A 48,524-nucleotide genomic window follows, 5' to 3' on the forward strand; every position below is an offset into this window, starting at 1 on the left:
ATGTATTAGGCACGCCGCCAGCGTTCATCCTGAGCCAGGATCAAACTCTCCAATAAAGTTAGTTTGTCTAGCATCTAAAAATAAAAATTGACGTTTCACGTTGTTTGTTTCATTCAGTTTTCAAAGAACTTGTCTGCCGCTCAGAAGCGACTTTATCAATATAACATTTCGTTATATTTTCGTCAACAACTTTTTTCAATAAGTTGTTTTTCGTTTGTTTTGCTTGTTACCTTTCGTGGCAACGAATATAAATATACCAGTTTGATTATTAAAATGCAATAGTTTTTCTAATAAAATTTTTAACTTAGTAAAAAAGTATAAAAACAGCACATTTCTTCTATATAAATATAATTTCTCGCACCATCAAGAGCTACTATCCCCACGTAGCTCTTACTCAAATAAAAAAAGCTTTGGAGAAATCTCCAAAGCTTAGTCTTGTTTATGACGCATAGCAGGGAATAATAATACATCACGAATAGATGGTGCATTCGTTAATAACATAACAAGACGATCAATACCAATTCCTAGTCCACCTGTAGGAGGCATACCGTACTCAAGAGCTTCAATATAATCATCATCCATCATGTGAGCTTCATCATTACCTTGTTCGCGCTCTTTTAATTGCGCTTCAAAACGTTCTTTTTGATCAATTGGATCATTTAGCTCAGTGAATGCATTTGCATGTTCACGTGCAACGATAAATAATTCGAAACGATCTGTGAATCGTGGATCTTCGTCATTCTTTTTCGCAAGTGGCGAAATTTCTACCGGATGACCGTAAATAAATGTTGGTTGGATTAATTTATCTTCTACTTTTTGTTCGAAGAATTCATTTATAATATGACCAACTTCCATCGTATCCTTAATACCTACATTATGTTCTTTTGCAAGTTCACGCGCTTCTTCTACACTCATTGGATTCCAGAAATCTGCTCCAGAATGTTCCTTGATTGCATCTACCATATGAAGACGTGTCCATTCTGGTTCTAGATTAATTTCATAATCACCATATTGGATTGTTGTTGTGCCTAGTACTTGCTTCGCAATATGAGCAACCATATTTTCTGTTAGTTTCATAATATCTTTATAATCAGCATACGCTTCATATAACTCAATCATTGTAAACTCCGGATTATGACGAGTTGATACACCCTCATTACGGAATACACGACCGATTTCATAAACTTTTTCTAATCCACCCACAATAAGGCGTTTTAAATGAAGTTCAATTGCGATACGCATGTATAATTCCATATCTAACGCATTATGGTGCGTAATGAAAGGACGCGCAGAAGCTCCACCTGCAATCGCATGCATCATAGGTGTTTCCACTTCAAGATAACCATTGTCATCTAAGTATCTTCTCATTTCACGAATGATTTTACTGCGAGTAACGAATGTTTCACGGCTTTCCATACTTGTGATTAAGTCTAAGTAACGTTGACGGTAGCGTTGTTCAACATCTTTTAATCCATGATATTTATCCGGTAATGGACGAAGAGATTTCGTTAATAGTGTAAAGCCCGTTGCTTTCACTGAAAGTTCCCCAACGTTCGTTTTGAACACTTTGCCTTCAATACCTACTAAGTCACCTAGGTCTGCTGTTTTAAATAATTCATACTCTTCATCTCCAACAGCATCTTTACGAACATAAATTTGAACTTGTCCATGCAAATCTTGAATATGTGCAAATCCAGCTTTTCCTTTACCGCGTTTTGTCATAATACGACCAGCGATAGAAACAGAGATTTCTTTCTCTTCTAATTCTTCTTTAGAGAACTCTCCATATAAGCTTAATAAGTCATTTGTTGCATTTGTACGTTCAAATCGTTTACCGAACGGATCGATCCCTTGCTCACGTAAGTTATGTAACTTTTCACGACGAACAAGCAATTGGTCGTTTAATTCTTCGTGGTTCATGTTATCCATGGTATTGATATCACTCCAGCTCTATTAATTTTTACAATATATACAGTATAGCATTTTCTACTCAACTAGAAAAACTGCCAGCAACTAGCTGGCAGTTCTTCTTTCTTTCACGTAATTATAGGAAGTGTATAGAAGAATGTCAATCTTCTATATCTATTATTAACCAACGTGAATTGTTTGTTGTTTCGCTTCTACTTCTTCTACAAACGCACCTAATACATTCGCAAGGTCCTCACGCGTATTACAAGCATTGATACCATTACGTACAGTTGCATTACCACGAACACCCTTTAAATACCAAGCTGCATGCTTCCTCATCTCTCTTACAGCGACATTTTCGTTCTTTAAATCGATAAGACGATCTAGATGCAACATACATACGTCAATTTTCTCACGCACTGTCGGTTCCGGCATTAATTCACCTGTTTCCAAATACTTTACCGTACGATAAATCATCCACGGGTCCCCAAGGGCAGCGCGACCAATCATAACACCGTCTACACCAATTTCATCAAGCATACGCTTTGCATCTTGTGGCGTTTCGACATCACCATTTCCGATAACCGGGATATTTACAGCTTGCTTTACTTGTTTAATAATATCCCAATCCGCTTTCCCTTCATACATTTGTACTCGTGTACGCCCATGAACTGCTACTGCTTGTCCACCAGCACGCTCAACAGCTTTTGCATTCTCAATTGCAAAAATATGGTCTGCATCCCAACCAATACGCATCTTAACTGTAACTGGCTTTTCAACAGCATCTACAACTGCCGCTACCATTTCATATATTTTATTTGGGTCTAAAAGCCACTTTGCTCCCGCATCACACTTAATGATTTTCGGTACTGGGCAACCCATATTAATATCAATAATGTCTGCTGTCGTATATTTATCTACGTATTTCGCAGCATCTACAAGAGTTTCTTTCTCTCCACCAAAAATTTGTAAACTTAATGGCTTTTCTCTTTCATCAATATATAACATATCTAACGTTCTTTTGTTATTAAGTAATATCGCTTTATCACTTACCATCTCAGCACAAACTAAGCCTGCACCAAATTCTTTTACTGTCAAACGGAATGCAGAGTTACACACTCCTGCCATCGGCGCTAACACAACCGGGTTTTTCATCTCAATATTTGCGATTTTTAACACTCGACTTACTCCTTCCTTCATAGTTACTTTGGCATTAACTCATCTATGGAGACCTTTAATGCTTTAGCAACTTCTACTACAAAATCTTGGGAAGGCGATCGATTCCCTCTCTCAACTTCACCTAAAACAGATACAGATACCCCTAATTCTTTTGCAAAACCTTCTTGTGTATAACCTTTTAGCTTTCGAAAAGCACGAATGCGTCTTCCCCATTTTTCTGCTTCCATACCGTTACTCCCTCTCGCCTTTTCATTTCTTCTACTTGTGAACGTGAAATGTTTTGTTTTATATCTTGATTAATCTCTAACAACGGAACGATAACAAAAGCTCTTTCGAACATCCGCGGATGCGGAACAATAAGATTCTCTGCTTCAATATTTTCTTGATTATATAGTAAAATGTCAAGGTCGATGGTCCTCGGACCCCACCTGATTTCCCTTTTTCTTCCTAGATCATTTTCTACTCTTTGCGTTACTTTCAATAACTCTTGAGGTGAGAAATTGGTAGAAATTTTTATAACTAAATTTAAAAAGCAACTTTGGTCAGTATAGCCAACTGGTTCCGTTTCATATACAGACGAAACATCCTCAACTTGGATATAGGGATTTTTATTTAGAAACTGAATCGCTTCAGTTAAATACGTATAACGCTCTCCAATATTTGAACCTAATGCAATGTACGCTATATTATTCATGGACGTTCTCTCGTAATTTCCACTGCTACAGCACGATAGTGTCCCGGTATCGGCGGATCCGGTTTAATTACCTTTATTGTACATCTTGAGATACTCTCATATTGTTTCAATATATCTGTAGCGATATTTTCAGCAATGCTCTCTACAAGCTTATACGTTCTATCTTCAACAACTTTCCTACATAATTCGAAAAGCTCTCCATAATTGACGGAATGCTCTAAGTCATCACTTTCCCCTGCCTGTTTCAAATCCAATTCCACCGTTAAGTCTACTTTAAATCTCTGTCCCAATTTATTTTCCTCTGGGAATACACCATGATAACCGTAAAACTCCATATCATGAATATAAATTTTATCCAATTACTTTACCCCCTTACCAATCATCGCATCCATCATCTTAGCCATACGCGCCATTTCCTTCACATCATGAACACGAACAAACTCACAGCCCTTTTCAATGCCAAGACAAACGGTAGCTCCCGTTCCCTCAAGACGTTCCTCTACCGGTAAATCTAACACATGTCCAATAAAGGACTTTCTTGAAGTACCTAAGAGAACTGGATAACCTAGTACGTTTAACTGCTCTAAATTACGCATCGCTTCTAAATTTTGTTCGGGTGTTTTAGCAAAACCGATGCCTGGGTCTAAAATGATATTCTCATCTCGCACACCAGCATCTTTAGCAATTTTAATACTGTCATATAAATCAGCAATCATATCAGCCATTAAATTGCGGTAATTCATGTTATCGCGATTATGCATCAAGATAATAGGTACATCGTAATGAGCTGCAACTTCAGCGATTTTCGGTTCCGCCTTCGCTCCCCAAACATCATTAATAATATGAGCGCCCGCTTCGATTGCTTGTTTTGCAACTTCAGCTTTATACGTGTCGATAGAAATAGGCAATTTCACTTCTTTTGAAACAGCATGAATCATCGGAACAACTCGCTTTATTTCTTCTTCCACTGATACTTTAGCAAAACCCGGGCGAGTAGATTCGCCGCCGATATCAATAATATGAGCACCTTCATCTCGCATTTCTTTTGCATGGCGCACCGCAGCCTCTACCTCGTTGTAACTCCCACCATCGGAAAACGAATCTGGTGTTACATTTAAAATTCCCATAATTAAAGTTTTTTCATTTAAGTTCAATGTATATTCGCCGCAGCGCAAATCATAATCCCACTTCAAACTACACATCTCCTCTTCACAATTCATTTCTGCTCCACAATCTCTCTCTCTGCATTTCATAAAGATTTATAAATCTTTTTGTAACCATACCTACTTTACCCGGGAAATCTCGTCCCTCTATATGATAAAGTGGAACAATTTCTTGAATCGAGTTTGTTACGAAAACTTCATCAGCTGAAAGTAATGCATCTTTTGTAAAGAAATCTTCCTTTACTTCTATATCCAGCTCTTCAGCAACCTTTATAATAAACGCACGAGTGATACCATTTAAAATCCCTGTTTTTAACGAAGGTGTATACAAAATATCACCTTTCACGAAAAAGAGATTCGAAACAATCCCCTCTGCAACATAACCTGCTTCAGTAAGGAAGATCCCTTCCTTATTTACAACATTTCCAATTTCACGTTTTCCTAAAATGTTGTTTAAATAATGATGAGACTTTAAGCGAGACGCACCCTCTGGTGTATTTCGCACTTGCTTTAAAACAACCCCTTCTTTTTCCACTACATCTCCCGGGGCTGCTAAAGGTTTTACAAAAACAATAACAGACGGCTCTTCATACATTTCCGTTTGCAATCCAATTTCATCTATACCCGCTGATACATTAAAACGTACATATGCATGCTCTAATTCATTCTTAACGAGTAAATTCTTCAAAATAAGCAGTACTTCATCTTTCGTCATTGTCCATTTAATTTGCAATATATCCAGCGCATCCATTAAACGGTCATAATGATCATCCAATAAGAAAGGATGACCATTATAAATACGAAATGTCTCAAAAACTCCAAGACCATATAAATAACCATGATCATAAGGAGAAATTCTCGCTTCACTTGCTTCTACATACTCACCATTTACATAAATTAACACGATGTCACACTTGGACTGTATTTACGAATGAAATTCTGCAACAACTCTTTCCCGTGGGAAGTCATAATTGATTCCGGATGGAACTGTACACCTTCAATCGGTAATTTTGTATGACGGAGCGCCATAATTTCCCCTTCTTCTGTCCAAGACGTTACCTCTAAGCATTCAGGTAACGTCTCTTCCTTAACGATAAGGGAATGATAACGTGTCGCAGTAAACGGATTAGGAATATCCGAAAAAATCGTCTTTCCGTCATGATGCATAAGCGACGTTTTCCCATGCATTAAGCGCTCCGCACGAACAACCTCTCCACCAAACACTTGTGCAATGGATTGATGCCCAAGACAAACCCCAAAAATCGGAATCTTTCCAGCAAAGTATTGAATAACCTCCATACTAATACCCGCTTCATTAGGACTACACGGACCTGGCGAAATCATTAAAAAGTCTGGTTTCATATTCTCAATATCTGAAATAGTCACTTCATCGTTACGTTTAACAACAAGCTCTTGTCCAAGTTCTCCAAGAAACTGCACTAAATTAAATGTAAAAGAATCATAATTATCAATCATTAATATCATTTCTCTCACCTAACCGTTTCTTCGCTACGTTCTTTTGCACGCCATAAAGCAATCGCCTTTTTTAACGACTCTTTATATTCATTTTCCGGATTCGAATCAATTACAATTCCCGCTCCTGCTTGTACATGCGCTTTTCCATCTTTAGCAAGAAGTGTTCTAATTACAATATTCAATTCTGTATCTCCAGAATAACCGATCCAACCGATTGAACCTGTATAAACCCCTCTGCGAACAGGTTCTAATTCTTCAATAATTTCCATCGTACGTATTTTCGGGGCACCAGTAATTGTTCCCCCAGGGAATACAGCCTTCACTAAATCAAAAGCATCTTTATCTTCATCCACCTCACCACGCACATTAGAAACAATATGCATAACATGTGAGTATTTCTCAATTACCATAAATTCATCTACTTCTACAGTGCCATATTTACAAACACGCCCTAAATCATTTCGTTCTAAATCCACAAGCATGACGTGCTCTGCTCTTTCTTTTTCGTTCTCAATTAATTCTTTTGCTAATTCTTCATCCTCTTGCTCATTCGCCCCTCTAGATCTCGTTCCAGCAATCGGTCTTGTACTTACTTCGGTTCCCTCTTTCTTAATTAGCAACTCTGGCGATCCACTAACAATTTGAAAATCCCCGAGCTCCAAGTAACCCATATATGGAGATGGATTAATCTCACGAAGACTTGTATAGATTTCTAGCGGGTGTGTTTGTAACGTTCTTTCTTGCCTTGTCGACAAGTTTACTTGGAACACATCACCAGCCCCAATATATTCTTGAATACATTCAACCGCCTTCATAAAGCTTTCTTCTGTAAAAGCAACTGTTTCACTTTTCTCTTCAGGGCATGCGAAAGGTATATTCACTTCTGGCGCTTCTGTCGCCCAAAGAATCTTCCATTCATTTAATCGCTCTTTTGCCTCTTCATGCTTATCTACATAATGTGTAATAATCCATAATACTTTTTCTTTTTGATCATACACAAACACATCATCAAATAATAAAAAGAATATATCAGGTATATTAATATCATCCTCCGCATGGGAAGGGAGTTTTTCAATATAACGGATGCAATCATAACTAAAGTAACCAATTGCACCACCTTGAAATGGGGGGTATTCCGGATTATAGTCCGTTTTCCATCGCTCCATATATTCCTGCATTAAATCTAATGGGTTTCCTTGTTTTATTGTTTCCTTACCACTTTCGCTTATATGTAACGTTTCACCCTTCCCTCGGATTACCGCTACTGGGTTCAACCCCACAATGTTATAACGACCGCCACGTCCACTCTCTAACAAAATATGTTGCGGTTTATCCTTAGAAAGAAATTTGTACTGCTTAAAGAAATCTAACTGATATGGAATAGAAAGCGCTAAAGATTTTCTTCGTTGCATATCAACACCCCGTCTTCTTTTATTCCACCCTCTTAGATTAACCACCTCAAACTACATTCGTTATGTATATAGAGTGGTTATACTCGAAGGCTAGTGAAAATAAATTAATTATACTACCTCTTATTTTACATGAAGTTTTCTAGTCATTCACTCTTTTCCTATTTCCAATCCAAAAAGAAAAAGCATCCTTTTTCAAGGATGCTTTTTCAATCACAAATAATTAAGACTCAAATTGATAAAGCGGTGTACTTAAATAACGTTCACCGTTACTTGGGATAATAACAAGCACCTTTTTCCCTTTACCTAACTTTTTCGCAATTTCTGTTGCTGCATAAATAACTGCTCCAGAAGAGATACCCACTAAAATACCTTCCTCTTTAGCCACTTTTCTTGCATATTCAAATGCTTGCTCTGCTTTTACTTGAACAATTTCATCATATACCTCTACATCCAATGTCTCTGGGATAAATCCCGCCCCAATTCCTTGGATTTTATGTGGACCCGGTTTCCCACCAGATAGTACTGGTGAATCTGCAGGTTCTACTGCATAAATTTTAATATCTTTATACGCTTCCTTCAGCACTTCACCGGCACCAGTAATCGTTCCACCTGTACCAATACCTGCAATAAACGCATCTAATTGGTCGCCCATTTGTTCAACAATTTCTGGCCCTGTTGTTAAACGATGAATTTCTGGATTAGATTGGTTTTTGAACTGTTGTGGTATAAAGTAGCCATGCTCTTTTGCTAATTCAGTCGCTTGACGAATCGCTCCACCCATTCCTTCAGGCCCTGGAGTCAATACTAATTCTGCACCGTAAGCACGTAATAAATTACGACGCTCAATACTCATTGTTTCTGGCATTACTAAAATTGCCTTATATCCTTTAGCGGCCGCTACCATCGCTAAACCAATTCCTGTGTTACCACTTGTCGGCTCAATGATTGTATCGCCTTCTTTTAATAATCCTTTTTTTTCAGCATCTTCAATCATAGCTAATGCAATACGATCTTTAACACTGCTCCCTGGATTCATAAATTCTAATTTTAAGTATATATTTGCGCTGTTTGATTCTACGATGCGGTTCAACTTAACGATCGGCGTTTTCCCGATTAATTCTGAAACTGATTGTGCCACTCGCATTCCTGTCACTCCTAACACCGAGTATTTTTATTGGTTTTATCTATATTTAGATTTTGTCAGAAAATTCCCTGTTTGTCAATCTATTTAGAGGATGGATTTCCTCATTTCCCTTATTACAAACTCTCAATTAAATTTGTAATATCTTCTTTAGAGAACTTGTATCGCTCATTACAGAAATGACAATGAACTTCTGTCTCTTCTTCTTCTTCGCGAATTTGCTCTAACTCTGTTTTACCTAAACTAATTAACACACTCTCAATACGTTCGCGTGAGCATGTGCAATTAAATTGAACATCCATCACTTCTAATACTTTTACTTTATCTTCTCCAAGAACTGCATACAGTAACTCTTCTGGAGAAAGCCCTTGTTCGATTAACGTTGATACAGGAGGAATCTTCTGCAAACGATCTTCGATGAATGAAATTGTTTCCTCCTGTGCACCTGGCATAATTTGAAGGATAAATCCACCTGCCGCTAATACGCTGTCATCTCCATTTACAAGAACGCCGACTCCTACAGAAGAAGGTGTTTGCTCAGAAACTGCAAAATAATACGTGAAGTCTTCCCCTAATTCTCCTGAAACAATTGGAGATTGACCAATAAACGGCTCACGCATACCAATATCTTTAATTACTGTTACAAATCCTTCAGTACCTACCGCTTGATATACACGTAATTTCCCTTGTTCCGTTCCTTCAAAATCAACATGTGGATTCGTTACATAACCACGTACATCCCCATTCGCATGAGCATCTACTAAGATGGGACCAATCGGACCATTACCTTCTACCTTAATCGTTAACTTTTGGTCACCTTTTAACATTGCGCCCATCATTGTACCTGCAGTTAAAGAACGACCAAGTGCCGCTGAAGCTGTTCTCCATGTATCATGACGTCTTTGCGCCTCACTTACTGTGTTTGTAGTACGTACACTATACGCACGTACTTCTCCATCAAACGCTAACGCTTTTACTAAATAATCTTTCATACTCATTTATTCACCTTTCTCATGCTGTAAATTTGCATTACGCTCGTATAACATATATAAACCTTTTAATGTTAAAAATGGATCTACAACATCAATTACATTCGATTCTTCTGAAATTAATTTCGCCAATCCACCTGTTGCAATAACTTTCGGTTCTTGTTTAGCTTCCTCTTTCATACGCTTAACAATACCTTCCACTTGTCCAACATAACCATAAAGAATACCAGATTGCATCGCACTTACTGTATTCTTTCCAACAACACTGCTTGGTTTTGTAATTTCAATACGAGGAAGTTTTGCCGCTCTACTATATAAAGCCTCTGCTGAAATCATAATTCCCGGCGTAATAACTCCACCCATATAATGCTTTTCTTCGTTAATATAACAATATGTAGTAGCCGTACCGAAATCGACAATAATAAGCGGACTTCCATATAAGTGAATTCCTGCTACTGCATTTACAATTCGGTCCGCGCCTACTTCACGTGGATTTTCATATTTAATATTTAGCCCCGTTTTTATCCCAGGACCTACTACAAGCGGTTTAATTTTAAAATACTTTTCACACATGCGCTCTAATGCAAACATAATTGGTGGTACGACTGAAGACACGATAATACCTTTCACATCTTCAAACGAAAGACCCTCATGCTCAAGCAGCTGCTTTACAAGCATTCCATATTCATCTTCTGTCTTATGACGATCTGTTTCCATGCGCCAGTGTTGACGAAGTTCCCCCTCTTCAAACACGCCTAGTACAGCATTTGTGTTCCCTACATCCAATACAAAAATCATATTCTCACCACTTATCTTATTTAATCTATATTTGTGCAGTATGTATAAAACTTATAAAAACATCATATCACACATACTTATATAATCAGCTTTTCTATCCTCATCATTTTACAAAAAGATTACGCTCTATTTCAATTTTTAATACCAGATTTATTTAAATTCTTTTTCTACTTCATTTCGTTCCACAAATAAAAAAAGGAGTGACCATCGTCACTCCTTCATCTCTTACTTATCTTCTGATTCTTCATCGTCCTTCTTCATATTGATGTTTACTTTTACATCATCTGAAGATGTTGGACGCTCTGGCAATCTGCCGTAATCATATAAATGATTGATTTGCTCTGCATCTAACGTTTCTACTTCAAGTAACGTTTTCGCAATAATATCTAGCTTATCACGTTTTTCAGTAAGAATTTGGTGCGCGCGAGCATAACATTCTTTTATAATAGTTTGCATTTCCACATCGATTTCATGTGCAATTGCATCACTGTAGTTTTGTTCTGAATGGAAGTCTCTTCCTAAGAACACTTGACCACCTTGCGAGCTACCGAATTGCATCGGTCCAAGCTTATCACTCATACCGAATTCCGTAACCATACGTCTTGCAATACCAGTCGCACGTTGGAAGTCGTTGTGAGCACCTGTACTTGCTTCACCGAACACAATCTCTTCAGCTACTCGACCACCAAGTAAACCAGTGATTTTATCAAGTAACTCTGGTTTTGTCATAAAGTAACGATCTTCTTTCGGAAGCATTACTGCATATCCACCAGCTTGACCACGAGGGACAATTGTTACTTTATGAACGATATCTGCTTCATCAAGGACAACACCAATTACAGTATGGCCAGCTTCATGGAATGCAACGATATTACGTTCTTTTTCAGAGATAACACGACTTTTCTTAGCTGGACCTGCAATAACACGATCCGTTGCTTCATCAATGTCACTCATATCAATTTTCTTCTTATCTTGACGCGCAGCTACTAAAGCAGCTTCGTTTAATAAGTTTTCAAGATCAGCACCAGAGAATCCTGGTGTACGAGTTGCAATTGCTCTTAAGTTGATATGATCATCAAGCGGTTTATTACGAGCATGTACTTTCAGTACAGCTTCACGGCCATTTACATCTGGACGATCTACTGTAATTTGACGGTCAAAACGACCTGGACGTAATAACGCTGGATCAAGAATATCAGGACGGTTTGTTGCAGCGATGATAATAATACCTTCGTTTGCACCGAATCCATCCATTTCAACAAGTAATTGGTTCAGCGTTTGCTCACGCTCATCATGGCCACCACCAAGACCTGCGCCACGTTGACGTCCTACTGCATCAATTTCATCAATGAAAATGATACAAGGAGCATTTTTCTTTGCATTTTCGAATAAATCACGTACACGTGATGCACCGACACCGACAAACATCTCTACGAAATCAGAACCACTGATAGAGAAGAACGGAACGCCAGCTTCACCTGCAACAGCACGTGCTAATAAAGTTTTACCTGTACCTGGAGGTCCCACTAACAGAACACCCTTAGGAATACGGGCACCAACTTCAGCAAACTTACGAGGATCTTTCAAGAATTCAACTACCTCAACAAGCTCTTGTTTCTCTTCATCCGCTCCAGCAACATCTCTGAAACGAACTTTTTTCTTTTCGTCATTATATAACTTCGCCTTACTTTTCCCGAAGTTCATAACACGGCTACCGCCGCCCTGAGCTTGGTTTAATAAGAAGAAGAATAAAATGAAGATAATGACAAACGGAATGATAGAAGTAAAGAAGGTTACCCAAGCACTTGTTTCTTCTGCTGGTTGATACTTAACTTCAGCACCTTGCGCTTTATCATTAATTTTCTTTTGTAATTCCTCAGTATTTGGTGCATAAGTAACAAATTGTTCTCCTTGGCTAGAGTTGTTAAATTGTCCTTTTACCTCAAATACACCATTTTTCGGTTGAAGTTGCACATTACGCACTTCACCTTTTTCTAGTTTAGTAATGAATTTATCGTAGCTAACTGATGTCGTTTTTTGTGTAGAACCATTAAAATAGCTCACGATTCCAATTACTACTAGGAATATCAGTAAATAAAAGATGGTATTACGGAAGATACGATTCATTCCTAACCTCCTCTCACGGCATAAACACTATTGTAAATCGTAACATAGAAAAACTTTCCTATACAATTGTAACGCCTGTATTTAATTAATTTGAGTAAACGCTTGGTTTTAATACTCCTACATAAGGAAGATTACGGTACTGCTCTTTATAATCTAATCCATATCCTACAACAAATTCATGCGGAACAGTAAATCCAACATAATCCGCTTTCAAATCTACCTTGCGGCCTGTCGGCTTATCTAATAACGTAACAATTTTTACAGACTTCGCTTTACGATATTTAAATAGGTCTACTAAGTAGCTTAGCGTAAGACCGCTATCAATAATATCTTCAACGATTAAAATATCGCGACCTTCTACAGAAGTATCAAGGTCTTTTAAAATTTTCACTTCGCCTGTTGAAACGGTAGAGTGACCATAACTAGATACAGCCATAAAATCCATTTCAAGATATGTATCTGTTCTCTTTAATAAATCTGCCATAAATGGCATTGCGCCCTTTAATACGCCAATCGCAAGAGGTACTGTGTTTTTATAATCCTCTGCAATAATTGCGCCTAATTCGAGCACCTTTTCTTGTATTTGTTCTTCAGAAATTAATACTTTTTCGATATCTTGATTCATCATTTCATTATCCTCCCGGAAGACTCCTTGCTTTTGTAGTGAATAATCATATATTTATCCTTCTTTGCCGTCTCTTTCGAGATAGCAAATGCAGATCGCTTCAACAAGGGTACCCAAATAATATTCCCACTTGCATCACAAACGACCGGCCATTCTTCTCTTTTTTCTCTTGGTACTTTCGCTTCGATAAAGATAGCTTTTATCTTTTTTGTGCCATTCATACCTTGTATTGACATGCGATCTCCATTTTCTCTAGAACGAATACGAAGTGGATAGGATATATCATTATACTTAGCAACAAATACTGTTTCATTCATGTTACTTGGTATATCTTCGCTCACCTCTGTTACAAGCCTATCCCCGTTCGATAGCGTAATTGTCCCGGGAACTGATAAATCTTGTAAAAAAGGAGAAACAATTCCTTGTTTAAATCCAAAGCTGCACTCCTCGTATGCGCGAACAATTTTTAAATCACCTGGAAAATCAAGTGAACCTGAAGGTTGTGTCCGCTTAAAAAACTCAATCACTTTGTCAATATGTATAGAGGAAAGAGAAGATGGAATCTTATATTCATAAAGATAGTTTAATATTAGTTGAATCCCTCTTCTTTGTAAAGACATAGACATGGATTCAAAGGCAGGAATTGATAAGCTAATTTGTTTATCACTTTTTTTTGTAATTACTTTATTCATTTTCTCAAAAGCTAATTCCTGCAAATACGCCTCATCCTCTTGCATTTGCATGCTAAATTTTTGGAATTTCTCATGCACTTGTGAATTTTCTTCTTTCAAATGAGGAAGAACATATTTACGTAATCGATTCCTTGTATATACTTCCTTTTTATTACTTGGATCTATACGGGGAATTACTTTTAGCTTATTACAGTAATCAACAATTTCTTCCTTCGTTACTCCAAGTAACGGCCTAATTAAATACCCATTATGAAAAGGACGCTTCACTGCAATTCCTGCATACCCTTTCGGAGTACTCCCTCGTACAAGGCGCATTAAAATCGTCTCTACTTGATCATCACCATGATGTCCAAGCGCTACATATCTCGCATCATATTTCTTCATTATTGTTTCCAAAAATGCATATCTGCATTCTCTAGCAGCAACCTGTGCATTCATTCCGTATTGCTGTTGATATTGCGACACATTAATCCTTATCGTTTCGCAAATAACTCCCAGCCCTTTACAAAGGTCCTGCACAAACTGTAGGTCCTCATGAGATTCATCACCTCTAAACATATGATCTACATGTGCCACTACAATTTCAAACTGTTTTGCTGCTCTTTTTTCTAACAAATAATATAGAAGAGCCAAAGAGTCAGGACCACCAGAAACCCCTACAACAATTGTTGAACGTTCCTTTAATACATCATGCTGCTTTACAAAGTCATCTACCTTTTCAACAAATGTATCTTTCAACTTCGTAATCACCTTTCATTAAACAAGAACAGCAACGTTAGTTACCTTGTTTATAATGGTACAACTTTTACAAACATTGTGCAAAAAAAAGATATACAAAAATTACATTTTTATCTTACATCATTCGTACATATTCACAAAAATAATAACATTATCTTTTAAAGTAAAAAAACCTAGGCATCCACCTAGGTTTTTAGAAAGAAACAGCGATAGAGAAACATCCAACTTAAAATTTATTGTGCCTGCATTCCTACAATTGGAATCGTAGCCCATTTCGGCATATTTTTCTTCACTTTCGCCACAACAATAGTCATATCGTCATTTATATAACCATCACAGGAACGAATCACCTCTTCCATAATGATATCAGCAATTTCTTGTGGATCTTCGGTTTGTAATTCTTTAATTTTTCGTTTCATCCATAGTTCATGATTCTCCACATGTTGCGCTCCCTCGAAAATCCCATCGCTCATCATAATAAGGATATCACCCGTTTTTAATTGTTCACCTACTACATCAACTTCAACATCCTCGATAATCCCCATCGGCAAATTACTTGCCTCAATTTTCAAAATATTATTTGCGCGTTTAACAAAACTCGGCGTCGATCCAATCTTTAAAAATTTCGCACTCGCATCCCGCAAATCTACCATAGCTAAATCTAACGTCGTAAACATCTCTTCTGTTGTTCTTAAAGAAAGAATAGAATTGATAGATTTAATCGCTATTTCCTCATCAATGCCTGATTGAAGTATTTTTTGTAATAATTTTACCGTTTCTTTACTCTCCATATGAGCTCTTTGCCCATTTCCCATACCATCACTAATTGCAAGCGCATATTTACCAACACTTAAATCCATCATCGCATAAGAGTCACCAGAAACAAATCCACCGCCTTTTGCAGCTGTAGCCAGCCCAGTATCAAGAGAATACGTTTTTGCTGAACCAAACGATATTAAACTGTGGCCGTTCGGATAAGAAGATTTTTCTTCATGTTTAACAACAATATTTTCCTTTAGAATATCAGAAAGCATCGGCGCAACTAACTTTTCACATTCTCCATGTTCATTAGATGCAACTGGAATTAACATTTCAATATCAATACTTCCTCTATCTAAACAATATATATCAACATGCTCTACTTCTACGCCAAAATCACGAAACGCTTGCATAATCTGTTCTTCCTGCACTTGATGATTTTCTCGTTCTCTTTGGATCTCCTTAGCAAAATCCTCCATAACTTTTGATACACCTAATAGTTGCTCCGCTACTATTCTACGGTTTTCTTTCATTTGTTTTCTTAATTTTTGTCCTTCATAGAAGTGATCTAATTCACCCGCTACTAAATCCGTCACTTTCTTCCCTCTCACACAATGCTTGTCCCATTCACGAACTAACTTCCGATTATGCTGCAACGTCCCCTCTTCCGTTTCACTCATTATTTGTTTCATATAATCATACGTTTTGTCGAAATTAACTACCCAGCATTGGTCCTTTTTAAAGCATGTTTGACATGTTTTTGCAGTAATTGTACTTAAAAACAAATCTGCTTCTGTCTCTTTATCTTCCTCCTCCACATATCCATATACAGAAAAGCTATTTGATAAAGCAGCAAATACATTGGCAAATTGATTAATTTTATTCGCTGTAACATCACGCATCCTTCTTAAATACTGCTGTTGATCTTGCGAATGTTCCTGTGTGCCTGGCATGAATTTAGCAATACGATCCATAACAAGTTTCGGTGTTAATAAAAAGAACGCAATCGCCACACCGGATTCAATTAAAGTTGTCACAATGTTTGTTTGCTTGTCTACATATAACGTAATCAAGCTCGTCCCAATTAATAAACCTAAACTAACACCTAAACGCTTTCCTTCTTTTAACAAACCACCAAGCAACCCAGAAAAAGCAAGTAAACTAAGTTGAGACAAACTGGAGACATTCGCTAAACTTAATATTAATCCAGTGACGACCCCCACTGTAGATCCTGTAGCAGCCCCCGCGATAAATGCAAACACGAGCACTAAATACCTAGTAAAAATATGTTGAATAGAAGCGTCATATACAAACCAATCTGTTGTACCTGTTAAAACAGATGCTAGTAATATAATTAAACAAACAATTTCTTCTGTCTCTAGTGCTTGTTGTTTACCTTTTCGTTCTACTAAAAGCGGAACACTTTGTAAAAATATCATAGTTAATACAAAGCTAAGCCCTGCCTCAATTGTACTAACAAGTAAATCGTACATGGTGACTGTTTGTTGTGCGAAATATACGACAACTAAATGTGCGGTTAATGCGGAGATAAATACTTGGAATGGAACAAGTCCAACAGTTTTACGTGTAAACCGACTAAAGAAGATATTATAAATGAAGAACGTAAAAATAGATGCAAAGGTAAAGAATAAATTATCTATCGAAACTGAAAGCGCGCCCCCCATTAGAGCCAAGAACGCGAGCGGCATTTTATCCCGCTTCATAACATAAACAGCAGCAAAAAACGGTAGTGCAAACGGTAAAATGTTTGTTAATATATATGCTCGTCCCAAAAGAAAACCAATAACAACAATAATAAATCCCCATCTAAAGAAAACTTGTTCAAACTTCATTCGCAACTTACTCGTCCACTTTACTGCTCCAAGCTGACTCTCATTCATTGCCAATGCACTTGTATTCATAGTATTCCTTCCTGCTTTAGGCATATTTTTAACACCACCTGCATAGTTTAATTACTGTCATTATAAAAGATGATTATTGGGATTTTTGTCAAAACAACAGTTTTCACTTTTATAATCGTTCGACTTTTTATTCGAAATAACTCTACATATATACACGGTATGTAATTTATTCTCAACATTTTAATTGAACATTCAGAAAATATAGGGTGATTTTGTAGAAGTGTTGTATGTCTTAATTTATTTAACAAAAAAAGATCATGCAAATTTGCATGATCTTTTTAGGATGACCCGTACGGGATTCGAACCCGTGTTACCGCCGTGAAAGGGCGGTGTCTTAACCACTTGACCAACGGGCCGTTAAATTAAATATAGCGGCGGAGGGGATCGAACCCCCGACCTCACGGGTATGAACCGTACGCTCTAGCCAGCTGAGCTACACCGCCATGTCGTCTTATTTAACGGACAATTAGTATCTTACCTCAGATATAATTTAAAGTCAACACATCTTGAAAACTTTTTTAAAAATATATTTTCACATATAAAAAAGCACCCCGAGCAATCGCCCTGGGTACCTCTCTATATGCTAAGAATTAAACGTTCTTATTATCCGCGACGTGCGCCACGGCCACCACGTTTAGATTCTGTGTTACGCTTTAAAGAAGTTAAACGATCTTCGCTATCCTTTAAGAAACGTGCCATCTTTTGCTCGAATGTTTCTTTTGGAGCTCGTTCGTTACCGCCGCCACGGTTATCTCTGTTGAAAGAACGATTACGTTGTGGACGTCCAGAACGTTGTTGATCGCCACCGCCACCGCGTTGGTATTCACCACGTGGACGATCTCCTTCTGTTTTTTCACGCTCTTTCGCTTTTTTAATAGATAAACCGATCTTACCATCTTTTTCAACGTTAATAACTTTTACTTCTACTTGGTCGCCCACTTTTAAGTGATCGTTAATATCTTTCACATAATTATCAGCAACTTCACTAATATGAACAAGACCCGTTAAGCCTTCTGGCAGCTCCACAAAAGCCCCAAAATTTGTAATACCTGTTACTTTACCCTGTAACTTGCTGCCTACCTCGATTGACATAAAAAAAATGCTCCTCCTTAGTGGTTAAAAAGTCAAATTTTACTTTATTATATATAATCCTAAAATATAGTGTCAATAAGACATACTCTACTTAGAAACAGGAAAAATTATCTCCCCTTTTCCAGAGAAGAAATAATCCCTTCTAGCAATCTTTAATACGTACTCTTCATCATTTAACTTTTGAACTTCGTCTTTTAGACTCTTTTCTTTATTCGTTAATGAATCCAGTTCTTTTTTCATGTCCTTAACTTTTGCTTCTTTTGCTCTAATGGAACTGTTTTGTTGATAAAACGTTACACTAATACTCGCAATAATTGTAAAAGCAAAGACAAGAAAAACCGCTAAACGGCGATAAAGTCGCTTCCTGTTCTCATCCGTTTGTATTATATGCTCTTTAACAGGATTTGGACTCTGTTTTTCGATTGTTCTTTGTCTCAGTTCCCTCATTTCCGAGGTCCCCCTAACTTCTTTTTTATACGCTCCCATAATTGGAAGATGTGTCCCTTCAATTTTGCTATATATTGCAGGAACCCTACATGTTTCATTATAAAAAGTTTAACACGATTAGGGAGAAGTTTCCATATGAGCGAAGCAATAAATCGAACAGGCCAGAAAAAAACTTTCCATATGAAAAGTAATATCCAAATCACCATTTTCCATAACACATGTCCAATTGAAAGCAGTATACGAAATAAGAATAATATAAATGCAATAAATAGCTGCGCTATAATAATAACAGGTTTTATCATGAGTAGCTTTATAATTTGAACAAAAAAATGTGTTGTTTGCATAAAAATATAGATGAGAAAATTTAACAGTTTCATGTATAGTGCTTTCAATAAGCTTTGATACGCCGCAAAACCACATAATAATGCCAAAAATACATATATACGTAGTTCGGCTTCATTTACAAGAAGCAATACGTAAAAAACGAATAATGCTTGGACAATCCAAAATAGTATATCATGTATAAATACAAGCCAACGTTTACGTTCCTGACGATTTAAAAATCGTTGGTATGTATCTAAAGATGCCCCAATCCAAGCACCCATTCCAATCATTGAGAGCATCGTATACAACTGAATTGTTAGACTCATTTAAACAACTTACTAAAGAAACCTTTAGTTTTCTCCCCTTGATTCTCATCAATATACAGCATCTCATGAACTTTCCCTTTAATCGATACAACACCTTTTTCTACATCTAAATTTTTCATTTGCAAATTTTGACCACGAATTGTTAAAAAGCCCATTACGGTCTCAAGTAAAAACTCCTCGCTATCAAAGCTCTCTACCTGCTTTACACCAGTAATATCAATCACACGCCTGCCACGCATAATAATATCATGCTCTACCGAAACATTTTGTTGATTAGAAGACATAGGTGAGTAACCATTATTCACGTAAATCCCCCCATAGATTTATACTAGCTAATAGTAATGTATGAAGGGATAATTGATTTTAGAACAAGCCTTCTTCAGCCTTTACTTTTTCTTCGCGAACTAAACTATACATATTTGCTGCATCTTCTTTTTTAGTCGTTTCTTTCAATTCGTTTATTTTTACAGTTACTATTTTTTGACCAAAACGAATTGTTAATTCATCAGCTACTTTTACATCTGAACTCGCTTTTGCCACTTGACCATTAATTGATATTCTTCCTTGATCAGCTACTTCTTTCGCTAATGTTCTTCTTTTAATTAAACGTGATACTTTTAAAAACTTATCTAGACGCATATCAAATCCCCCTATTAACGCTCTGTTTGTTTTGCCTCTTCCCATAAAACATCTAACTGCTCTAATGATAAATCTTGCATCTCTTTATTCATTTCAGCTACCTTTGCTTCCATGTATAAGAAACGACCGACGAATTTTTCATTCGTTGAACGTAACGCCTCTTCGGGATCTATTTTATAATGACGAGCTATATTCACAAATGCAAATAGTAAATCGCCAAATTCACCTAACATCTTCGCCTCATCCATATTTGTAACTTCTTGTTGGAACTCTTGCCATTCTTCTAAGGCTTTCTCTATCATCGGTTGTACATCAACCCAATCGAAACCAACTTTGCCAGCTTTTTTCTGGATTTCATAGGCGCGTAGTAACTGTGGCAAACTTTTTGGAACACCATTTAAAACAGATTCTTTCACGAATCCTTTTTCTTGTTTTTTAATTTCTTCCCAATTGGCAATTACTTCATCGGCATTATTTACATCCGTATTCCCAAATACATGCGGATGGCGGCGAACCATTTTCTCAGATAAAGTTCGAATAATATCATCTATAGAGAACCAACCTTCATCCTCTCCGATTTGGGCATGCAACATAACTTGTAATAATATATCACCCAGTTCTTCTACTAAGTGATCATCATCCTCTTCATCAATTGCTTCCAACACTTCATAAGCTTCCTCGATTAAATACTTCTTTAAAGATTGATGTGTTTGCTTTTTATCCCACGGACAACCATTCGGTCCACGAAGTTCTGCAATAATTCCTCTAAGCACATCAAACTGTTGATACAAGGACGCACGTTCTTTCACTGGTGGTACATATACACTCGTTAAATTATTCAACTCTGTTTCATGATCTAACATGTACAACGGCACCTTTTTAACTTGTTCAAATGAAGTCCCTGCAGCTGTTACGATATACACTTCATAATCGTCTGGTAGCATCTCCATTAATGTTAATTTCACATCAGATGCAACGAATGCGTCATATACTTGGCAAAAGATTAAATGTTGACGTAATTCTAATTGTCCTCTTTCAAATGATGTGGCGTCAATTAATTGGAATCCTTCAATCGGATCAATCTTTAAACTTGCAAACATAGGATCAAGGAAACTTTGTCCACCTTCAATTCGCACCTCAATATTCGCTACTTCACCTTTTTCCAACAGTAGCTGAACCGTTCTTTCCGCTACAAGCGGATGCCCTGGTACGGCATAGATGATTTCTGCGCCTTCAGCTTGTTCTAACAATGTATTCGCAATTGTTTCATATACAATTTCAAATGTATCATGTGCTTCATATACACTGTCAAAGGCTGTATAGTGTATACCTTCTTTCTCCAACTCTTCTATAACGGGATGTTCCTTCGTTCTAACAAACATGTGATCTGCTTCTTTTATTTTTCGATATACACCCATCGTTAACTGATCTAACTCACCAGCACCTAATCCTAAAATAGTAATGATTCCACTCACAACCTGCCACCTCTATCCACTCTTCTTCAATGAACCTTCTTTTTTCTCTTTTTTCATAACGGTTCCTATTTCCGCTTTTGTAAATACACGTAATTTTAAAATTAAAAACACATATGTTAATCCACCGATAACTACACCTAACAATGCCTCCAGTGTTGCAATTCCTCTATGCCTTGTATCAATTACTAATCCAGACATTTGCATCACACGTATAAACATTATTAATACAAACCCCATACCGATACCACTAATAACTACACCTAACATATTACGCTTATCAATAAGCGATTCGGATACAGCTTGCATAAGTAATGCACTATTTAGCAAAGAAATTACAATTAATGCAACTAGTGTTGCAATTGCAGCTCCCTTCACACCAAAATACGGCATTAATGTATAATTTAAAGCTAACTTTAAACAACCCCCAAATATAACGAATATTGCTGGTTTTAATGTTTGTCCTAACCCTTGCAAAATAGAAGCAGTTGTAATCGACAATGAACTAAATAAAATAGATAAAGATAAAATGGATAAAACATCTGACCCATCGCTATTTTCAAACAACATAATATTCGTAGGCTGAATAATACAAGATAGCCCAATCGCCGCTGCAAATCCAATAACAAATGTTATTTTCATTGCTAACTTTACCTTTTCTTGAATAAAGGTAAGATCTCCTCTTTCCTTCGCCGCTGTAATAATTGGAATAAGCGACAACGAGAAAGAAGTTGTCACGACAGTACCTAATTGCATAAGCGGGATACTTCTATCGTAAACACCTTTTAATACCTTTGCACTTTCAGCTTGCTCTCCTGCCCCAATAAGTAAGGAATAGAAGGAAATAGAATCAGCCATTTGTATAAAAATAAGTACTAAGTTACTAATACAAATCGCCAATCCTTGCCAAAACAGAATTTTAACGACCCTCTTTTTTCCCTTAATTCTCTTTACACTCTTGAAAAATATAGAACGAAAGTCATGACGCATATAAAGTACAAGTACGATAATCCCAATCAGTCCGCCTGCGATTGAACCTAACATAGCACCTGCGCCGACGGTATATAAATCAAATCCGCGAGCAATTAGGAATAGAGATAAAAATACAATAATAGAAACACGAATCGTTTGTTCTATCACTTGCGAAACAGCTGTTGGCATCATATTATTGAACCCCTGAAAATATCCTCTTGCTACAGATAAAAACGGCATCAATATGAATGAAAATGAAATAACACGTAATAACTTATCTAAGTGTATATCGCCCATGGCTGTTGCAATTGCTTCGGCACCAAAAAACAATGTAAAAAAGCCTATGAAACCAATCCCCAATAAAAACCAAAAAGATACACAAATAATTTCTTCTGCTTCTTGTTGTTTCCCTCGCTCTAATCGTTCCGCAACCATTTTTGAAATTATAATGGGGAACCCATAAGTAGCTAAAATTAAACAAAATCCATAAAACGGATAAATTTGTTGGTAAATATAAAAACCAATATCACCCGCTATATTTTGATATGGAATACGGTAAAAAGCGCTTAATACCTTTGTAACAAAACTTGCGATTGTTAATATAATAGCCCCACGCCAAAAGGCTTGATACTTCTTCGATTCCATACAAGAAAACTCCTTTTTCTATTCTCACCCCTCGTATTATATCATAAAGAAAAGGACAAGCTTCCTTGCCTACACGAGTACTAATACGTTCGTGCAACGCTAGAAATGTTCAACGAAAAAAGGTAGCAAAGCGCTACCTTCATTCAATATACATATATCTCCAAATATTTGATTTCTCAAGAAGAAATATCATAATTAGGAAAGATTGCTACTTCTAAAATTCAATATGGCCTTACTGCTCCATTTGTTTCGCTAAAAAGCTTGCAGCTGTATTTACTGACTTATGCTCTACTTCACTTATAATAGCCTCTTTAGAGAAGATAATAACAGCTCCAATTGGATCCCCATTCGCAACAATCGGGCCAATTGTATAAGAACTAACTTTTTCTGTTACGCCATCAATAATTGAAATTTCGCTTTCATCTGTCATAATTACAGACTTACGCTCTTCCATTGTCTTCTCAATTAAATCGCCAACGCTTTTATTTAAGTATTCTTTTTTAGATACGCCTGCTACTGCGATAATAGAATCACGATCGCATACAAGCACATTATGTCCTAAGCTATCGTATAAAGCTTCCGTATATTCTTTTGCAAAATCACCTAGTTCACTAATTGGAGAATATTTCTTCAAAATTACTTCTCCATCGCGATCAACAAATATTTCTAGTGGGTCTCCTTCTCGAATACGTAAAGTTCTACGAATTTCCTTCGGGATTACTACCCTACCTAAATCATCAATTCGACGTACGATTCCAGTTGCTTTCATTCTAATGCTGCCTCACTTTCTACTGATGATCAAAGTGGTGAATTTACCTGTTCATGTAAAAATCACCAACTGTTAGACATAGTATTTTACACATTAGTTCTTCTATGCACGCCGAATTGTATTTTTTATCTTATATTAAGCATTTATGACTTCTTTTTTTACATCTGGTAGCCCTTTTAATAAATTTTCAGCAATTGTTAACCACTTCGATGTCTCTAAACCATTTGTTTTCATAACGATTTTCAATTGTGACCCTTCCATTCCTAGACCGATCATACGTCCAAAACTATTTCCAAGCATGAATAATTTTCCGCCATCAATATTTTGACTTGCTTGTTCTGAAAACAGAATTGTTACTTCAAATTTATTTTGCTTAATTAATTCAATTTGTTCTTTCATTGCCAATACTTTAATATTTGCAATTTGCAATAAGTAACCAACTTCTTGCGGGTAATCACCAAATCTATCTATCATCTCTTCCTGCAACTCTTCAATATCCTCAATTGCAGAAACACCTCTAAACTGTTTATACATCATAATTTTTTGTTTACTATCTGAAATATAAGCATCTGGTAAATATGCATCTACTTCTAAATCAATTTCAACATTAACTGTATTTTCAACCCCATCTGTTCCTCTACGCTGTTCAATTGCATCTTTTAACATTTGAGAATATAGATCAAATCCGACAGAATCAATAAACCCATGCTGTTCGGCTCCTAACAGGTTACCTGCACCACGAATGGATAAGTCTCTCATCGCAATTTTGAAACCTGATCCAAGCTCTGTGAACTCTTTAATGGCTTGCAGACGCTTCTCTGCAACTTCTGATAACACTTTATCTCGTTTGTATGCAAAGTATGCATATGCAACACGATTAGAACGTCCAACACGCCCACGAAGCTGGTACAGCTGCGATAATCCCATACGATCTGCATCAAATACAATTAACGTATTTACATTCGGAATATCTACACCCGTCTCAATAATTGTTGTACTTACAAGAACATCATGCTGCCCTTCTAAAAACGATAGCATAACAGACTCTAATTCACCTTCGTTCATTTTCCCATGTGCATACGTTACACGCGCGTCTGGAACTAACATCGAAATTTCATCTGCTTTTCTTTCGATATCCTCCACACGATTATATAGGAAGTAAATTTGCCCACCTCTTGCAAGCTCTCGTTCTATCGCTTCTCGCATTAACGCTGGGTTATACTCTACTACATATGTTTGGACCGGGAAACGATTTTCTGGTGGTGTTTCAATAACAGATAAGTCACGCACACCCAGCATAGACATATGAAGTGTACGCGGAATCGGAGTTGCCGTTAATGTTAATACATCAACATTTGCTTTTAATTGTTTAATTTTTTCTTTATGCGTTACACCAAATCTTTGTTCTTCATCAATAATAAGAAGACCTAAATCTTTATAAGTAACATCTTTAGATAAAATACGATGCGTTCCGATTACGATATCTACCGTGCCATCTTTTAAGCCTTTAATTGTTTCATTTTGCTGTTTTCTCGTACGGAATCTACTTAATAACCCTATATTGATTGGATAATCTTGAAAACGCTCTCGAATTGTTTCATAGTGTTGTTGTGCAAGAATTGTTGTCGGCACTAAAATCGCAACCTGTTTTTCATCCATAATTGCTTTAAATGCCGCACGAATAGCTACTTCAGTCTTTCCGTACCCTACGTCACCACAAAGAAGTCTATCCATCGGACGTCCACGTTCCATATCTTTCTTAATCTCTTCAATAGAACGTAATTGATCCTCTGTCTCTTGATATGGGAAAGAAGATTCAAATTCTTGTTGTTCTGCCGTATCTGGTGTATATGCATAACCCTTTGAAGCTTCGCGCTCAGCATATAGTTTAATTAGGTCATCCGCAATGTCTTGTACAGATTTTTCAACTTTCGTTTTGACCTTTTTCCAATCATTTCCGCCCAATTTATAAACTTTTGGATCCTTACCTTCAGATCCTACATATTTCTGCACTTGGTCAATTTGTTCAATTGGAACGTATAATTTATCATTACCTTGATATTTAATATTCAAGTAATCTTTATGAACACCATTAATCTCTAGTGTCTCGATACCTAAGAATTTACCTATACCATGATTTACATGAACTACATAATCTCCAACTTTTAATTCCGAATAACTTTTAATACGTTCAGCATTAGATAACTTTTGCTTACGTTGTGATTTTTTAACTTTCTTATGAAAAAGCTCTTTTTCAGTAATGACAACAAGTTTTTGCATTGGCATTTCAAATCCTGCATGTAAATCACCTACAGCAATTTGTAACCTTCCAGGCAATAGTATATCTGTGCCCTCTACGATATCTGCCTCAATATCATAATCACTTAAAATATGTTGTAGTTTTTTTACACGTTCATCATCTGTGCCGAGCACAACAGTCGTAAAATGCCCTTCGTTCCATCTATCAATTTCAGTTTTCAACAACTGCATCTGCCCATGGAAATCTTGCATTGTTTTACATGTCACATTCACAATGTTTTGCGGATGTGTATGTGCTATATGACGTAAGAATAACGTTAAATATACAAAACTTCTTTTTTTATGATGAAGAAATTCCTCAAACGAGTGTGAGAAAGATAAATCTTGAATAATTGTTCCCTCACCAAGAAGTGATATATACCATTCCGCCTCTTCCGTTTCAAGATGTGATGCGGTTTCTTGAATACGGGAAATCTCATCTAAAACCACAATACCATCTTCTGGTAAATAATCTATCAGACTAGCAGGTTCGTTATAGAAAATAGATAAATATTTAAACATCTGTTCTATACTTTGCCCGTTTTTTAACATCTCAATTTCATGACTTACCGTCTCAAGCACTGTAGTCTTCAATTTATCATCGGAAAGTTTTTGCATCGTCTTAGTTAAGCCTTCCTCAAGATGCTTAATTCCCGACTTCAATTCTTCCTGTGAAAATAAAAACTCTGTTGCTGGACCAAATCTAACACTTTCTTTTTTATCTTGAGAGCGCTGTTCATCCACATCAAATAATCGAATAGAATCAACTTCTGTGTCGAAAAATTCAATACGAAATGGTAACTCTTCAGTTAATGGATAAATATCTAATATTCCCCCGCGCAAACTGAATTCCCCAGGAGCTTCTACCATCGACTTACGCTCATAACCAATATGATGTAAAGTATGCAAGAATGTATCTAAATCAATCTCTTGCCCTAGATTGATTTCGATTTGCCTTTGCTTCCACAATTCTTTCATTGGTAAAAATCTGCGTAGTCCTGCAACTGGTGCTACAATAATCCCATTCTCTCCTGCAGCTAAACGATTCAATACTTCGATACGTTGCGCCTTCAATTCTGGGCTTGCAACACCAATTTCTGATGCTATCAATTCATTTACTGGGTATAGCCACACATCTTTTTCACCAAGTAACGCCACTAAATCTTCATGCACTTTTTGCGCTTGATATAAATTATGCGTCACAATAAGTTGTGATTTTTTTGTTTTTTTATATAAGGCCGCCATTAATAACGAACGAGAAGAGGTTGCCATACCTGATACAAGTTGTTCTTTTAAACCATCTTCTAGTCCATTAATAACCGATTGGATCTCTTCATTTTTATAAAATTGCTCTAATAAACCTATCATTTTCAAAACCCCTCTCAACATAAAGAGCAAGCCACTATATTTTATGCAAATATTTTGGAAAAAGAAAACAGAAAAATGCTTTGGACATGCCAAAGCGACAACATTTTATTGCAGAAATTTTTCATATTCATAATACTCAGGATAAGATGCAAGCGTTTCTTGACACGATTCACAAATCGTTTGTATATATATATTTCCATTCTCATGAAAATGAATCATCTCTACTACTTCTTGCTCTGTTAGTTGAAATAAAACGTCGCTATACACTTTTTCTGCAGTAACGGAGCCTACATTACTCCCGCAATGTCTGCAATAATAATACCCTTCCATACTAGCCTCCTAAAAAATCCAATTACTACTAGTATGGGTAAAAATAAAACAAAATATTCCCAATCATACCCTTAACTATTGAAAGTATTCATAATTTGAAGAAAAGGTTTATTTAACCATTCTTCACATGCATCCGCGGCTTTTTCAATAGAATGATTTACCTCAGGAACTTCTTCTGATGTAAAACGTCCTAATACGTAATCTACTACCTTCATTCCATTTTTCGGACGATCAATTCCCATGCGGATACGTTGAAACTCTTGTGTTCCTAAATGTGAAATTGTTGATTTCACACCATTATGTCCACCAGCACTACCTTTCATACGAAGGCGTAATTTACCTACAGGGATGTCTAAATCATCGTACAGAACAACGAAGTCCTCGACATCAATTTTATAGTAATCCATGAGTGGTCGAATACTTTCCCCAGATAAATTCATATATGTAAGTGGCTTTAATAAGATTACTTTTTCTCCATTAACAAATCCTGCACCAAATACTCCCTTAAATTTTTGTTCATTCAAAGAAATATTCCAACGCTTTGCAAGTTCATCAATCGCCATAAATCCAATATTATGCCTTGTTAATTCATATTCTCTACCCGGGTTCCCAAGTCCTACTATCAATTTCATTCTTGTACCACTACTTTCTTTTTTCGATACGAAAAGACGTAACCAATCTTGGTTACGTCTCATTCTATCCAATTAATTGAATAATACACTTACAGATTCTTCTTCGTATACACGAATGATTGCTTCTCCGATTAGTGGAGCAACTGAAAGTTCATGTACTTTGTCGATTTTCTTGTCTTCCGGTAATACGATAGAGTTCGTTACAACTAACTCTTTAATATTTGAGTTTTGGATACGCTCAATTGCTGGACCAGATAATACTGGGTGTGTACAGCAAGCATATACTTCAGAAGCACCGTTCTCAACAAGAGCGTTTGCTGCTAATGTAATTGTACCAGCTGTATCAATGATGTCATCAATTAAAATTGCTGTTTTACCTTCAATATTACCGATAATGTTCATTACCTCTGATACGTTCGGACGAGGACGACGCTTATCAATAATAGCGATTGGTGCTTTTAGACGGTCTGCCATTTTTCTAGCACGAGTTACCCCACCGTGGTCAGGTGACACGATTACGATATCTTTAAGACCCTTTGTTTCAAAGTAATCTGAAAGAATCGGTACACCCATTAGGTGGTCGATTGGGATATCAAAGAACCCTTGAATTTGTGGAGCATGTAAATCTAGAGTGATTACACGAGTTGCACCTGCTGTTTCAAGCAAGTTTGCTACAAGTTTCGATGTAATTGGTTCACGAGAACGCGCTTTACGGTCTTGACGCGCATAACCATAGTAAGGAATAACAATATTAATTGTTTTTGCAGATGCACGTTTTAATGCATCGATCATAATAAGTAATTCCATGATATGTTCGTTTACTGGGAAGCTTGTAGATTGAATAATGAATACATCGCAACCACGGATACTTTCTTCAATGTTAATTTGAACTTCTCCATCACTAAAACGATCAACAGAACATTTTCCTAGTCCTACTCCAATGTGCTTTGCAATTTGCTCAGCAAGTTCCTTATTAGAGTTTAAAGAGAATACTTTCAAATTAGAATTTAGATATTGAGTCGACATCTAGATTAACCCTCCACATTATGATTTTTTCTTATTCAGCAATTGATCAACATAGTCTTCTTTGTTAACTTGACGTGCACGTGCTACAGATAATGCTTTTGATGGAACATTCTCTGTAATTGTAGAGCCTGCTGCCACATAAGCACCATCTTCAACTGTTACAGGAGCAACAAGGTTTGAATTACATCCAATAAATACCCCGTTACCAATCACAGTTTTGAATTTATTCTTACCGTCATAGTTCACCGTAATTGAACCACAACCAAGATTCACGTCTTCTCCAACTTGTGCATCCCCGATATAACTTAAGTGTGAAGCTTTACTTCTATTACCAAAAACAGTTTTTTTGATTTCCACGAAGTTTCCAACGCGTACTTCATCTCCAATAACTGAATCTGGGCGAATATGTGCAAATGGACCAACCGATACTTCTGTACCAAGTTTACTATCATGTACAGTAGATTGACGAATTGTCGTACGATCTCCAATTTCACTATCGCGAATTACTGTATGCGGTCCAATTTCACAATCAGAACCAATTACAGTATTCCCCTCAATAATTGTTCCTGGATGAAGAACTGTATCACTACCGATAATTGCATCAGCAGAAATATACGTGTTACTTGGATCGATAATTGTAACACCATTTACCATGTTCTTTCGGTTGATACGGTTTTTCATAATAATTTCCGCTTGCGATAGAGCGACTCTGTCGTTAACACCTAACGTTTCATCGAAGTGCTCTGTTTGATAAGCTGATACGATATGACCTTCATTTTTTAAAATCTCAATAACATCTGGCAGGTAATATTCACCTTGTACGTTATCATTTGAAACTTTAGAAAGTGAGGCGAATAAAGCTTTATTATCAAAACAATACGTACCTGTATTGATTTCTTTAATAGCTAATTCTTTCTCATTTGCATCCTTATGCTCAACAATCTTTTCAACGTGACCATTCTCATTACGAACGATACGACCATATCCAGCAGGTTCTTCTATGTAAGCTGTTAGCACCGTTGCCATGGCCCCTGCTTCTTTATGTTGCTGAAGCAATGCTTCCATCGTTTCAGCAGTTATTAGCGGCGTATCACCACAAATAACTAAAGTTGTTCCTTCTTCATTTGCAAGTACACTTGCAGCTTGATCTACAGCATGCGCTGTACCAAGTTGTTCTGCTTGTAATGCAAACTCACTTACGTTTCCTAGCTGTTCTTGTACCATTTCAGCACCATGTCCTACGACTGTGACAAGTTTCTGCAATCCTAATTGAGTTACTTGATCAACAACATGTTGTACCATAGGTTTTCCACATACAGGATGAAGCACTTTGTATAGCTTAGACTTCATACGTGTGCCTTTGCCTGCAGCTAGAATCACTGCAAATCTGTTTGACATATAGACCCTCCATCGCAACCTATTTATCCATTAACGATATTATCCTAAATCATCATATATTTCAAGAAACACATTTTAACTATTAAATTTTACCATAATTCTTATACGATGTTTTACTCTTTAGTATCTTTTTTAAGAAATAAGCTATACTATTTAAAATGATTTTGAAAAAATTAGAAGTTTTACTCTTCATTTTGATGAATTCCGAATTTTCCGTACACAAAATATATAAAAACACAAAAAAAAAACAAACTCCTGTAAATGCTTACAGGAGTTTGTTGCAAAATTATAGGTCTTTCTTTAAAAAGCCCTTTTCATTCGAATTTTACGAAGCACCCGCTTCTTCAAACTCAACCTCTTCTAACTCGCCTAAACGATGATACTCTGTTAAAACCGCATCTTGAATTTTAGAGCGTGTACCAGAATTAATTGGATGTGCAATGTCACGGAACTCTCCATCTGGAGTACGTTTACTTGGCATTGCTACAAATAATCCATTATTACCATCAATTACACGAATATCATGAACAACAAATTCATGGTCTAGAGTAATAGAGGCAATTGCTCTCATGCGGCCTTCTGTGTTTACGCGGCGTAATCTTACGTCAGTCACTTCCATCTTGTGTTCACCACCCTTTTCTAAATAAGCGATATATTTGTATAAATTCCACAAAATTTCTATTTTCCCTTTAATTTTTTAAAAATTTTTAAGATAAAAATTTTTAATGTAATTGAATATAGAGATTAGTGGAGGTTACCGCTTACAAAGAATTACTTAACTAGGGCAATTACTTCGATTTCAACTGAAACATCTTTCGGTAATTTTGCTACTTGTACACAAGAACGAGCTGGCTTATGAGTAGAGAAATAAGAGCCGTATACTTCATTAACAGCATTAAAATCATCCATATCTTTTAAGAATACTGTTGTTTTTACTACTGTATCAAATGAAGCACCCGCTTCTTCTAATACTGCTTGTAAATTTTGAAATACTTGCTCTGTTTGTACTGTCACGTCTCCCGCTACAAGCTCTCCACTTGCAGTTAACGGAATTTGTCCTGAACTGTAAAACATATTATTTACAATAATCCCTTGTGAATAGGGTCCAATTGCTTGTGGCGCATTGCTTGTTTGAACAACTTTCATATTTTTCACCCTTTTATTATTTATTTTTACTCTTTAAAAATAGTGCACGGAAAGCAGTTTGTCCATCTATTTTATAATTTATAAATAGAATAAAAAAAAGATAAAGCGATCTGCTTTACCTTTTTACTCAGTCTCTACAAGCCCTTCATCAAATGGTGCCAGTGAATAATTTCCCTTTTCCACTTGAATCGCTTTTTCTTTCACATCAACTTCTGATAAACGAATTAATGATACAAAATTATTAATTAGTCGTTCTTCAATATCCGTGGATTCTACTAGTACACCAATACCAACAACATTAGCCTTAAACTCTTCTAACATACTCATCATACCTTGAATTGTCCCGCCAGCTTTCATGAAGTCATCAATAATTAAAACATTTGATCCTTCTGGAAGGCTACGCTTTGCTAACGTCATTGTTTGAATTCGCTTAGAAGAACCTGATACATAGTTAATACTAACAGTTGGGCCTTCTGTTACCTTATTATCTTTCCTTGCAATTACTACCGGTACATCTAAGTAATTTGCCACTGCATAAGCAAGTGGAATACCCTTCGTTGCCACCGTCATAACCGCATCAATTGGTTGCCTAGCAAAAACAGAAGCAAACAAACGACCTGCGCCATTAATATGACGAGGATTACTTAAAAGATCTGTCATATATAAGTAACCACCAGGTAAAATACGACCTGGATTTTCAAATAGGCTACAAAGCTCTCCAATAATTAGCTCTGCCTCTTCCGCACTTATATATGGTATATATTTCACTCCTCCTGCTGCTCCTGGTATCGTTTGCAATGTGCCGACCCCTTGTTGTTCAAACGTTTGCTTAATAATAACTAAATCTTCACTAATGGAAGACTTAGCTGATTGATACCTTTCAGCAAAAAAAGTGAGAGAAACTAGCTGACGAGGATTTTGTAACAAGTAATACGTCATATCGACTAATCTTGTACTTCGTCTAATTTTCATACTCTCACCTCAAATCACGAATATTCTAAACAAATCATACCGTATTATACGTCTTTATTCAAGCGTTTCTCGCTCTCCCAATAAACGTACTGCGTATACTTGTTCACAAAATCCTTTTAATCCGTTATATATACGATGCATTCGTGAATCATGATGTACAAGACCAAATACAGTTGGGCCACTTCCGCTCATTAATACGGCATCCGCCCCAAACCGCTTCATCTGTGCCTTAATACGTGCAACTTCAGGATGCATCGCAAACGTTACATCTTCTAAAACGTTACCAACAGTATCACAAATCCCTTTGTAGTCCCCAGCATTTATGACATCAACCATTTTATCTACATTTGGATGTGTAACTCGATTTAACTTTAAATTTCCATACACATCAGCAGTAGATACACCAATATGCGGTTTTGCTAAAATAACCCAACAAGAAGGCGGAGTTTTTATATGCTCAATTTGCTCTCCTCTTCCAGTGGCAATTGCTGTCCCACCATATACGCAAAACGATACATCTGACCCAATTTCTGCGCCAAGCTCTGCTAACTGGTCAATTGTAAGCCCTAAATTCCATAATTTATTAAGGCCACGTAATGTCGCTGCTGCATCACTACTTCCACCTGCTAATCCAGCTGCTACTGGAATCGTTTTTTCAATAGTAATAGATACGCCTTTTTTCACATTAAACTTCTCTTTTAATAATCTCGCTGCTTGATAAGCTAAATTTCTTTGGTCGTCTGGGACATACCGATTATGGGATAAAATTTCAATACGGTCTTCTGCTAATTCCATTAGTTCTAAACGATCCGCTAAATCAATTGTTGTCATAATCATTTTCACTTCATGATATCCGTCTTGTCTTTTTCCCAGTACATCTAACGACAGATTAATCTTTGCTGGTGCTTTCACTAGTAGCTTCAATCTATTCACCCACTCTATGTACTCAATCTTTTATCGTTTATTTTACCATAAATTTATAGTAAGACGATGACACTTCCCTAATTATAACGAAAAGCATTCAGAATGAAACTACTTATGTAAAATGATGGCACCTTTTAGAGTACAAAAAGCCGAGGAATCACTCCTCGGCTACCGTAGCATAGAAAGTATCTTACAACTACTGGTTTTGTTTCATTAATTGCTGTTCTGCAATTTCTATAGCACGTTTCACCATGTTACCAGCATCTTTCGCACGAATTCCGCCCCATCCTTCTTTCTGAACAACATCATAAAAGCCTAGCTCTTTCGCAAGCTCTTCTTTAAATTGATTTGACATGACACCTCTTCGTCTACTCAATGCAGAGTCCCTCCTTATTTTGCTACGGTATAATTAGTATGCAAAATAATATAGCTTTTCATTTGTGGGAATATATGTAACGATACATCAATTATAAAATCACTTCATTATGAGGTTCACCATAAAATGTTAACTCTACTGTCTCTGTTAAAACATCCGCATAGCTATACGATACACGTTGCAACGCATCTTCTTGCTGGTCCAATTGTACAACAAAAACAGAACGGTACGTTTCTGCAAGTACACCTGATTGTTCTACTGTTTTTCTTCTCCCACTATTTGCCTTTAACATCAGTCTCTGTCCAAGATGGTGATCTAATTCGCTTTTAATTTCATCTAAACGTTTTGACATATACTTCGTTACACCTCGCTGTAATTTAGATTGAACACTTAAAACACGATATATCTATCCCAATTATTAACCGCAACTCACAGACAATATCATTATAAAAGCATCCTGCGTTCGAATAGATAGAAGAAATACTATATTGTAAAAGTATCATTACATAGTCTGTTCGTTCTTGTCTCTTTTTATCCAAGCTGATTTAAATCCTTTCCAGACAAAAAAGCAAGATACATATGTACCTTGCTTATTCTTCATAATGTTGAAAGGGTAATCCAGTTCGTAAAATTCCCCTCGTCTCAATCCCGCCAAGTCCCTTTTCGCCGGTAATCGTATTACGTACAACATCCCATACATTTACTCTCTCCATAAATGACGTAAAACTAATTTTACCAACCACATATACAGGATCTAGTGCGTGAATATTAATTCTAGATGGTGAACTAGCAAAATTAGCACCTGCTCGAATTAATGCTTCAAAGTGTGATTGGCATGCCCCAGCAAAAATAACGAGTTGATCCAATGATGGATATTTTTTTCTCACTTCTCGAACAGCCTGTACAAAATGCCTTGAATGCCTATATGCTGCTAAATCTCCCTTTACCCCTTTTGATTTTGTATATGCATCGTGCCCTGTAATAACTAAAATGTCCGGACGAAAATGATCTATTAAATCTACTACCTTTTCATGCATCTCCGTTTCTTTACAATGAATACCTTGTACAGGAACACCAATTTTATTATATAAGTCTAAGCACTTGCGCAAATATAACGGGTCTCCATCTATATGCAATACACGTCCTGGCATTTGAAAATAATTCACCTCACTTGTATATCCACCAGTTGAAGTGTGTTCATGCCTTTGTTTCATTAATACATAATCTTGTTGAAACAAACGATACGTACGCTCCATCGTTTCTTTCTCACGCTTCGCTCTTTTTTTATGTTCTCGTTGATCTATACTAATTAAATCTTCAAGTGGCGCATCCGCCACCAGTCTAATTTCCTCTCCAAATAATATAGCTATCTCACCTTTTATTTCTATAATACGAAAAAGGATATCCCTATTATGAGAATATCGTTCCACTAATTCTCCAACATGTAAAGCCATTCTCCTACCTCCAAACTCGTTAGGCCATCTTACCTGTTTTTAAAGTATGAATGTAGGAAAGGAAAGGTGACAAAAGGGACAGTTCAATTTGAACTGTCCCTTTTCTATTCTTATGACAATTTATGAAGAACTAATGCATTACTTAATGTTGCAAACTCCTCGATAGATAGCGTTTCCCCTCTTCGTTTTGGATCAATTCCTACTTCTGTTAAAATTCGATCCAACAGCTCTTTATCTTTCGGGAAACCATTTAAATTATTTGATAAATTATTCATTAAAGTTTTACGACGTTGTGCAAAACTTGCTCGTACTACTTCAAAGAAGAATGTCTCATCTGTTACTTCTACAACTGGTTTCGGGCGCTTTAGGAGACGAATAATCGCAGAATCAACATTTGGTTGTGGCACAAACACTGTACGCGGTACAGTCATAACTGTTTCTACCTCTGTATAATACTGAATGGCAATGGATAAAGAACCATACTCTTTCGTTCCAGGTTTAGCAGCTAAACGATCTCCAACTTCTTTTTGCATCATAACAACAAATCCACGAACCGGTAATTTCTCTTCCAGCAATTTAAATAAAATTGGCGTTGTAATATAGTATGGTAAGTTCGCTACTACCATTACATCTTGCTCTTCTTCAAATTGCTCGCTAAACACCTCGTGTACATCTGCCTTCAGTACATCTTTATTGATAACTGTAACGTTGCCATATGGAGCTAACGTCTCATCTAAGATCGGTAATAATCTTTGATCAATTTCAAAAGCCACAACTTTTTTAGCACGCTTCGCTAATTGTTCTGTTAATGCACCGATACCTGGTCCAATTTCAATTGCACCACTTTCTGGTCCAATTTCAGCGTGATCAACGATGCGATTTAATACATTCGTATCAATTAAGAAATTTTGTCCTAAACTTTTTTTGAATGAAAATCCATACTTTTCAACAATGTCTTTCGTACGATTTGGCGTTGCGATATCCTTCATTTTCTTTCCTCCTGTATGACTTGCTTATAAGCTTCTGCAAATGCTTCTTTTGAAACTTGAAACATTTGTAATCGTTTATGTAACTGTTTTGCGTTTGTATAACCAATCTTTAATAGCTTACCCATTCTTTCTCTGCGACTCTTTGCCATTTCTCCGCCCACTAAGCCTGCATCGACTAAATCGCTCCAACTAATTTCACTTGTGTAAGCTTCCATTTCTTCATGTATATTCTCTAAAGCACGGCGAATTGATTCATTAGAAGCATGTTCAATTCCGACACCCTTTTTCCTTTTAGCAAGTGCTTCTTCCTTCGGTAAAAAAGCATGTTTACATCCCGGCACCTTATCAGAAATATTTTTTCTAATACGCTCTCCAGGATAATCCGGATCTGTAAAAATAATAACGCCTCTTTTTTGCAGCGCTAATTTAACTTGCTCAATAACATGATCACCGATTGCTGAACCGTTCGTTTCAATTGTATCCGCATCAACAGCACGCTTTATCGCAACTGTATCATCTTTACCTTCTACAACGATAATCTCTTTAATTTTCATGCTTGCCTCCACACTCGTTTCGTCTCTACTTAGTAAAACAAAAAAATGACGACTTTTCCATTATTATTTTCCCCATTCTTACATTTTAAAAAATAGAATGTCCAAAACTTTGTTCTCTCTCCTTATTGTAACACTTCCTCATTCGCCCTTATTTTTTCACAAAAATAAAAAAGAATGGGTTCTCCCACTCCTTTTTATTCAACACCAAATAAAGCTTTTGCATTTTTTGTTGTTATTTCTGCTACTTCCTCATAAGAAATTCCTTTTAAATTCGCAATTTCTTCTGCTACGAGTTTTACATAACTCGGTTCATTTCGTTTCCCTCGAAATGGATGTGGTGTTAAATATGGACAATCCGTCTCAATTAACAATTTCTCTAATGGAATCTCGGTGGCAACTTCTTTCGGTTTCTTAGCATTTTTAAATGTAACTGGTCCGCCTAACGAAATTAAAAAGTTCATATCAACACATCGCTCTGCTACTTCTACGCTGCCGCTAAAGCAATGCATAATGCCTCCCACTTCAGCTGCATTCTCTTCTTCTAGAATATCAACAATATCTTGAGTTGCATCGCGGTTATGTATAATAATCGGCAATTTTACCTTTTTGGCTAATGCAATTTGTTTACGGAATACTTCCTTCTGTATTTCTTTTGGTGACTTATCCCAATGATAATCTAAGCCCATTTCTCCAAGTGCAACGACTTTAGGATGAGAAGCAAGCTCTTCTAACCATGCTAAATGCTCTTCTGTCATGTCAATTGCATCAACTGGATGCCATCCAACCGCAGCGTAAATAAAATCATAAGTTTCAGCTAATTCCATTGCCTTTTTGATCGTTATTTCATCAAAACCAACAACAACTGTATAGGTAACTCCCGCTTCTTTCATTCGGGCAATAACTTCTTGTAAATCTTCTTCAAATTGCTCTGCATTCAAATGTGAATGTGTATCAAACAGCATATTACATAACTCCTTTTATATTGAAATCAAGTTTATTCTAAAAAATAAGCTCTTTACTAACTTAACGATAACAATACTATAATTTTAATGCAAAAATTGAGAGTGTAAAAAGAAAAAAGACGCTTCACACATGTTACACGTGAAACATCTCTTTTCTTGTCTTAATTACTTGATTTTTGTACCGTTTGGTAGATTTTGGTCAATTGATGCTAATGACAATACGCCATTCTCTTCACCCGCTAAAATCATACCTTGTGATAATTCACCGCGTAATTTTACAGGTTTTAAGTTTGTTACACAAATAACCTTTTTACCTTTGAGATCTTCTGGTGAATAGAATTTTGCAATTCCAGAAACAACTTGACGCTTTTCTGTGCCTAAGTCTAGTTGAATTTTTAACAACTTGTCTGCTTTTTTCACAGGTTCAGCAGATAGTACTTCGGCTACGCGTAATTCTACTTTAAAGAAATCATCAATCGTAATTTCTTCTGCCTTCGGCTCTTCTTCTTTTTTCTCTTCTACTTTAGGAGCAGAGCTTTTCATCTGTTCTTTAATGTACTCTACCTCTACTTCCATTTCTAAACGAGGGAAAATCGGGTTTCCTTTTTCTACTTTTGTTCCAGCTGGAATGCAGCCAATTGTAGATAGGCTTTCCCAAGATTTATGTGCTTCATCAGTAAGGCCAAGCTGAGCAAACATCTTGCTTGGTGCTACTGTTAAGAATGGCATAAGCATAATACCTGTTTGACGAAGTACTTCTGCTAAATGGGCCATTACAGAAGCTAACTTTTCACGATCATTCTCATCTTTTGCTAATACCCACGGTTGTGTTTCATCAATATATTTATTCGTACGGCTAACCAATTGCCAAATTGAGCTTAGTGCTACAGAGAATTCCATATTCTCCATTGCTTCTTCTACTTTTTTTAATGTATCTTGAGCAAACGTTACTAACGTTTCATCAAATTCCGTTACATTTGCTTTAAATGCAGGGATTTCTCCGTTAAAGTACTTATCAATCATAGCTACTGTACGATTTAATAAGTTACCTAAGTCATTTGCTAAGTCGAAATTAATACGCTCCACAAATCCTTCTGGTGTGAATACGCCATCTGATCCAAATGGAACTTCACGAAGTAAGTAATAACGTAATGCATCTAATCCGTAACGATCGATTAATGTAACTGGATCTACTACGTTTCCTTTTGACTTACTCATCTTTCCATCTTTCATTAAAATCCAACCGTGAGCAAAGACCTTTTTCGGAAGAGGTAAATCTAATGCCATTAAAATGATTGGCCAATAAATTGTATGGAAACGAACGATTTCTTTTCCAACTAAATGCACGTCTGCCGGCCAGAACTTCTTATACATCTCTTCATTTTCTGTTCCATAACCTAATGCTGTAATATAGTTAGATAACGCGTCAACCCATACGTAAATAACGTGTTTCGGGTTGCCTGGAACACGAACTCCCCAGTCAAATGAAGTACGAGAAACTGCTAAATCTTCTAAGCCTGGTTTAATGAAGTTATTAATCATTTCATTCTTACGAGACTCTGGCTGAATGAAATGTGGATTATCTTCATAGAATTTTAATAGTCTGTCGACATATTTACCCATTCTAAAGAAATAAGATTCTTCACGAACAAGTTCTACAGCATGACCACTATCTGGACTTTTTCCTCCAACTACTTTGTCACCTTCCATAATTGGATCTACTAATTGGTGCTCCGTATAGAATGTCTCATCTTGTACAGAATACCAACCTTCATATTCATCAAGGTAAATATCACCTTGATCTACTAGTTGTTTGAAGATTTTTTCAACAACATCTTTATGACGATCTTCCGTTGTACGAATAAAATCATCATAAGAGATATCCATCTTCTCCCAAAGTTCTTTAATTCCTGCAACGATGTTATCCACATATGCTTGTGGTGTAACGTTTAATTCTTCTGCTTTCTTTTGGATCTTCTGTCCATGCTCATCAGTTCCTGTTAAATAATGAACATTATATCCTTGCATACGCTTATATCGTGCCATCGCATCTCCTGCTACTGTTGTATAAGCATGTCCAATGTGTAATTTTCCACTTGGATAATAAATTGGGGTAGTAATATAAAAGGATTTGTTTTCCTCTGTCATTGTTTTGGACCTCCCGGATAACCTCATATGTATTTATAAATAGTATATCAAAAACTTATATATAAAGTGAAACTTTAATCTGTGAGGGGTTTTGTTCATTCCCGCGGATTATTAGCCTGCACCAGTCGGGCTTTTACGGGCTTTTACGAGCAATCCGGCTCCTACTTAACCTCTTTGCTCCAGCCGAATGTTAAATTTAAAATCTTACCGCTTGTTAATGCGGGATAAAAACGAGTTAATACTTAATACTTTTATCATCTATTACTCATATTTCAAGAAAATATACAGTCCCCACTTAAAATTTATAAATTTTTCTGAAAATAAAGTGAAATAATAGTAGAAATTACTCACATTCTATTATATATAAGAAGTAAGAAATCTATAAATCTTTTTAAAAAATATAGAATTAAAGAATTGACGGAAATGTAAATGATTGGTATCATATGTCCATAGGGTATTTTGTCGAAAAATGACGAATCTAGAAAATAGACTCGAAACTTATAAACTATTTCTTTAGGAGGAAAAGAATTATGAAATCTACTGGTATTGTTCGTAAAGTTGATGAATTAGGTCGTGTAGTAATTCCAATCGAATTACGCCGTACTTTAGGTATTGCAGAAAAGGATGCTCTTGAAATCTACGTTGATGACGAGAAAATCATCTTAAAAAAATATAAGCCAAACATGACTTGCCAAGTAACTGGTGAAGTATCTGATGGCAACCTATCTTTAGCTGAAGGTAAAATTATCTTAAGCAAAGAAGGCGCTGAGCAAATCTTAAACGAACTTCAAGATTATATCGAAACAGCAAAATAAGCTTCTCAATTATGAGAAGCTTATTTTTTATCCACATGATAGATTTGATATACATCGCGTTTCGACAAATCTCGATCTTTCGCGACTGTTTTTATCGCCTCTTTTGAATTCATTCCTTTTTCGTTTATATAATGTTCAATATGATCATATATCGAAATAGATTCCCACCATTGTTCTTCTGGAGCAGGTTCTTCTGTTGAACCAGCTACTAAAATACAAAACTCACCACGAACTTCATTTTGTTTCGTCCACTCAATCGCTTCTTCAACTGTTCCTCGAATAAATTCCTCGAATTTTTTCGTTAACTCTCGACATAATACAATTTCTCTATTTCCCAACACCTCTTGCATCGAGATTAAAGTATCATCCAGGCGGTGAGGTGCTTCATAAAACATCATTGTAGTTTGTACATAACGAAGCTTCTCTAACTCCATTTTTCTTTCTTTTTTATTTCTTTGTAAAAATCCATAGAAATAAAACTGTTTTGTTTCAAGGCCTGATGCAATTAATGCTGTAAGGGCCGCATTTGCCCCAGGAAGCGGAATAACATGATACTGTTCTGCTACAGCCTCTACAACAATATCGTAACCAGGGTCGGAAATACAAGGCATACCAGCATCACTAACAAGTGCTACAGTCTTTCTTTCGTCTAACTTCCCTAATATTTTCTTTCCACTTACTTCCTTATTATGCTCATGGTAACTCATAACAGGGGTTTCAATTTCGAAATAATTACAAAGTTTTTTCGTTTGTCTCGTATCTTCAGCAGCAATTAAATCAGCTTCTTTTAAAATTCGGATTGCACGAAATGTCATATCTTCTAAATTTCCAATAGGAGTTGGTACTAAATATAAAACTCCCTTTTCATTTTGTTGAAAGCTTTTTTGTTGCCACATAATGTTCTCCTTTTTGCATATATTCTTCTTTTTGTTTTCTATTTAACTGCTTAAAATAATACTCTGCTTGCATAGCTGTACGCTTATCTTCATGAAATTCTATGTATTTTAAAACGACAGGAAGTCTAGCACGCGTATACCTAGCCCCTTTTCCACTATTATGGGTCTGAATCCGCTTCTCTATATGATTTGTATATCCAGCATAATAACTTCCGTCAGAGCACTCTACTACATAAAAACAATGCTTATTCTTCTCCATATAAAATTGAACGAATCTCCTTTGTATATTCATTATTTTCTTCATATACAAAAAGAGGTGGCAATATTTTCAAATCTGCGTTTCCGTCCTTAATTCCTTCAATTAACAATGTATTTGCTTCTTTTCCTGCCTTAGGATAAACAAATCGTACACGCTTTGGTTCAATTTTGTATTTACGCATTAATGTAACAATATCTAGTAAACGACCTGGACGATGTACAAATGCTACTTTCCCGCCTTGCTTTACTAACTGACTACATGCAGATACAACATCCTCTAATGTACACATAATTTCATGACGAGCTATCGCTAAATGTTCATTCATATTTTTTTCAGAAGTTGCAGGTGTTTGGAAATAAGGCGGATTACATGTGACAACATCATATTGATGACGTCCAAGTTTCCCCGGCATATCTTTCAGATCCCCATGTATTAAGTGAATTCTTTCTTCCAACTTATTATATTGAACACTTCTTATTCCCATATCATATAAGCGTTCTTGAATTTCCACGCCAGTAATATTCCCTTTCGTTCTGGTACTTAATAGAAGGGGTACAACTGCATTACCTGTACACAAATCAAGTAAATTGCCTTTTTGAATTGGTACCCAGGCAAAATCTGCAAGTAAAACAGCATCTAACGAGAAATTGAATACTGATGGGCTTTGTACAATCTTCATATCTTGCGCTAATAAGTAATCTAAACGTTCATCTTCATATAAATTCATATGTTACTCCTTTTCTTACACTTAACCTACCCTATTTCATCTTCTACTAATAAAAAAACATATTTCATTCTACTCTCATGTATAAAAAATTACCTTTCCAATTATTATTGGAAAGGTAATTTCACTTTTTATTTAAAAATGACAGGCAGAATAAACAATCTCCCTCTTTACGCACACTTCCATAATGCAGATTACAAATATGAAAACCTTCTTGATATAGTCTTGCTAAATTATCGTAGCCTTCGCCAATATCAGTTGTCTTCGGCTTCACTTCTTTACGTTTTTGAGTTTTTTGTTTTTCCTTAATCTGCACTTCTTCGAAGCGGTGTCGCAAATTTTCATTTTCCATTTTTATATGTTGGTTCTCTTCCAACAACTCTGCAAGATGTTGTTTTAATTCTCCCAACTGTTTGTATAAATGTCCAATTTGCTCTTCCATACTAGAAACCGATGCAAAAATATCTTTTTTCTCCACAAGCACCCACCTCATTAATCTGTGGTTTGACTCGAAACGACCCCTTTATTCACTAACTCATCTAACGTATATTCTACTATCCGTTCCTTGTCTACTAGTTCCACTTGAATTAATCTTTCTAAAATATTTAATCCGATAACACGGCCAGTACCATGTGGGGTTTGTATACGTTGATCTAAATCAGGAAGTTGTTCCTTTGCTGCCTCATATTCATCATTCTCATATTTTAAGCAACACATTAAGCGACCACATAAACCAGAGATTTTTGCAGGATTTAATGATAAATTTTGATCCTTTGCCATCTTAATGGATACAGGTTCAAAATCTCCTAAAAAAGTAGAACAACAAAGCATACGACCACAGGGACCAATACCACCAAGCATCTTCGCTTCATCACGAACACCAATTTGTCTTAGTTCAATTCTTGTCCTAAAAATTGCCGCTAAGTCCTTCACTAGTTCACGGAAATCAATCCGACCATCCGCAGTAAAGTAGAAGATAATTTTATTGCGATCGAACGTATACTCTACATCTACAAGTTTCATATCAAGATTATGCTCTACTACCTTTTGCTGACAAACTTGATATGCTTCTTTCGCAGCATGTTTGTTCTCTTCAACAATGGTACGATCATTTTCATTTGCAATACGAATAACCTTTTTTAGCGGTAATACAACGTCGTTTTCATCGACTTGCTTTTTGGTAATAACTACTTTTCCATACTCAATACCTCTTACTGTTTCTACAATTACAAACTCATTTTCAGAGATATCGAACTGATTCGGATCAAAGTAATACACCTTTCCGGCCTTCTTAAAGCGAACACCTACTACATCATACAAAACGGTCATCCCTCCTGCAACCGCAACACTAACTGTTCGAACACAAGCTGCGCATTTACATTAGCGTTGATTCTATTTTTTGCCTCTAATATATTAAAGAGAGCTGATACAATGCGCTTCTGAGCATAGGAGAAAGATTCAAACATCCCTTTCTGCTCATGAAAAACAAGACGATCTTCTTCTCCAAGTTGAACATATAATAAATCCTTATAAATAAGGAGCAACATATCTAAACCTTGCTGTAATTGTTCTTTCTCTCCAAAGTGTTTTACCCATTTTTCTTGTACAAAAAAAAGAGAGGCTTTATCCTTTTCGAGCGCTTCACATAATTTTATCACTAAAGCTCGTGCTTGTGCAAACCATTCATCACTACATAAAGCTAAAGCTTCATCAAAACTATTCGTGAGTTGCGCAGCAAGTGTTGATAAAGATGCCGTAATACCTTCATCCTGTAATCTTCTAATTAAAGATTCCGTAGGTAGAGGTCTAAATGTAACAACTTGACAGCGAGATAAAATCGTATTTAAAATTTGATGACTTTGTTCAGTAAGTAAAATAGCTGTTGTATCACTACTTGGTTCTTCTAAGAATTTCAAGAGTGTATTCGCTGCATTTGCTGTCATACGATCTGCGTGCTCAATAATATATACTTTTTTATTTGCTTCTAATCCTGTTTTTGAAAACTCTTCTTGTAAATCATGAATTTGCTGCTTCTTAATAGATAATCCGTCTGGTTTTACAATATGTAAGTTAGGGTGGTTACCTGAATCAATTCGCTTACAATTTGTACATACATAACAAGGCTCTACCCCATTCCGCCCAGAACAGAGGAAACTCTTTGCCATTTGAATTGCCGTTGCAAACTTTCCAGTCCCTTTCCCTCCCTCTAACAAGTAAGCGTGGGATATACGCTCTTTTGCAATGCTATTCATCAACATTTTTACACCGATGGGTTGTATAGCAGAAAGCTGCTCCCACGTCTTCGTCATAATGCATACCTCACTTATTTCATTCTTTCCTTCTATTATAACAATTTATCTTCTATAATCTGAACAACTTCTTCTATAAGTTTTTCCATTGGCTGATCGGCATTTACTAATACAATACGATCTGAGAAACGTTCTACAACTTGTAAATATCCTTCACGCACACGTTTATGGAAAGAGATATCTTCCATATCTAATCGATTCACTTCACGTCCTGCATCTTTTTCAATGCGAGCTAAACCAATCTCTGGTTCAATGTCTAAGTAAATCGTTAAACTAGGCATACAGTCCTCTGTTGCGAAACGATTTATTTCAAATACTTTATCCATACCTAATCCTCTTGCATATCCTTGATACGCTAAAGAGCTATCTATAAAACGATCACATAATACAAGGTAGTCCTCGTTAAGTGCCGGCATAACCTTTTCCACCAAATGTTGCCTACGTGCCGCAGCATACAGAAGCGCCTCTGTACGTGCTTCCATCATCGTATATTCTTGCTTATGTAAAATCGTTCTAATATCCTCAGAAATTGCAATACCACCTGGTTCTCTCGTCGCCATTACCTTCTGTTCTTTTTGTTCAAAGTATGGCAATAAACTTTGAATTAACGTTGTCTTACCAGAACCTTCTGGACCTTCAATTGTTACAAATAATCCCTTCATCCTAAAACCCACTTTCTATATCATACACTTTCATATATTTCGTACTGCCTTGAAAACGAGCGCCTGCTTTCTCTAAATACATAATTTGCTCTTTATGTTCTGAAGTAATTCTTTCCCCATACATAATCAATGGAATTCCAGGTGGATACGGAATCACCATTTCTGCCGCTATCATCCCAACTGCTTCTTCTACAGATACTACTTTTGTTTCATATTCTTCCAGTTGTTTATATGTATACGGCAGAGGAGAAATTTCCCCTTTATAAGTATAACGAATAGATTCCTTCTTGTCTTTTACCTCATAATATTGCAATGCCTCTCGGATCATCTCTATAGCCTTCATATACTCCTTATTTACTTGCAAGGGCAAAATAAATAGGACATTATATGGATCCGCCATTTCTGTATATATACCGACCTTTTCAAATACAGACTGTAATTCGTATCCTGATAACTGACAACGTGTCTGTACAGTAACCTTTAACTCGTCTTGTAATGGATATTGTAAAATAGCTATTTGTGGAATAGAACACAATTCGTCTTTAAATCCCCGTAAAAACTCGACAATTTCATCATGTCCCTTTTCTTTTATACGTGCTATTGTAAAGCGTGCAATATCAAGAGAAGTCATAATTGGATACGATGGACTACTAGATTGTAGCATACTTAAATAGGTAGAAACTTTTTCTTCTTTCACTAAGCGACTATTTATATGTAAATAGGATCCCATCGTCATCGCGGGTAATGTTTTATGTGCAGAATGAACTACAATATCTGCACCATATGCTAATGTTGACTTTGGAAATGCCCCCTCTAAACAAAAATGAGCACCATGTGCCTCATCTACTAAAACGGGGATTTTATGTGCATGTGCATAAGCGATGCTTGCCTCTAGATTCATCCCCATACCATAATAATTAGGATGCGTTAAAATGAGTGCTTTAGCATTTGGATATTTTTCAATTGCTTCCTTAATAATTTCATCATGAATTCCTACCGGTACATTATAAGCTTCATCAATCCATGGATCTAAAAAAATCGGATTTGCTCCCGCTAATTTTAAACCATTAATAATTGATTTATGACAATTTCTTTGTACAAGAACAATATCATGTTCCCCGCAACAAGACAAAATCATTGCTAAGTTCCCTACTGTTGAACCATTAATTAAAAAATAACTTTTTTTCACTCCATATACATCAGCTAATAATTGTTGTGCCTCATCTATACATTCAAACGGACTATGTAAATCATCTAACCCTGACAACTCAGTTACATCGATAGATAGTATATCTTTAAACTCCTCTACTGCCTCCTGAGGGAAGTTTAAACCATTTTTATGACCTGGAACATGAAAGGACAACGGCCCTCTTTCTTTAAACTTTATTAATGCCTCATATAAAGGTATGCGATTTTGATTCATCTATATCTCTTCCTTATTATTTCATTCTTTCTCTATTATACAGAACAAAAAAAATAATAGGCATATGCCTATTTAAAAATATGATACTTCTAATTTCCGAAGCTGTTTTAAATAATATATATACTTCGGATCATCTGTCTCCGTATTCACCATATCTTTTTCACATTCATAACATATTAAATTATTATAAACATATATCCCTTCTTTTCTTTCTGTCTCACAAACAATACAAACTTCATTTTGTGATTTCATAACCTTCCCTCCCTATTTAAATGGACATATTTTATACTTCTATTCCTTAACAATTTACAGAAAAATATACATCCACCTCTTATATAATATGATTAATCCTTGGGCAACGTGTTTGTATTACCATGACTTCTTTTTACGTACCTGTTTGAAAACACGAAAAAGCACGAGTCAAATGACTCGTGCTTAGTTGCTTGGCGACGTCCTACTCTCACAGGGACAAGGTCCCAACTACCATCGGCGCTAGAGAGCTTAACTTCCGTGTTCGGTATGGGAACGGGTGTGACCTCTCTGCCATCAT

The 48,524-nt window shown here is 36.3% G+C and carries 50 protein-coding genes, 2 tRNA genes and 1 rRNA gene; 1 reads left to right on the forward strand and 52 read right to left on the reverse strand.

What is annotated here, in order from left to right; genetic code table 11:
* Positions 1–429 precede the first annotated feature (429 nt).
* The 42 genes from lysS to metG all read right to left on the reverse strand — a co-directional run bounded on the left by lysS (position 430) and on the right by metG (position 40,886).
* Positions 430–1,929, reverse strand: coding sequence for a lysine--tRNA ligase (gene lysS / locus ACTFOB_RS24910; protein ID WP_000369672.1), 1,500 nt, complete (start codon positions 1,927–1,929; stop codon positions 430–432).
* A gap of 159 nt (positions 1,930–2,088) precedes the next feature.
* Positions 2,089–3,087 carry a tRNA dihydrouridine synthase DusB gene (gene dusB, locus ACTFOB_RS24915; protein ID WP_000912237.1) on the reverse strand — a complete coding sequence of 333 codons (999 nt, stop codon included), beginning with the start codon at positions 3,085–3,087 and terminating at the stop codon, positions 2,089–2,091.
* A gap of 23 nt (positions 3,088–3,110) precedes the next feature.
* On the reverse strand, positions 3,111–3,314 hold the full coding sequence (locus ACTFOB_RS24920) for a helix-turn-helix domain-containing protein (protein WP_000387027.1): 204 nt from the start codon (positions 3,312–3,314) through the stop codon (positions 3,111–3,113).
* Positions 3,266–3,781, reverse strand: coding sequence for a 2-amino-4-hydroxy-6-hydroxymethyldihydropteridine diphosphokinase (gene folK, locus ACTFOB_RS24925; protein ID WP_151631962.1), 516 nt, complete (start codon positions 3,779–3,781; stop codon positions 3,266–3,268). The genes ACTFOB_RS24920 and folK overlap by 49 nt, the downstream gene beginning before the upstream one ends.
* Positions 3,778–4,140 carry a dihydroneopterin aldolase gene (gene folB / locus ACTFOB_RS24930; RefSeq protein WP_000358059.1) on the reverse strand — a complete coding sequence of 121 codons (363 nt, stop codon included), beginning with the start codon at positions 4,138–4,140 and terminating at the stop codon, positions 3,778–3,780. The genes folK and folB overlap by 4 nt, the downstream gene beginning before the upstream one ends.
* Positions 4,141–5,001, reverse strand: a complete 861-nt coding sequence (gene folP, locus ACTFOB_RS24935; RefSeq protein ID WP_440029737.1) for a dihydropteroate synthase — start codon at positions 4,999–5,001, stop codon at positions 4,141–4,143. It abuts the gene before it with no gap.
* Positions 4,991–5,848, reverse strand: a complete 858-nt coding sequence (gene pabC / locus ACTFOB_RS24940; RefSeq protein WP_440029739.1) for an aminodeoxychorismate lyase — start codon at positions 5,846–5,848, stop codon at positions 4,991–4,993. Before pabC ends, folP begins: the two co-directional genes overlap by 11 nt.
* On the reverse strand, positions 5,842–6,429 hold the full coding sequence (gene pabA, locus ACTFOB_RS24945; protein WP_440029741.1) for an aminodeoxychorismate/anthranilate synthase component II: 588 nt from the start codon (positions 6,427–6,429) through the stop codon (positions 5,842–5,844). The genes pabC and pabA overlap by 7 nt, the downstream gene beginning before the upstream one ends.
* Before the next feature lie 5 nt (positions 6,430–6,434).
* Positions 6,435–7,832 (reverse strand): aminodeoxychorismate synthase component I, encoded by a 1,398-nt coding sequence (gene pabB / locus ACTFOB_RS24950; protein ID WP_440029742.1) that lies wholly within the window; start codon positions 7,830–7,832, stop codon positions 6,435–6,437.
* A 220-nt stretch (positions 7,833–8,052) separates the two neighbouring features.
* A complete protein-coding gene (cysK, locus tag ACTFOB_RS24955; protein ID WP_440029744.1) occupies positions 8,053–8,976 on the reverse strand; it encodes a cysteine synthase A in 924 nt (307 codons plus the stop codon).
* Positions 8,977–9,089: 113 nt separating this feature from the next.
* Positions 9,090–9,965, reverse strand: a complete 876-nt coding sequence (gene hslO / locus ACTFOB_RS24960) for a redox-regulated molecular chaperone HslO (protein WP_033658948.1) — start codon at positions 9,963–9,965, stop codon at positions 9,090–9,092.
* 6 nt (positions 9,966–9,971) lie between these two features.
* On the reverse strand, positions 9,972–10,760 hold the full coding sequence (locus ACTFOB_RS24965; RefSeq protein WP_000578367.1) for a type III pantothenate kinase: 789 nt from the start codon (positions 10,758–10,760) through the stop codon (positions 9,972–9,974).
* A gap of 225 nt (positions 10,761–10,985) precedes the next feature.
* Complete coding sequence (ftsH, locus tag ACTFOB_RS24970; protein WP_016085296.1) at positions 10,986–12,887, reverse strand: ATP-dependent zinc metalloprotease FtsH; 1,902 nt, start codon at positions 12,885–12,887, stop codon at positions 10,986–10,988.
* An 85-nt stretch (positions 12,888–12,972) separates the two neighbouring features.
* Entirely contained in the window at positions 12,973–13,515 is a 543-nt protein-coding gene (gene hpt / locus ACTFOB_RS24975; protein WP_000981838.1) for a hypoxanthine phosphoribosyltransferase, read from the reverse strand.
* Positions 13,512–14,942: a tRNA lysidine(34) synthetase TilS gene (gene tilS, locus ACTFOB_RS24980; RefSeq protein ID WP_440029747.1), complete on the reverse strand. Its 1,431-nt coding sequence runs from the start codon at positions 14,940–14,942 to the stop codon at positions 13,512–13,514. Before tilS ends, hpt begins: the two co-directional genes overlap by 4 nt.
* A 233-nt stretch (positions 14,943–15,175) precedes the next feature.
* Entirely contained in the window at positions 15,176–17,647 is a 2,472-nt protein-coding gene (spoIIE, locus tag ACTFOB_RS24985; RefSeq protein WP_120341466.1) for a stage II sporulation protein E, read from the reverse strand.
* Positions 17,648–17,907: 260 nt separating this feature from the next.
* A tRNA-Glu gene (locus tag ACTFOB_RS24990) sits at positions 17,908–17,979 on the reverse strand.
* A 13-nt stretch (positions 17,980–17,992) separates the two neighbouring features.
* Positions 17,993–18,066: transfer RNA gene (locus ACTFOB_RS24995), tRNA-Met, on the reverse strand.
* A gap of 160 nt (positions 18,067–18,226) precedes the next feature.
* On the reverse strand, positions 18,227–18,715 hold the full coding sequence (locus ACTFOB_RS25000; protein WP_000021454.1) for a S1 domain-containing RNA-binding protein: 489 nt from the start codon (positions 18,713–18,715) through the stop codon (positions 18,227–18,229).
* Between the two features lie 87 nt (positions 18,716–18,802).
* Positions 18,803–19,162 (reverse strand): cell division protein DivIC, encoded by a 360-nt coding sequence (divIC, locus tag ACTFOB_RS25005; protein WP_001208737.1) that lies wholly within the window; start codon positions 19,160–19,162, stop codon positions 18,803–18,805.
* Entirely contained in the window at positions 19,159–19,812 is a 654-nt protein-coding gene (gene yabQ, locus ACTFOB_RS25010; protein WP_076542792.1) for a spore cortex biosynthesis protein YabQ, read from the reverse strand. Before yabQ ends, divIC begins: the two co-directional genes overlap by 4 nt.
* Positions 19,809–20,117: a sporulation protein YabP gene (gene yabP, locus ACTFOB_RS25015; RefSeq protein ID WP_001059101.1), complete on the reverse strand. Its 309-nt coding sequence runs from the start codon at positions 20,115–20,117 to the stop codon at positions 19,809–19,811. Before yabP ends, yabQ begins: the two co-directional genes overlap by 4 nt.
* Positions 20,118–20,175: 58 nt before the next feature.
* Positions 20,176–20,451, reverse strand: a complete 276-nt coding sequence (locus ACTFOB_RS25020) for an RNA-binding S4 domain-containing protein (RefSeq protein WP_001234876.1) — start codon at positions 20,449–20,451, stop codon at positions 20,176–20,178.
* Between the two features lie 14 nt (positions 20,452–20,465).
* Positions 20,466–21,926, reverse strand: a complete 1,461-nt coding sequence (gene mazG, locus ACTFOB_RS25025; protein WP_440029751.1) for a nucleoside triphosphate pyrophosphohydrolase — start codon at positions 21,924–21,926, stop codon at positions 20,466–20,468.
* 12 nt (positions 21,927–21,938) lie between these two features.
* Positions 21,939–23,540, reverse strand: coding sequence for a putative polysaccharide biosynthesis protein (locus tag ACTFOB_RS25030; protein ID WP_440029753.1), 1,602 nt, complete (start codon positions 23,538–23,540; stop codon positions 21,939–21,941).
* Positions 23,541–23,772: 232 nt separating this feature from the next.
* Positions 23,773–24,309 carry a stage V sporulation protein T gene (gene spoVT, locus ACTFOB_RS25035; RefSeq protein ID WP_151631946.1) on the reverse strand — a complete coding sequence of 179 codons (537 nt, stop codon included), beginning with the start codon at positions 24,307–24,309 and terminating at the stop codon, positions 23,773–23,775.
* A gap of 135 nt (positions 24,310–24,444) precedes the next feature.
* Positions 24,445–27,975, reverse strand: coding sequence for a transcription-repair coupling factor (mfd, locus tag ACTFOB_RS25040; RefSeq protein WP_426833794.1), 3,531 nt, complete (start codon positions 27,973–27,975; stop codon positions 24,445–24,447).
* 105 nt (positions 27,976–28,080) lie between these two features.
* A complete protein-coding gene (locus ACTFOB_RS25045; protein WP_000399442.1) occupies positions 28,081–28,305 on the reverse strand; it encodes an anti-sigma-F factor Fin in 225 nt (74 codons plus the stop codon).
* 71 nt (positions 28,306–28,376) lie between these two features.
* Positions 28,377–28,937: an aminoacyl-tRNA hydrolase gene (pth, locus tag ACTFOB_RS25050; RefSeq protein ID WP_440029769.1), complete on the reverse strand. Its 561-nt coding sequence runs from the start codon at positions 28,935–28,937 to the stop codon at positions 28,377–28,379.
* 72 nt (positions 28,938–29,009) lie between these two features.
* On the reverse strand, positions 29,010–29,963 hold the full coding sequence (locus ACTFOB_RS25055) for a ribose-phosphate diphosphokinase (protein ID WP_002174555.1): 954 nt from the start codon (positions 29,961–29,963) through the stop codon (positions 29,010–29,012).
* Between the two features lie 18 nt (positions 29,964–29,981).
* Positions 29,982–31,361: a bifunctional UDP-N-acetylglucosamine diphosphorylase/glucosamine-1-phosphate N-acetyltransferase GlmU gene (gene glmU, locus ACTFOB_RS25060; RefSeq protein ID WP_000071045.1), complete on the reverse strand. Its 1,380-nt coding sequence runs from the start codon at positions 31,359–31,361 to the stop codon at positions 29,982–29,984.
* 325 nt (positions 31,362–31,686) lie between these two features.
* Entirely contained in the window at positions 31,687–31,980 is a 294-nt protein-coding gene (gene spoVG / locus ACTFOB_RS25065) for a septation regulator SpoVG (protein ID WP_000454041.1), read from the reverse strand.
* A 152-nt stretch (positions 31,981–32,132) separates the two neighbouring features.
* Positions 32,133–32,507, reverse strand: coding sequence for a RidA family protein (locus tag ACTFOB_RS25070; protein WP_097905083.1), 375 nt, complete (start codon positions 32,505–32,507; stop codon positions 32,133–32,135).
* 123 nt (positions 32,508–32,630) lie between these two features.
* Positions 32,631–33,479, reverse strand: coding sequence for a pur operon repressor (gene purR / locus ACTFOB_RS25075; RefSeq protein WP_440029756.1), 849 nt, complete (start codon positions 33,477–33,479; stop codon positions 32,631–32,633).
* Positions 33,480–33,533: 54 nt separating this feature from the next.
* Positions 33,534–34,403, reverse strand: coding sequence for a 4-(cytidine 5'-diphospho)-2-C-methyl-D-erythritol kinase (ispE, locus tag ACTFOB_RS25080; RefSeq protein WP_000772099.1), 870 nt, complete (start codon positions 34,401–34,403; stop codon positions 33,534–33,536).
* Between the two features lie 196 nt (positions 34,404–34,599).
* Positions 34,600–34,779: an acid-soluble spore protein SspF gene (gene sspF / locus ACTFOB_RS25085; RefSeq protein WP_001985066.1), complete on the reverse strand. Its 180-nt coding sequence runs from the start codon at positions 34,777–34,779 to the stop codon at positions 34,600–34,602.
* Between the two features lie 91 nt (positions 34,780–34,870).
* A complete protein-coding gene (gene veg, locus ACTFOB_RS25090; RefSeq protein WP_000044349.1) occupies positions 34,871–35,131 on the reverse strand; it encodes a biofilm formation stimulator Veg in 261 nt (86 codons plus the stop codon).
* Positions 35,132–35,369: 238 nt separating this feature from the next.
* Positions 35,370–36,233 (reverse strand): sporulation peptidase YabG, encoded by an 864-nt coding sequence (yabG, locus tag ACTFOB_RS25095; RefSeq protein WP_001173738.1) that lies wholly within the window; start codon positions 36,231–36,233, stop codon positions 35,370–35,372.
* A 110-nt stretch (positions 36,234–36,343) separates the two neighbouring features.
* Entirely contained in the window at positions 36,344–37,222 is an 879-nt protein-coding gene (rsmA, locus tag ACTFOB_RS25100; RefSeq protein ID WP_440029757.1) for a 16S rRNA (adenine(1518)-N(6)/adenine(1519)-N(6))-dimethyltransferase RsmA, read from the reverse strand.
* Entirely contained in the window at positions 37,219–37,776 is a 558-nt protein-coding gene (gene rnmV / locus ACTFOB_RS25105) for a ribonuclease M5 (RefSeq protein WP_440029759.1), read from the reverse strand. The genes rsmA and rnmV overlap by 4 nt, the downstream gene beginning before the upstream one ends.
* 194 nt (positions 37,777–37,970) lie before the next feature.
* Entirely contained in the window at positions 37,971–38,738 is a 768-nt protein-coding gene (locus ACTFOB_RS25110; protein WP_000895824.1) for a TatD family hydrolase, read from the reverse strand.
* Between the two features lie 165 nt (positions 38,739–38,903).
* The gene (gene metG / locus ACTFOB_RS25115; protein ID WP_440029761.1) at positions 38,904–40,886 is read right to left on the reverse strand and encodes a methionine--tRNA ligase; all 1,983 of its coding nucleotides are present in this window, start codon (positions 40,884–40,886) and stop codon (positions 38,904–38,906) included.
* 530 nt (positions 40,887–41,416) lie between these two features.
* Here metG and ACTFOB_RS25120 point away from each other — a divergent pair.
* Positions 41,417–41,701, forward strand: coding sequence for an AbrB/MazE/SpoVT family DNA-binding domain-containing protein (locus ACTFOB_RS25120; protein ID WP_000843036.1), 285 nt, complete (start codon positions 41,417–41,419; stop codon positions 41,699–41,701).
* 20 nt (positions 41,702–41,721) lie between these two features.
* Here the strand turns inward: ACTFOB_RS25120 and rsmI are convergent, their stop codons facing one another.
* From rsmI to rrf, 10 genes are all read right to left on the reverse strand, one after another.
* Entirely contained in the window at positions 41,722–42,597 is an 876-nt protein-coding gene (rsmI, locus tag ACTFOB_RS25125) for a 16S rRNA (cytidine(1402)-2'-O)-methyltransferase (protein ID WP_440029763.1), read from the reverse strand.
* Entirely contained in the window at positions 42,566–42,856 is a 291-nt protein-coding gene (locus ACTFOB_RS25130) for a GIY-YIG nuclease family protein (protein WP_098655258.1), read from the reverse strand. The genes rsmI and ACTFOB_RS25130 overlap by 32 nt, the downstream gene beginning before the upstream one ends.
* On the reverse strand, positions 42,843–43,583 hold the full coding sequence (locus tag ACTFOB_RS25135) for a tRNA1(Val) (adenine(37)-N6)-methyltransferase (protein WP_440029765.1): 741 nt from the start codon (positions 43,581–43,583) through the stop codon (positions 42,843–42,845). Before ACTFOB_RS25135 ends, ACTFOB_RS25130 begins: the two co-directional genes overlap by 14 nt.
* A gap of 121 nt (positions 43,584–43,704) precedes the next feature.
* On the reverse strand, positions 43,705–44,058 hold the full coding sequence (yabA, locus tag ACTFOB_RS25140) for a DNA replication initiation control protein YabA (protein ID WP_000412057.1): 354 nt from the start codon (positions 44,056–44,058) through the stop codon (positions 43,705–43,707).
* 14 nt (positions 44,059–44,072) lie between these two features.
* On the reverse strand, positions 44,073–44,900 hold the full coding sequence (locus tag ACTFOB_RS25145) for a PSP1 domain-containing protein (protein WP_000272429.1): 828 nt from the start codon (positions 44,898–44,900) through the stop codon (positions 44,073–44,075).
* 5 nt (positions 44,901–44,905) lie between these two features.
* On the reverse strand, positions 44,906–45,889 hold the full coding sequence (gene holB, locus ACTFOB_RS25150) for a DNA polymerase III subunit delta' (protein ID WP_440029766.1): 984 nt from the start codon (positions 45,887–45,889) through the stop codon (positions 44,906–44,908).
* 35 nt (positions 45,890–45,924) lie between these two features.
* On the reverse strand, positions 45,925–46,551 hold the full coding sequence (gene tmk, locus ACTFOB_RS25155) for a dTMP kinase (protein ID WP_061678924.1): 627 nt from the start codon (positions 46,549–46,551) through the stop codon (positions 45,925–45,927).
* A gap of 1 nt (position 46,552) precedes the next feature.
* Positions 46,553–47,974 carry an aminotransferase class I/II-fold pyridoxal phosphate-dependent enzyme gene (locus tag ACTFOB_RS25160; RefSeq protein WP_440029768.1) on the reverse strand — a complete coding sequence of 474 codons (1,422 nt, stop codon included), beginning with the start codon at positions 47,972–47,974 and terminating at the stop codon, positions 46,553–46,555.
* Between the two features lie 72 nt (positions 47,975–48,046).
* A complete protein-coding gene (locus ACTFOB_RS25165) occupies positions 48,047–48,226 on the reverse strand; it encodes a sigma factor G inhibitor Gin (RefSeq protein WP_000842027.1) in 180 nt (59 codons plus the stop codon).
* A gap of 189 nt (positions 48,227–48,415) precedes the next feature.
* Positions 48,416–48,524 (reverse strand): 5S ribosomal RNA (gene rrf / locus ACTFOB_RS25170); the annotation flags it as partial.

Origin of the sequence: Bacillus cereus group sp. MYBK79-1 (genome assembly GCF_051915365.1) — a bacterium.
GTDB lineage: Bacteria > Bacillota > Bacilli > Bacillales > Bacillaceae_G > Bacillus_A.

Bases quoted from the DNA above. Each gene is read 5' to 3' on its own strand.
- lysS (WP_000369672.1), bottom strand. From the start codon at position 1,929: ATGGATAACATGAACCACGAAGAATTAAACGACCAATTGCTTGTTCGT.
- ACTFOB_RS24920 (WP_000387027.1), bottom strand. From the start codon at position 3,314: ATGGAAGCAGAAAAATGGGGAAGACGCATTCGTGCTTTTCGAAAGCTA.
- folK (WP_151631962.1), bottom strand. From the start codon at position 3,781: ATGAATAATATAGCGTACATTGCATTAGGTTCAAATATTGGAGAGCGT.
- folP (WP_440029737.1), bottom strand. From the start codon at position 5,001: ATGAATTGTGAAGAGGAGATGTGTAGTTTGAAGTGGGATTATGATTTG.
- pabA (WP_440029741.1), bottom strand. From the start codon at position 6,429: ATGATATTAATGATTGATAATTATGATTCTTTTACATTTAATTTAGTG.
- pabB (WP_440029742.1), bottom strand. From the start codon at position 7,832: ATGCAACGAAGAAAATCTTTAGCGCTTTCTATTCCATATCAGTTAGAT.
- cysK (WP_440029744.1), bottom strand. From the start codon at position 8,976: ATGCGAGTGGCACAATCAGTTTCAGAATTAATCGGGAAAACGCCGATC.
- hslO (WP_033658948.1), bottom strand. From the start codon at position 9,965: ATGAAAGATTATTTAGTAAAAGCGTTAGCGTTTGATGGAGAAGTACGT.
- ACTFOB_RS24965 (WP_000578367.1), bottom strand. From the start codon at position 10,760: ATGATTTTTGTATTGGATGTAGGGAACACAAATGCTGTACTAGGCGTG.
- ftsH (WP_016085296.1), bottom strand. From the start codon at position 12,887: ATGAATCGTATCTTCCGTAATACCATCTTTTATTTACTGATATTCCTA.
- hpt (WP_000981838.1), bottom strand. From the start codon at position 13,515: ATGATGAATCAAGATATCGAAAAAGTATTAATTTCTGAAGAACAAATA.
- spoIIE (WP_120341466.1), bottom strand. From the start codon at position 17,647: ATGCCTAAAGCAGGAAGGAATACTATGAATACAAGTGCATTGGCAATG.
- ACTFOB_RS25000 (WP_000021454.1), bottom strand. From the start codon at position 18,715: ATGTCAATCGAGGTAGGCAGCAAGTTACAGGGTAAAGTAACAGGTATT.
- divIC (WP_001208737.1), bottom strand. From the start codon at position 19,162: ATGAGGGAACTGAGACAAAGAACAATCGAAAAACAGAGTCCAAATCCT.
- yabQ (WP_076542792.1), bottom strand. From the start codon at position 19,812: ATGAGTCTAACAATTCAGTTGTATACGATGCTCTCAATGATTGGAATG.
- ACTFOB_RS25020 (WP_001234876.1), bottom strand. From the start codon at position 20,451: ATGCGTCTAGATAAGTTTTTAAAAGTATCACGTTTAATTAAAAGAAGA.
- ACTFOB_RS25030 (WP_440029753.1), bottom strand. From the start codon at position 23,540: ATGGAATCGAAGAAGTATCAAGCCTTTTGGCGTGGGGCTATTATATTA.
- spoVT (WP_151631946.1), bottom strand. From the start codon at position 24,309: ATGAAAGCAACTGGAATCGTACGTCGAATTGATGATTTAGGTAGGGTA.
- mfd (WP_426833794.1), bottom strand. From the start codon at position 27,975: ATGATAGGTTTATTAGAGCAATTTTATAAAAATGAAGAGATCCAATCG.
- ACTFOB_RS25045 (WP_000399442.1), bottom strand. From the start codon at position 28,305: ATGGAAGGGTATTATTATTGCAGACATTGCGGGAGTAATGTAGGCTCC.
- pth (WP_440029769.1), bottom strand. From the start codon at position 28,937: ATGAAATTGATAGTAGGACTTGGGAACCCGGGTAGAGAATATGAATTA.
- ACTFOB_RS25055 (WP_002174555.1), bottom strand. From the start codon at position 29,963: ATGTCGACTCAATATCTAAATTCTAATTTGAAAGTATTCTCTTTAAAC.
- glmU (WP_000071045.1), bottom strand. From the start codon at position 31,361: ATGTCAAACAGATTTGCAGTGATTCTAGCTGCAGGCAAAGGCACACGT.
- spoVG (WP_000454041.1), bottom strand. From the start codon at position 31,980: ATGGAAGTGACTGACGTAAGATTACGCCGCGTAAACACAGAAGGCCGC.
- ACTFOB_RS25070 (WP_097905083.1), bottom strand. From the start codon at position 32,507: ATGAAAGTTGTTCAAACAAGCAATGCGCCACAAGCAATTGGACCCTAT.
- purR (WP_440029756.1), bottom strand. From the start codon at position 33,479: ATGAAAATTAGACGAAGTACAAGATTAGTCGATATGACGTATTACTTG.
- veg (WP_000044349.1), bottom strand. From the start codon at position 35,131: ATGTCAAAACGTTTAGATGAAATTAAAAGCGAATTAGATCACCATCTT.
- yabG (WP_001173738.1), bottom strand. From the start codon at position 36,233: ATGGCTTTACATGTTGGAGAATTAGTGGAACGATATTCTCATAATAGG.
- rsmA (WP_440029757.1), bottom strand. From the start codon at position 37,222: ATGAAGGATATCGCAACGCCAAATCGTACGAAAGACATTGTTGAAAAG.
- rnmV (WP_440029759.1), bottom strand. From the start codon at position 37,776: ATGAAAATTAAAGAGATTATCGTTGTAGAAGGTAAAGATGATACAGTT.
- ACTFOB_RS25110 (WP_000895824.1), bottom strand. From the start codon at position 38,738: ATGCTGTTTGATACACATTCACATTTGAATGCAGAGCAATTTGAAGAA.
- metG (WP_440029761.1), bottom strand. From the start codon at position 40,886: ATGACAGAGGAAAACAAATCCTTTTATATTACTACCCCAATTTATTAT.
- ACTFOB_RS25120 (WP_000843036.1), top strand. From the start codon at position 41,417: ATGAAATCTACTGGTATTGTTCGTAAAGTTGATGAATTAGGTCGTGTA.
- rsmI (WP_440029763.1), bottom strand. From the start codon at position 42,597: ATGTGGCAACAAAAAAGCTTTCAACAAAATGAAAAGGGAGTTTTATAT.
- ACTFOB_RS25130 (WP_098655258.1), bottom strand. From the start codon at position 42,856: ATGGAGAAGAATAAGCATTGTTTTTATGTAGTAGAGTGCTCTGACGGA.
- ACTFOB_RS25135 (WP_440029765.1), bottom strand. From the start codon at position 43,583: ATGAATTTATATGAAGATGAACGTTTAGATTACTTATTAGCGCAAGAT.
- holB (WP_440029766.1), bottom strand. From the start codon at position 45,889: ATGACGAAGACGTGGGAGCAGCTTTCTGCTATACAACCCATCGGTGTA.
- tmk (WP_061678924.1), bottom strand. From the start codon at position 46,551: ATGAAGGGATTATTTGTAACAATTGAAGGTCCAGAAGGTTCTGGTAAG.
- ACTFOB_RS25160 (WP_440029768.1), bottom strand. From the start codon at position 47,974: ATGAATCAAAATCGCATACCTTTATATGAGGCATTAATAAAGTTTAAA.
- ACTFOB_RS25165 (WP_000842027.1), bottom strand. From the start codon at position 48,226: ATGAAATCACAAAATGAAGTTTGTATTGTTTGTGAGACAGAAAGAAAA.